Annotated in this window: 63 protein-coding genes, 1 tRNA gene, 1 rRNA gene and 1 pseudogene; 12 read left to right on the plus strand and 54 right to left on the minus strand. The window is 33.8% G+C overall.

The window, feature by feature from the left end; genetic code table 11:
* Nucleotides 1-128 precede the first annotated feature (128 nt).
* Nucleotides 129-458 (plus strand): annotated as a pseudogene (locus ACTJJ9_RS19230) (tyrosine-type recombinase/integrase); the annotation flags it as partial.
* 17 nt (nucleotides 459-475) lie between these two features.
* On the opposite strand, the gene ACTJJ9_RS19235 reads toward ACTJJ9_RS19230, so the two are convergent.
* The 8 genes from ACTJJ9_RS19235 to ACTJJ9_RS19270 all read right to left on the minus strand — a co-directional run bounded on the left by ACTJJ9_RS19235 (nucleotide 476) and on the right by ACTJJ9_RS19270 (nucleotide 3,614).
* Entirely contained in the window at nucleotides 476-904 is a 429-nt protein-coding gene (locus tag ACTJJ9_RS19235; protein ID WP_440768809.1) for a phBC6A51 family helix-turn-helix protein, read from the minus strand.
* A gap of 51 nt (nucleotides 905-955) precedes the next feature.
* The gene (locus ACTJJ9_RS19240; RefSeq protein WP_440768810.1) at nucleotides 956-1,180 is read right to left on the minus strand and encodes a hypothetical protein; all 225 of its coding nucleotides are present in this window, start codon (nucleotides 1,178-1,180) and stop codon (nucleotides 956-958) included.
* Between the two features lie 34 nt (nucleotides 1,181-1,214).
* Nucleotides 1,215-1,376, minus strand: coding sequence for a hypothetical protein (locus tag ACTJJ9_RS19245; protein WP_440768811.1), 162 nt, complete (start codon nucleotides 1,374-1,376; stop codon nucleotides 1,215-1,217).
* Between the two features lies 1 nt (nucleotide 1,377).
* The gene (locus ACTJJ9_RS19250) at nucleotides 1,378-1,902 is read right to left on the minus strand and encodes a hypothetical protein (protein WP_440768812.1); all 525 of its coding nucleotides are present in this window, start codon (nucleotides 1,900-1,902) and stop codon (nucleotides 1,378-1,380) included.
* A 261-nt stretch (nucleotides 1,903-2,163) separates the two neighbouring features.
* Entirely contained in the window at nucleotides 2,164-2,337 is a 174-nt protein-coding gene (locus ACTJJ9_RS19255; protein ID WP_440768813.1) for a hypothetical protein, read from the minus strand.
* A 4-nt stretch (nucleotides 2,338-2,341) separates the two neighbouring features.
* Nucleotides 2,342-2,632 carry a hypothetical protein gene (locus tag ACTJJ9_RS19260; RefSeq protein ID WP_440768814.1) on the minus strand — a complete coding sequence of 97 codons (291 nt, stop codon included), beginning with the start codon at nucleotides 2,630-2,632 and terminating at the stop codon, nucleotides 2,342-2,344.
* Between the two features lie 16 nt (nucleotides 2,633-2,648).
* Nucleotides 2,649-2,978: a hypothetical protein gene (locus ACTJJ9_RS19265; RefSeq protein ID WP_440768815.1), complete on the minus strand. Its 330-nt coding sequence runs from the start codon at nucleotides 2,976-2,978 to the stop codon at nucleotides 2,649-2,651.
* A 60-nt stretch (nucleotides 2,979-3,038) separates the two neighbouring features.
* A complete protein-coding gene (locus ACTJJ9_RS19270) occupies nucleotides 3,039-3,614 on the minus strand; it encodes a hypothetical protein (RefSeq protein ID WP_440768816.1) in 576 nt (191 codons plus the stop codon).
* A gap of 442 nt (nucleotides 3,615-4,056) precedes the next feature.
* On the opposite strand from ACTJJ9_RS19270, the gene rrf reads away from it, so the two are divergent.
* A 5S ribosomal RNA gene (gene rrf / locus ACTJJ9_RS19275) occupies nucleotides 4,057-4,172 on the plus strand.
* A 138-nt stretch (nucleotides 4,173-4,310) separates the two neighbouring features.
* On the opposite strand, the gene ACTJJ9_RS19280 is transcribed toward rrf, so the two are convergent.
* The 15 genes from ACTJJ9_RS19280 to ACTJJ9_RS19350 all read right to left on the minus strand — a co-directional run bounded on the left by ACTJJ9_RS19280 (nucleotide 4,311) and on the right by ACTJJ9_RS19350 (nucleotide 15,737).
* Nucleotides 4,311-4,404 (minus strand) — tRNA-OTHER (locus ACTJJ9_RS19280).
* Nucleotides 4,405-4,423: 19 nt separating this feature from the next.
* Entirely contained in the window at nucleotides 4,424-4,681 is a 258-nt protein-coding gene (locus ACTJJ9_RS19285) for a hypothetical protein (protein WP_440768817.1), read from the minus strand.
* Nucleotides 4,678-4,974 carry an ImmA/IrrE family metallo-endopeptidase gene (locus ACTJJ9_RS19290; protein WP_440768818.1) on the minus strand — a complete coding sequence of 99 codons (297 nt, stop codon included), beginning with the start codon at nucleotides 4,972-4,974 and terminating at the stop codon, nucleotides 4,678-4,680. The genes ACTJJ9_RS19285 and ACTJJ9_RS19290 overlap by 4 nt, the downstream gene beginning before the upstream one ends.
* Nucleotides 4,975-5,094: 120 nt before the next feature.
* A complete protein-coding gene (locus tag ACTJJ9_RS19295) occupies nucleotides 5,095-5,592 on the minus strand; it encodes a hypothetical protein (protein WP_440768819.1) in 498 nt (165 codons plus the stop codon).
* Between the two features lie 471 nt (nucleotides 5,593-6,063).
* The gene (locus tag ACTJJ9_RS19300) at nucleotides 6,064-6,282 is read right to left on the minus strand and encodes a hypothetical protein (RefSeq protein ID WP_440768820.1); all 219 of its coding nucleotides are present in this window, start codon (nucleotides 6,280-6,282) and stop codon (nucleotides 6,064-6,066) included.
* A gap of 349 nt (nucleotides 6,283-6,631) precedes the next feature.
* Nucleotides 6,632-9,580 (minus strand): hypothetical protein, encoded by a 2,949-nt coding sequence (locus ACTJJ9_RS19305; protein WP_440768821.1) that lies wholly within the window; start codon nucleotides 9,578-9,580, stop codon nucleotides 6,632-6,634.
* Nucleotides 9,580-11,559, minus strand: coding sequence for a hypothetical protein (locus ACTJJ9_RS19310; RefSeq protein WP_440768822.1), 1,980 nt, complete (start codon nucleotides 11,557-11,559; stop codon nucleotides 9,580-9,582). Before ACTJJ9_RS19310 ends, ACTJJ9_RS19305 begins: the two co-directional genes overlap by 1 nt.
* 132 nt (nucleotides 11,560-11,691) lie before the next feature.
* Nucleotides 11,692-11,784, minus strand: a complete 93-nt coding sequence (locus ACTJJ9_RS19315; RefSeq protein ID WP_440768823.1) for a hypothetical protein — start codon at nucleotides 11,782-11,784, stop codon at nucleotides 11,692-11,694.
* A 23-nt stretch (nucleotides 11,785-11,807) separates the two neighbouring features.
* A complete protein-coding gene (locus tag ACTJJ9_RS19320) occupies nucleotides 11,808-12,038 on the minus strand; it encodes a hypothetical protein (protein WP_440768824.1) in 231 nt (76 codons plus the stop codon).
* Between the two features lie 161 nt (nucleotides 12,039-12,199).
* Complete coding sequence (locus tag ACTJJ9_RS19325) at nucleotides 12,200-13,111, minus strand: hypothetical protein (protein WP_440768825.1); 912 nt, start codon at nucleotides 13,109-13,111, stop codon at nucleotides 12,200-12,202.
* A complete protein-coding gene (locus ACTJJ9_RS19330; protein ID WP_440768826.1) occupies nucleotides 13,111-13,416 on the minus strand; it encodes a hypothetical protein in 306 nt (101 codons plus the stop codon). Before ACTJJ9_RS19330 ends, ACTJJ9_RS19325 begins: the two co-directional genes overlap by 1 nt.
* A gap of 258 nt (nucleotides 13,417-13,674) precedes the next feature.
* Nucleotides 13,675-14,001, minus strand: a complete 327-nt coding sequence (locus ACTJJ9_RS19335; RefSeq protein ID WP_440768827.1) for a hypothetical protein — start codon at nucleotides 13,999-14,001, stop codon at nucleotides 13,675-13,677.
* Nucleotides 14,002-14,016: 15 nt separating this feature from the next.
* Nucleotides 14,017-14,265 (minus strand): hypothetical protein, encoded by a 249-nt coding sequence (locus ACTJJ9_RS19340; protein WP_440768828.1) that lies wholly within the window; start codon nucleotides 14,263-14,265, stop codon nucleotides 14,017-14,019.
* Between the two features lie 77 nt (nucleotides 14,266-14,342).
* Nucleotides 14,343-14,537: a helix-turn-helix domain-containing protein gene (locus ACTJJ9_RS19345; protein ID WP_440768829.1), complete on the minus strand. Its 195-nt coding sequence runs from the start codon at nucleotides 14,535-14,537 to the stop codon at nucleotides 14,343-14,345.
* A 234-nt stretch (nucleotides 14,538-14,771) separates the two neighbouring features.
* A complete protein-coding gene (locus ACTJJ9_RS19350) occupies nucleotides 14,772-15,737 on the minus strand; it encodes a phage lytic cycle repressor MrpR family protein (RefSeq protein WP_440768830.1) in 966 nt (321 codons plus the stop codon).
* A 147-nt stretch (nucleotides 15,738-15,884) separates the two neighbouring features.
* On the opposite strand from ACTJJ9_RS19350, the gene ACTJJ9_RS19355 reads away from it, so the two are divergent.
* On the plus strand, nucleotides 15,885-16,991 hold the full coding sequence (locus ACTJJ9_RS19355) for a tyrosine-type recombinase/integrase (RefSeq protein ID WP_440768831.1): 1,107 nt from the start codon (nucleotides 15,885-15,887) through the stop codon (nucleotides 16,989-16,991).
* A 291-nt stretch (nucleotides 16,992-17,282) separates the two neighbouring features.
* Here the strand turns inward: ACTJJ9_RS19355 and ACTJJ9_RS19360 are convergent, their stop codons facing one another.
* Nucleotides 17,283-17,717, minus strand: coding sequence for a peptidylprolyl isomerase (locus tag ACTJJ9_RS19360; protein WP_095301073.1), 435 nt, complete (start codon nucleotides 17,715-17,717; stop codon nucleotides 17,283-17,285).
* A 244-nt stretch (nucleotides 17,718-17,961) separates the two neighbouring features.
* Between ACTJJ9_RS19360 and ACTJJ9_RS19365 the strand changes: the two genes are divergently transcribed.
* Complete coding sequence (locus tag ACTJJ9_RS19365) at nucleotides 17,962-18,909, plus strand: DUF1002 domain-containing protein (RefSeq protein ID WP_440768832.1); 948 nt, start codon at nucleotides 17,962-17,964, stop codon at nucleotides 18,907-18,909.
* Between the two features lie 188 nt (nucleotides 18,910-19,097).
* On the opposite strand, the gene lysA is transcribed toward ACTJJ9_RS19365, so the two are convergent.
* The 21 genes from lysA to ACTJJ9_RS19470 form a co-directional block, all read right to left on the minus strand.
* On the minus strand, nucleotides 19,098-20,420 hold the full coding sequence (gene lysA / locus ACTJJ9_RS19370) for a diaminopimelate decarboxylase (RefSeq protein ID WP_145583444.1): 1,323 nt from the start codon (nucleotides 20,418-20,420) through the stop codon (nucleotides 19,098-19,100).
* Nucleotides 20,421-20,590: 170 nt separating this feature from the next.
* Nucleotides 20,591-22,063 (minus strand): spore germination protein, encoded by a 1,473-nt coding sequence (locus ACTJJ9_RS19375; protein WP_095301071.1) that lies wholly within the window; start codon nucleotides 22,061-22,063, stop codon nucleotides 20,591-20,593.
* On the minus strand, nucleotides 22,047-22,622 hold the full coding sequence (locus ACTJJ9_RS19380) for a stage V sporulation protein AE (protein ID WP_145583446.1): 576 nt from the start codon (nucleotides 22,620-22,622) through the stop codon (nucleotides 22,047-22,049). The genes ACTJJ9_RS19375 and ACTJJ9_RS19380 overlap by 17 nt, the downstream gene beginning before the upstream one ends.
* 7 nt (nucleotides 22,623-22,629) lie before the next feature.
* Nucleotides 22,630-22,980, minus strand: coding sequence for a stage V sporulation protein AE (gene spoVAE / locus ACTJJ9_RS19385; RefSeq protein WP_095301069.1), 351 nt, complete (start codon nucleotides 22,978-22,980; stop codon nucleotides 22,630-22,632).
* The gene (gene spoVAD, locus ACTJJ9_RS19390) at nucleotides 22,980-23,999 is read right to left on the minus strand and encodes a stage V sporulation protein AD (protein WP_145583448.1); all 1,020 of its coding nucleotides are present in this window, start codon (nucleotides 23,997-23,999) and stop codon (nucleotides 22,980-22,982) included. Before spoVAD ends, spoVAE begins: the two co-directional genes overlap by 1 nt.
* Before the next feature lie 17 nt (nucleotides 24,000-24,016).
* Nucleotides 24,017-24,472: a stage V sporulation protein AC gene (spoVAC, locus tag ACTJJ9_RS19395; RefSeq protein WP_095301067.1), complete on the minus strand. Its 456-nt coding sequence runs from the start codon at nucleotides 24,470-24,472 to the stop codon at nucleotides 24,017-24,019.
* A 15-nt stretch (nucleotides 24,473-24,487) separates the two neighbouring features.
* On the minus strand, nucleotides 24,488-24,910 hold the full coding sequence (locus ACTJJ9_RS19400) for a stage V sporulation protein AB (protein ID WP_095301066.1): 423 nt from the start codon (nucleotides 24,908-24,910) through the stop codon (nucleotides 24,488-24,490).
* Nucleotides 24,900-25,520 carry a stage V sporulation protein AA gene (locus ACTJJ9_RS19405; RefSeq protein ID WP_095301065.1) on the minus strand — a complete coding sequence of 207 codons (621 nt, stop codon included), beginning with the start codon at nucleotides 25,518-25,520 and terminating at the stop codon, nucleotides 24,900-24,902. Before ACTJJ9_RS19405 ends, ACTJJ9_RS19400 begins: the two co-directional genes overlap by 11 nt.
* Before the next feature lie 418 nt (nucleotides 25,521-25,938).
* Nucleotides 25,939-26,697, minus strand: a complete 759-nt coding sequence (gene sigF, locus ACTJJ9_RS19410) for an RNA polymerase sporulation sigma factor SigF (protein ID WP_145583450.1) — start codon at nucleotides 26,695-26,697, stop codon at nucleotides 25,939-25,941.
* A 13-nt stretch (nucleotides 26,698-26,710) separates the two neighbouring features.
* Complete coding sequence (gene spoIIAB / locus ACTJJ9_RS19415) at nucleotides 26,711-27,151, minus strand: anti-sigma F factor (protein WP_095301063.1); 441 nt, start codon at nucleotides 27,149-27,151, stop codon at nucleotides 26,711-26,713.
* Complete coding sequence (gene spoIIAA, locus ACTJJ9_RS19420; protein ID WP_095301062.1) at nucleotides 27,148-27,501, minus strand: anti-sigma F factor antagonist; 354 nt, start codon at nucleotides 27,499-27,501, stop codon at nucleotides 27,148-27,150. The genes spoIIAB and spoIIAA overlap by 4 nt, the downstream gene beginning before the upstream one ends.
* A gap of 95 nt (nucleotides 27,502-27,596) precedes the next feature.
* On the minus strand, nucleotides 27,597-28,760 hold the full coding sequence (locus ACTJJ9_RS19425; RefSeq protein WP_095301061.1) for a D-alanyl-D-alanine carboxypeptidase family protein: 1,164 nt from the start codon (nucleotides 28,758-28,760) through the stop codon (nucleotides 27,597-27,599).
* A 201-nt stretch (nucleotides 28,761-28,961) separates the two neighbouring features.
* Nucleotides 28,962-30,263, minus strand: coding sequence for a pyrimidine-nucleoside phosphorylase (locus ACTJJ9_RS19430; RefSeq protein ID WP_145583452.1), 1,302 nt, complete (start codon nucleotides 30,261-30,263; stop codon nucleotides 28,962-28,964).
* Between the two features lie 29 nt (nucleotides 30,264-30,292).
* Entirely contained in the window at nucleotides 30,293-31,111 is an 819-nt protein-coding gene (locus ACTJJ9_RS19435; protein ID WP_145583454.1) for a purine-nucleoside phosphorylase, read from the minus strand.
* Between the two features lies 1 nt (nucleotide 31,112).
* Entirely contained in the window at nucleotides 31,113-32,309 is a 1,197-nt protein-coding gene (gene deoB, locus ACTJJ9_RS19440; protein WP_145583455.1) for a phosphopentomutase, read from the minus strand.
* A gap of 261 nt (nucleotides 32,310-32,570) precedes the next feature.
* Entirely contained in the window at nucleotides 32,571-33,464 is an 894-nt protein-coding gene (gene xerD / locus ACTJJ9_RS19445; RefSeq protein WP_095302958.1) for a site-specific tyrosine recombinase XerD, read from the minus strand.
* 6 nt (nucleotides 33,465-33,470) lie between these two features.
* On the minus strand, nucleotides 33,471-33,698 hold the full coding sequence (locus ACTJJ9_RS19450; RefSeq protein ID WP_095302957.1) for a YqzK family protein: 228 nt from the start codon (nucleotides 33,696-33,698) through the stop codon (nucleotides 33,471-33,473).
* Between the two features lie 225 nt (nucleotides 33,699-33,923).
* On the minus strand, nucleotides 33,924-34,382 hold the full coding sequence (fur, locus tag ACTJJ9_RS19455; protein ID WP_095302956.1) for a ferric iron uptake transcriptional regulator: 459 nt from the start codon (nucleotides 34,380-34,382) through the stop codon (nucleotides 33,924-33,926).
* Between the two features lie 118 nt (nucleotides 34,383-34,500).
* Nucleotides 34,501-35,154, minus strand: a complete 654-nt coding sequence (gene spoIIM, locus ACTJJ9_RS19460) for a stage II sporulation protein M (protein WP_095302955.1) — start codon at nucleotides 35,152-35,154, stop codon at nucleotides 34,501-34,503.
* Between the two features lie 154 nt (nucleotides 35,155-35,308).
* Nucleotides 35,309-36,466 carry an endonuclease Q family protein gene (locus ACTJJ9_RS19465; protein ID WP_145583457.1) on the minus strand — a complete coding sequence of 386 codons (1,158 nt, stop codon included), beginning with the start codon at nucleotides 36,464-36,466 and terminating at the stop codon, nucleotides 35,309-35,311.
* Nucleotides 36,467-36,500: 34 nt separating this feature from the next.
* On the minus strand, nucleotides 36,501-37,052 hold the full coding sequence (locus ACTJJ9_RS19470; RefSeq protein ID WP_145583459.1) for an NUDIX hydrolase: 552 nt from the start codon (nucleotides 37,050-37,052) through the stop codon (nucleotides 36,501-36,503).
* Nucleotides 37,053-37,143: 91 nt separating this feature from the next.
* Between ACTJJ9_RS19470 and mciZ the strand changes: the two genes are divergently transcribed.
* Nucleotides 37,144-37,290, plus strand: coding sequence for a Z-ring formation inhibitor MciZ (mciZ, locus tag ACTJJ9_RS19475; protein ID WP_440768833.1), 147 nt, complete (start codon nucleotides 37,144-37,146; stop codon nucleotides 37,288-37,290).
* Nucleotides 37,291-37,436: 146 nt separating this feature from the next.
* Entirely contained in the window at nucleotides 37,437-38,345 is a 909-nt protein-coding gene (locus ACTJJ9_RS19480; RefSeq protein ID WP_145583463.1) for an aldo/keto reductase, read from the plus strand.
* An 85-nt stretch (nucleotides 38,346-38,430) separates the two neighbouring features.
* Here the strand turns inward: ACTJJ9_RS19480 and ACTJJ9_RS19485 are convergent, their stop codons facing one another.
* Nucleotides 38,431-38,667 (minus strand): YqkE family protein, encoded by a 237-nt coding sequence (locus tag ACTJJ9_RS19485; protein ID WP_095302950.1) that lies wholly within the window; start codon nucleotides 38,665-38,667, stop codon nucleotides 38,431-38,433.
* Between the two features lie 415 nt (nucleotides 38,668-39,082).
* Here ACTJJ9_RS19485 and ACTJJ9_RS19490 point away from each other — a divergent pair, with 415 nt between their 5' ends.
* Entirely contained in the window at nucleotides 39,083-39,985 is a 903-nt protein-coding gene (locus ACTJJ9_RS19490; RefSeq protein ID WP_145583467.1) for an alpha/beta hydrolase, read from the plus strand.
* A gap of 71 nt (nucleotides 39,986-40,056) precedes the next feature.
* On the opposite strand, the gene ACTJJ9_RS19495 is transcribed toward ACTJJ9_RS19490, so the two are convergent.
* The 6 genes from ACTJJ9_RS19495 to ACTJJ9_RS19520 all read right to left on the minus strand — a co-directional run bounded on the left by ACTJJ9_RS19495 (nucleotide 40,057) and on the right by ACTJJ9_RS19520 (nucleotide 44,271).
* Complete coding sequence (locus tag ACTJJ9_RS19495) at nucleotides 40,057-40,299, minus strand: DUF2552 family protein (protein WP_095302948.1); 243 nt, start codon at nucleotides 40,297-40,299, stop codon at nucleotides 40,057-40,059.
* Between the two features lie 10 nt (nucleotides 40,300-40,309).
* Complete coding sequence (locus tag ACTJJ9_RS19500) at nucleotides 40,310-40,633, minus strand: iron-sulfur cluster biosynthesis family protein (protein ID WP_145583469.1); 324 nt, start codon at nucleotides 40,631-40,633, stop codon at nucleotides 40,310-40,312.
* Between the two features lie 135 nt (nucleotides 40,634-40,768).
* Nucleotides 40,769-41,101, minus strand: a complete 333-nt coding sequence (locus ACTJJ9_RS19505; RefSeq protein WP_095302946.1) for a YolD-like family protein — start codon at nucleotides 41,099-41,101, stop codon at nucleotides 40,769-40,771.
* Nucleotides 41,102-41,119: 18 nt separating this feature from the next.
* Nucleotides 41,120-41,779: a GDSL-type esterase/lipase family protein gene (locus tag ACTJJ9_RS19510; protein WP_186324262.1), complete on the minus strand. Its 660-nt coding sequence runs from the start codon at nucleotides 41,777-41,779 to the stop codon at nucleotides 41,120-41,122.
* A 91-nt stretch (nucleotides 41,780-41,870) separates the two neighbouring features.
* The gene (locus ACTJJ9_RS19515; protein WP_095302944.1) at nucleotides 41,871-43,133 is read right to left on the minus strand and encodes a Y-family DNA polymerase; all 1,263 of its coding nucleotides are present in this window, start codon (nucleotides 43,131-43,133) and stop codon (nucleotides 41,871-41,873) included.
* A 343-nt stretch (nucleotides 43,134-43,476) separates the two neighbouring features.
* The gene (locus ACTJJ9_RS19520; protein WP_095302943.1) at nucleotides 43,477-44,271 is read right to left on the minus strand and encodes an SDR family NAD(P)-dependent oxidoreductase; all 795 of its coding nucleotides are present in this window, start codon (nucleotides 44,269-44,271) and stop codon (nucleotides 43,477-43,479) included.
* A gap of 347 nt (nucleotides 44,272-44,618) precedes the next feature.
* Between ACTJJ9_RS19520 and proC the strand changes: the two genes are divergently transcribed.
* Nucleotides 44,619-45,455 carry a pyrroline-5-carboxylate reductase gene (gene proC, locus ACTJJ9_RS19525; protein WP_095302942.1) on the plus strand — a complete coding sequence of 279 codons (837 nt, stop codon included), beginning with the start codon at nucleotides 44,619-44,621 and terminating at the stop codon, nucleotides 45,453-45,455.
* 174 nt (nucleotides 45,456-45,629) lie between these two features.
* Here proC and ACTJJ9_RS19530 read toward each other — a convergent pair whose 3' ends face one another.
* On the minus strand, nucleotides 45,630-46,094 hold the full coding sequence (locus ACTJJ9_RS19530; RefSeq protein ID WP_145583473.1) for a hypothetical protein: 465 nt from the start codon (nucleotides 46,092-46,094) through the stop codon (nucleotides 45,630-45,632).
* 317 nt (nucleotides 46,095-46,411) lie between these two features.
* On the opposite strand from ACTJJ9_RS19530, the gene ACTJJ9_RS19535 reads away from it, so the two are divergent.
* From ACTJJ9_RS19535 to namA, 3 genes are all read left to right on the plus strand, one after another.
* Entirely contained in the window at nucleotides 46,412-47,254 is an 843-nt protein-coding gene (locus ACTJJ9_RS19535; protein ID WP_095302941.1) for an SPFH domain-containing protein, read from the plus strand.
* Nucleotides 47,255-47,265: 11 nt separating this feature from the next.
* Nucleotides 47,266-47,430 (plus strand): Arc family DNA-binding protein, encoded by a 165-nt coding sequence (locus tag ACTJJ9_RS19540; RefSeq protein ID WP_095302940.1) that lies wholly within the window; start codon nucleotides 47,266-47,268, stop codon nucleotides 47,428-47,430.
* A 159-nt stretch (nucleotides 47,431-47,589) separates the two neighbouring features.
* Nucleotides 47,590-48,609, plus strand: coding sequence for an NADPH dehydrogenase NamA (namA, locus tag ACTJJ9_RS19545; RefSeq protein WP_095302939.1), 1,020 nt, complete (start codon nucleotides 47,590-47,592; stop codon nucleotides 48,607-48,609).
* 43 nt (nucleotides 48,610-48,652) lie between these two features.
* On the opposite strand, the gene rnz is transcribed toward namA, so the two are convergent.
* Nucleotides 48,653-49,585: a ribonuclease Z gene (gene rnz, locus ACTJJ9_RS19550; RefSeq protein WP_095302938.1), complete on the minus strand. Its 933-nt coding sequence runs from the start codon at nucleotides 49,583-49,585 to the stop codon at nucleotides 48,653-48,655.
* 531 nt (nucleotides 49,586-50,116) lie between these two features.
* Between rnz and zwf the strand changes: the two genes are divergently transcribed.
* Nucleotides 50,117-51,592 carry a glucose-6-phosphate dehydrogenase gene (zwf, locus tag ACTJJ9_RS19555; RefSeq protein ID WP_095302960.1) on the plus strand — a complete coding sequence of 492 codons (1,476 nt, stop codon included), beginning with the start codon at nucleotides 50,117-50,119 and terminating at the stop codon, nucleotides 51,590-51,592.
* Nucleotides 51,593-51,729: the final 137 nt, after the last annotated feature.

Consider the following 51,729-nt stretch of genomic DNA (forward strand, 5'->3'; position numbering starts at 1 on the left):
TTCAATTTCCCCACTGAAACCACTCCTTTAGCTTTATACTTATTATTCTATCAAATAAAAAACTGTGTGAGTAAGGAACCGTACGCATTCCTTACTTACACAGTTAATATTACACTCCCTCTAAAGGTCATAAAGCAAGAGTGATACCAATCCAAAAAGATAAATACACTTCAATCAAACGTTATCTTGATTCACGTAATGATAAATGTGAATATGTATTCATAAACCAAAGACAAAAGCAACTTACTACTAGAGCTATTCAGCTTTTATTAAAGGAATATGATATTACTCCTCATCAACTTAGACATACATTCTGTACTCGATTGGCACGTACTTCTAACGATCTATCTATGATAGCTAACCTTGCTGGACACTCTGTTACTGTTGCACAACGTTATACTGTACCAACTGATAAACAAAAAGCTGAAGCAATATCAAAAGCCTTCACACTTTATTAATAGGTGTAAAGGCTTTTTTATTCCTCATATTCGTATTCACTTACTATTTCATCAAATTCAGCATCGATAACATCTTCATTTACCCCATCATTATTTTGGCCATTATTAACACCTAAATCCACTTTGCTTGTAGGTTTACCTATTTTTCTATCTATGAAATAGCGTAATCCTTCTGCTTTTACCCTTGAATTTTCGGTAGTCTTGATTAGATTCCAATAATCATTAACAGCCTCAACAAATTTACTCTCAATTAGTCCGATACCAAAACTTGAAAATTCGCGTTTGATTTCGTCCACCCTCGCTCTAAATATCTCATTCTTTTCCCATTTCCATAGAGTGGTACGTGAGATGGATAATCGATCCGCAATATCCTGTTTATCTATGCCCCCAATGGCTAATAATTGAGCTGCACTTTCTTGTTCTGCAGATAATAGTTCATCACTCATATGTCAACTTACCTCCTTAACATGTGAACATATATAATAACATATGTTAATCTACATATCCCATTTATCTAATGAAACATCATAATCAGAATCATCAATTTCATTAATATTTGATTCAGCCTTTTTGACATAATCATCAATATCTTCTAAGGCATCTGCTGCTTCACAATAGTATTTTAAGAATTCCTTCACACTCATATCATCGACAATCGTTTTATATTCAATTCCTGTTTGCATCATTACTAACCCAATCATTGTATTCATTCTTTTATTCATTGTTTACACCTCTTTAGTTTTAATTACACACTGTTTATCCTTCATCCGGTACTAACCATGTTATTTCTTCATTTTCATCTACCAATACAATTCCATGATTAATTAACTTTTCAAAATCAATCTTTTCATCCTTGTTTATTATTAAATTAACATTATCAGGAATATCTACAATGTTATTTCCTTTGATATATTTCATTTTATTTATCATCATTAGCTTTCATAATATCTAGCAAAGTCTTACATTCCATTAACTTCTCAAATTTTAAATCTTTAAGTAGACGAAGATTTTGTTCTAATTCCGCATTTAATTCATTTACACAATCATCGATAAAGTCAATTAAACAGTCATGTTCCTTGATTTTCTGAATTGATTTAAATCCAGTAATTACTTCATAAATTTCTGGTACTTCATCCTCACTAATTGTTTCATCTATAACAATTTTTTTAATATCTAAATCACCTAGAATCATGTCTGAGGAAGTATAAATATGATTATAATCAAATCGTTCCCTTAAATATTCAATATTCTCCCGTTCCTCCACTATTGCAGCAAATCCATATTTCTTAGCAAACATAATTAATGTTGTAGTCTTACCTGTACATCTATCATGCTCATCAGTTACTGGAACTAAAGTTCTTCTAATTGCACCATATATGAGTAAATCATGGAATCTTTCATTCACTACTTCATCCTTATAAATCAAAGTGGGAATACCACTCATTTTTTTCAACTCCTTATAAGCTATCCAGACATAAGAATCTTTGACTTTATTAAAATCTAAATCACCTGGTATCTTTATATAGGAATTCTTGTAAGTTCTCTCACTAAATTTAAACTTACATTCAAAATATATATTAAAAAACTCTTCGACAGTCATTCCTTGCATGATCGTATTGAAATCATAAATAGTGTTATCTCTTACAAAATTAATCATTTCATCAATTGGTCTTTTGCTAAACAAAAACAAAGTTTTCATCCCCTCTTACATTTCATAATCTTCTTGTACAAAATAAACCGTTTCAACATCATTTGATATAGTAATTTTCATGTTCAGTTCCTTAAAATTCTTATGGTCAATTACTTCACCATTAATTTCAAATTTAAACGGAATATTTCCAGGAACATCAATAACATTATCACCTTTAATTACTTTCATTCTCCTAAACCTCCTTCTTCAACTCTTCCTCAATTTCATTACGTACTTTCTCCAACTCATTCTTAGCAATCTCACGCTCTTCTTTACTTTTAGCAGTCATCAATCTTATATATTGCTTATAATACTTAGGAGTATCGTACATGACGACATTCTTTCCATTACAACCTGGACAGACATAATAAAAAGAGTAAACTGGATCACCTTTAAATATCCCAGAATACCCTCTTCTTTGTGTTTTATTTTTTATAACAAATACATTTGGACAGAAGTCACAATTTTTCGTTTTAATCGGCATTGTTACCTCACATAATTTAAAGGTGTAAATTTATTTCACTAGCAGCAGATAGTTTATTTAATTTTTCCGTGTAATTTTCAAACTCCCTTTGCAGCTGTCTTTCCTGTTCTTCTTTTCTCAAATGCTCTTCGATGAAATTAACGCCTTGAATAGTTAATTGTGCGTAATGCTTTCCATTCGTACTTAATTCAATTTTGATATAACCTGATTCCTCAAGATATTGATAGTTAAATAAGTCTGTAATAGTTCCTTCTAAATTAGTAATTTTATATCCATTATAGAAATTGTCATATTCGATCGCTTCATTATAAATTTCCATTAATAAATCTAATCGCTCTTTTTTCATATTACATTTCTCCTTTCGTCTAATTTACCCATATAAAAAAGCACCTCAAAAGAGGTGCTTTTACTTGCTACCATTTTCAATTTTGTCCCTCAATTCACCTAATGTTAAATTCATTTCTTCTTCCGACAGACCTGAGAATTGCTTCTCTAACTCACTCTTCATTTCAATATGTTCAAGTCTTTCCCATTCTTTTTCACTCGCATAATTAAATGTTTTCAAAGTTAAAAACTTCCATAAATCATACTGAGTTTCTAATTTAAATCTGTACCCATTTTCCTTTAATCTCTCCAGTGTATCTCCAAGATGTGGTGGATTTTCACCAAATTCTTTTACATAGTTATCTATTATTGATTCATTCGTTACTATTGCATTTCCATGGTTCCTTATATCGTGTTCAAAGAAATTATTCACTTCTAAAATTAATGAGTTTACTATGAACTTTTCCTTTAATTTTACTTCATTAATTAGATAAAGAATTCTTTCTTTTAATTCACTAGTATTGCTAACATTATGTGAAGCGTCTGTACCTAATTGATATGATAAGTTGAACAAAATCCCTTGAAAGTAACTACTAGATACTTCACTTTCATCTTTCCATTCGTCTAATAACTCAATAAACGCATTTACTCTATTCATTTCTCAACACCTCTATCGACTTTTTTGATTACTCTTCTATAATTTGACAACATGTGAATAAAGTCCTCTAATAAATCGTAGAAATTTGTAACATTTTATAGAAATTTCAACTAAATAATAGTATTATATTACTTGTGTGAGAAATGCAAATAGAATAATATAGACATTCACAAACCCTTTATGACAGGGTCGAACTCTCCAATAAGAGGAAGTCCGTCTACTGGTCTAATTTACGAAAAGTTGGACGAGTCGGCGGACTTCAATCGACCTAGTCAGTCGGTAAAACCGCCGATTAAGGAGGTGTTTCGTGTGATGTGTTATTCGACTGTTAAACCACACTCCTGTCCTGATTGTGGAACTTGGAGTACAAACGGCAAGCCCGTCTCTCCAGACACTTGTACATTCTGTACCGAAATGAGAAACGATTAAGCAGGGGAATTTTGCTGGTGACGATGGCGAAGAGGTCACACCCGTTCCCATGCCGAACACGGAAGTTAAGCTCTTCAGCGCCGATGGTAGTTGGGGGACTCCCCCTGTGAGAGTAGGACGTTGCCAGTGAATATAATATTTTAATTGATTTTAAACTTATTCTTTTGTATAATAAACTTAACAGAAGAATAACGAATCACATGAAAGTGATTACGGTTTTGTAAAGGAGCTTTTGACTGACTATCAAAGGCTCCTTTACTTATGTAGTGGGTACTACCGGGCTCGAACCGGTGATCCACATTTTCTATATTTACCCTCAATTGAATAAGAAAAGTTGCTCTAACCACTGAGCTAAGCACCCAAAATAAAAAAGCCATAAATTACATATCGCTTAATTTAAATCTAAACTTATTGAATTTTAATTTAAGTTTATGTAATAGATATGTCTTAAAGCTTGGTATTTCTTTATATATAGGCTCATTCTGTTCCATTATGGATAAAGCTAATATTAAACCGTTGGCCATTCCAGTCATATATGGATCTTTTTTAATATTTGGCTCTGATAGCTGGATATCTAATACATTCGCAATATCAACAATTCTAGCTGGTATAGGCTTGTATCTATTTTTACGATTCATTTTATATTCCTCCTGTTTAACAAATTTGGATTATCTTTAATAACCTGATATAACACAAGTGAAACACGCTCAATCATTTCTTCATCTTGTTCATCATATCCAGCTTCTTTAAAGATTGCATGAAGTAATTCGTGTGTAAATACTTGTTCTTTTCTTGTTTTACATAAGCTATTATCTACTTCAATTATTCCTTGGTTATATCGAATTTGCCCCATTAATTCAAAATTATCAATAAGACCTTCTACTTCATTTACACAATAGTCCATACCAGCAACTCTAATGTTTTGCATCATTTTAAGATTTTCCTTTTTGTACATTTATTTTAATTGGTTTTGTTGTTTCATTACATTTATCACATTTTCTGTCAATTCCATATAAACTTTTGCAATAAATACAATAATAACGATTCACTTCTATTCACCTGCAGAAAATACATCTTTATTTTCTAACGGAAGATCTTTAATTTTTTCTCGAATTAAATCACCGTATTCTCCTTGCATTTTTCCGCTAACAGCAATTACTTCACTGATTCTTTCAAACACTTCTTTGATCGATTCCTCTGGAAACTGTTTGATGATTGTTAAAAAGGTCTTCGAATTAAATACTTGCTTAAATTCGTTATAAATTGTTTTTGCCTTTTTACCTTTTGAAAATTTGATATCAGTAAATTTTCGTGCAATAAAATATAGTACCAAATCACTGTTATCTTCTGGCTTTATTTTCAATCCTTCTTTACTCGCATTTTGATATAAAGCTATTAGCTCATCTACTAAATCCCTAATTAATTCATTCTTAAAAAATGGATATAATTTTACATGATATGTTTTATCATAATATTGAATTGGCAACTCAATAAATTGATCATAATGTTTTGCTTCATCAACCAATATCGACGATTTTATATTTTTCATTTTTTATATTTCCCTTCTAAAAAATTAGAGAGTAGGTGAACCAAGCCTACTCTCCATAAATCCACTACTCCCTTTGAGCATTTCCTACTACTAATAACAATTCGCCATTCAAATGCTCGAACCAATAGCGAACGGTGACATTTTTCAACCCAGAAATTCAATTCAAATTTCTATTCCGAAAATTGAAACGTCACACAAACCACATTTCAGAATAGGATAATATTTTTTGACTTTGATTTACTGAAGTATGCTTAGAAATACTATCAAAAACCACCACAAAACTTCAGGAAAAAACTTTTACCTCATGAGATTATGCCTAATTCCAAAAAGTTTTTGTCTTTAAAAAATTAATTAGGCATTGTAATACGTGGATATAAAAACATGGATTAAAGGTTTCATGGTAAAATCCTTTGGAAATCCATGTGTGGAGATAATAGATTATATTTTTATTCAAAAATAACACTTAAATTGTTATTCAAGGTAAACCTTTCTATACTCAAATTCCTTGGCTTCATTTACAATTTTAATCAAGTTTTTTTCTCTGTTTTCGCTTATATTACAACTTAAAGCGAAATATTGTGATAACAGAGAAGGTGTACAAGATACTTGTTGAGCAAGATCTTTCATTTTCAATCTTTTTCTTTTAATTTTATTTAATAGTTCAAATCTTTCGTCTCGAGATAAAGGCATTCCACTCCCCTCCTTCTGGATTTAAAATTTTAATTGAATTAATTTAGTAAAAAAATCAGCAGTTTTTCCATAACCACTGATTCAAATAAAAGGAGAAAAACTTAATAATGTACAAGACTATTTTGATGTTGTCACAATCAAAATTGAAGCATCAAAAACAGTTGAAGTTTTGTAGCATAATTATTCAAAATAAAGAAAAGAATAATGACCAGAAAAAATAATCATTGAATTTAATATATTAAGTATGGTATATTAAAATATTTGACTATTATTCCCCTAAGAGAATTTTTATTTTTTAAAATAACAAAAAGAACCCTTGATATGTAAGGGTTCCTACAAGCAATTATTTTCAACTAACTTTTATTTTTCCCCTTTTGTTCTTCTCTTTCCATTGTTTTTTTTGCTCACTTTTTCTTTTCTCTGCACACGTTTCGCAATAAGATTTCTTTTGCTTCCTTTCAATCTCAACATAGCATCGATTGCAACGTTTAATACCTAATACATTAAATTCTACATTTCTAGCTATATAATTACCAAGTGCATACCATAGAGTTTGCTTATTTTTACTATCCTTTACCTCATATAGATATTTGATGAGGACATCAATTACATCATCTTTATTACCTAATTTGAATAATTTATCTCTGATATCCTTATATACTTGAAGCTCAACTTGCTTACGTTTGCTACCCTCTTTTTCTTTCAACTGGTATTTTATTTCTTTAAACTTGCTACTATTCAATTCCTCATATTTATCAATTATCGTTTGATCAAGTTTTATATTCTTATTCCTCATCAGCTTTGTGTAATCAAATTCACCTTCATAACCAGAAAATTTAATATTGTTGTTAGGGATAATACTGTCAAGCATATTAACAACACTTTCGTTTTTAGGTGCTACTGATTTTTTAGGCTTATCCTTTGCATAGTGAAAAAAATAAGGCAATTTCCCGCGAGTACTTTCTTTTATTTTCCTTTCAACTTCTCCTTTAGGACGTTCTGGAAACCACAAAGATTTTGCGTAGTCTATAATTGCGTTATTTTCAAAGACTAGCCAACGAACAACATCCAAATCCACTCTATCTTTCACTTTATTAAAACATATAGAAATCGCATTTGAAATTTCTCCGATATTCTTTTCGTATGCTTTTGTTAGCGATTCATAAATATTGTCATTATTAATTTCTTGTGCATCTGCTTTCCCTAATTTGTAATCTAAAGGAACAATACCCTTCATGTGTTCTTCAGAAATTTTTACGTACAATGGGTCACTCACGATCAAACAGTCATCGCCGTCAACGTCATACATTAGAAGCTTACTATTCAATGATTTTACGCTCATGTGGATGTCATTAGTAATGAACCAATCTTTTGTTTTATTATTCACTTTATTAAATTCAATACTGTGTTCTAGGTACAAATGAGGGCTGCGAAGCACATCCAGCTTTTGACCATCTTCAAACAAAGCACATGAAACTTCTCCATTCTTTAATAGGCCTTCAGGCTTTTCTTCCTTTAAAAATAACCTCTCACAAAAAGCATATAAATCCGGTGCTATGTATGTACGCTTTGACCCAGGTAAAAGTATATGTCCCGCCTTAGCTTCTTTAATAAGAGAACGTCTATATTCTTTTATCTGTTCCTTTGTGTATGTCTCGTTCAACATCTCAGGCATAATTTCCAAAACTCTTTGATATCCAAATTTATTTTCATTTGAAGGATCAGCACCAAGTAATTTTAGAGCTGCTTTTTCATCTGATCCTATATCTTCAATCTCCTTAATAGTTGTTTCACATAGCTTCTCCAAGCTTGTGCGATCCATTTTATATAATGTCTGAAGCATTTGATAACTCAATCGTTTATCATTAAATACCTCATCCTCTTCCTTACATTTAACAGCTTCACAACCGTTTAATTTAAAATCCTTTTTATAATTTAACCAACCATCTTCACCAGTGTTCCAAAATGACCATGCTTTAAATTGGGATTTGGTAAATATGACGGAAATACCATCTTCAATTATGTTCCATTCTTTTCCGTATATATCTTTTACTATTGGACTAGCATCTTTATGTTTCTCGATGAAATCAACGTAATCAAAACTAATGAGTAAACCCTTAAAAAATGGCATTCTAAATTGGAAACTTTTTTTCGAGATTGAAGGAAGGATCATTCCTGCACCATCAGTATGATTAATTTCCACACCTTTATTAATTCGGTTAATTTCATACTTTTCATTAATATAGTCAACTTCACCATATACAACAGTCTTTAAATCATCGACCACAATGCATTTATTTATATCAAACCCTTCTGCTTCTGTCCAAGGAACACTACTTGTCATACATAAACTCAAATATGCTTGAAATTTATTAGTATTCATCCCACCTTTCCTATTAATCTCTTCAATTGTTAAACCGCACATAAGCTTATTTTTATACATTTCCCACACTGATTTTTTGATAAAAACACTCTTTTTCGTTCTAATACCACCAGCTGTTGAAGAGAAATATTGATACTCTTCACCTAAATACTTAAATCCTCGTTTAACAATATCCTCAAATATCGCATATCTATAAGCACGTACAACGAAGATATCTGTAGTGGTTGTATCGGTTTTAACTCCTAGTGTTCTGGTAAGAGTAGATTCAAATTGAGATATCTTCCTTTTTGGTGTTAATGATTTAGGATTCAATTCACGTAACGGATCATCTTTTTTCCTACTTAGCTTTTCATCTGTAAGATGTTGATTGCAATCTAAAATTTTAGCTTTTTCTTTTTCAACTTTCCTTTTAAGGACTAACACAAATTCATTTATAGTGTTAAGTTTAGTTGTGTAATCTAAATCCATCATATACATTGCTTGATTATGAAACCTTCTATACTTTCGTTCAGTAGTAATTTTCTTTTCAAAAGAGGCAATCTTAGTAGTTAACACTTCTCTATAAGAATCCATTACCTTTAAAAATTCACCTTCAAAAGCAGAAAACTTTAAATCATTTAACTTGTTTAATTTACTTTTAAATTGCTTAGTATTAACTACTTTCAACATATTCTCTGGTTCATAACTATAGTAATATGGATCAGATTCTAATTTGGCTAATTCATGAATATATTTACTGTATACCTTTAGTTCATTAATGACTTTGTTTAACTTTTCAATGTAGTAATTATATTTGATTACCCATCTATTGTATTTAGTCTCTTCTTCATTCATGAATGCCGTGGTGTCAACTGAATATAGGCTAATTTGTGATTGTAGATGCTTGTTTGGATTATTCTCCTTTTTCGCTTGCATTATATACATTCCTCCATACGTTCTATTTTTCTAATTATTTTCGGAAAACTACTAACAGACAATTGATCTTCACTTATATTCATTTCTTTCTTAACTTGCTTTGTACATTGAATCCGTTCCAAGGCATATTTATCTAACATGTCACCTATACAACGTTTAATTAAATCCTCTTTTAGTTTCTTTTGTCCTTTAAAGTATAAACGCACATGCTCAAGTACTTCTTTTTCAGTTGCCCAACCTTTGAGCTTTATTAAATTCAATGTTGATTTCTCAATTAATCGAACAATATCTTCATGTAATGTAGGTATTTCTTTACCTTTATCTTGCGGAAAAACTCTATCAGCTTCTTCTCGTCCGAAGTTTCTCAATATCCCCTCGTAAGTCATGGTTTTAGTAGTTAACCCCTTGGACATCCATTCTTTACAAAGAGAATCTAATTCAGCAAAAAAACTATAATCGTAAATTTTCATTTCGTATGTTGAGTTTAAATATTTATGTTGCTTAGCAAATTTATTCTTCCTCTGTATGTCAAGGATACTTCTAGGCACTTCTGAAACGTCTAACTTGTAAATCATTCTAAAAAATGTGAAGAAATTCATTCGTCTTCCGGTGTTTGTTGTACTTTTATTGAATTTCTTAGATAAAGTTTCAATAGAATGGTAGAACAGTAGTCTAGGATCATCACTATTAGCTGGTAAATTCTCTTTGATTAAATCAAGCAGTATGTATAAATCATCGAAGAATCCGTAACGATTAAACAATTTATAAACATTAGGGTACATTTCTGGAAACACTTCAGATTGCAGTATGTATTTATAAGCATCAATTTCTTCTCTAAGTTGTCTTTGTGTTTCATTTTCAACAATCTTTATGTTATAAACCTTCATTAAAAAATTCTTAACTTCGCTTAATTTTAATTTAGTTAACTTTTGAGTTACTTCTAATATTGTTCCAAAGAATGGTGATGACGTTGAATGACATCTATACATCCAATGACCACTACCTGTTTCAGATTGGTATATACTAGCACTTGGTGAAGATTCATCATGAAATATATCTATTACAGAATTAGAATTAACACCTAAGAATAACTTTAAGTCTTGTTTTTTAAGATAATCGTAGACTTGATGTGTATTATGTAGTATAATTTGCATGTAAGGTTTATTTAAATTTTGATAAATTCGCTTTTGTAGATTATTAATATCCAACTGTTTAATCAACTCAATATTATTAGCTAAGTAGTTGCAGCTACTTGATTTAATAATGTTAAGTTTATCTTTATTATTACTATACATATTATTAACATTTAAATTGTCACTGTTTAAGGTTTCACTTAAGCTTGACCCTTTGGTGGGATATATAGATATTAAACCCTTTATGTCCCCCCAAAGGGTTATTTGTGTTGGGAGGCGGTTGTCATAGTTGATAACGTGTAAATCAGTACCACCATAGAACACCCTAGTACCATCTTTACATTGTTGATCTGCAGTTGGAAATAGTTCTAATAGTTTTAATATTAAGTTTTTACATTGTTGTAAGTTGTATAATGGTTTATCGAAGATAAACACAACTCTAAACTTTGGATGACTGTCAGTATATGAAAAAGTCTTATAAGCAAAAGCAGCATATTTCTTGATAAATTCATTTTCTAAAGCTTGTTCTAGAGTTACTGTTACATCTTTAACTTTAATTTTCTTACCATTTGAATCTTTAATTGTCCTCTCGTTATCGAAGTCTAAAGCGACCATTTGCTGTGATTTCCAATATTCTTCCTGTCTTCTTATACGGCCTGATTTAGCTTCTAAATATCCAGTGGTTATAGTTTTACCTCTTGTTAGTTCCTCTGCTAATGACTTCACACTAAGCGTTCTAGGATGCTTTGTTATTTCATTGTTAATAATAGCTCCCATTTCACTACTAGAAGGTTTCCGTTTAAATTTCTTTGGATGGATCATTAGCTTTAATTTGGTTTCATACATTTAATACCTCCTTGTTAAAATTCACTATCCCATAACGGTAATAGTTGATATGTATAATTTACTTATTAAATTTGTTTATAAAATAATGGATAATCTATGTCTAAATTTAAGAGCATAGCAAGCCGGTAGAGCTTACTTTTTCTTAAAGATGTCCTTTCCATTAAGAAAGGAATTAAGAGCCGAATAACTGACTCCTAATTCGTGTGATAATGTTTTCTGAGTCATATCCAGTGACTCTATGATCCTTTTTAAACTGTTTTGGATTTAGCATTCGTTCTATCCAAGTTCTTCTTAATTAATTCATGAATTTCAAAAGGTTCATGTTCTTCAAGGCTACTAATTGTATAATCCAATAGTTGTTTTTGCTGTTCTTCAGTCTTGAAGTAACTTAATACTTTAGATAAAGCTAAATCGTTTACTACATAAGCTTGAAAAATTTGATCATACTCATTATCTTCAATTGGATAATGTCCCATCATAATAAGCTCTTCTTCAATTTCGTCAAATATTTCAATGGAAGTTTCATCTGCATTTCCTTCTGCAATGTTATGTGCTAAATATGATTCAAAAGCCTTTGCCGTTCCAGTTTATAGTATGTAAGATAAAAGTAGTGATAAGTATTCTTTTTCTGTTTTTTTCATTATTTAATTCCTCCATTTACAATTTTAAGTGTTGGTTTATTTCTTTTAACATTTGTTGCACGACCGAAGCCATCTATTGTCACTGAATATGTAGGTATAAAATCAAACATATCATCAAATATTTCATCTGTTACTTTGTTCATTTCTTGTCTAACTTCATCATTATTTAGCATTGTTTTTATAAATAAGTTGTATTTATTTTCGAATGCAAAACAATCATTCTCTTCCTCGACTCGATTTATAAATGTCATATCCCAAAGGTCATCAACAGTGATTTGATCAGGGTATTTATCTAATTGAGCTTGTGTTTCTTTTGACTTATCCAGGGTGAATAAACTTATTACATCATTTTTACTTAATGTTTCTAATCCATTTTCACCAAAGAACATAAATTCTAATTCTTTAACAAAGTGAGGATTGTCGAAACGATGATTCTTTACACTTTCCAATTCACTTTTTAATACTTCTAGCTGCGTAAAAAGATTATCCATCTTTGGAATTGATTTAGCTTCAACTAATTCATCATAAATTTCTGCAAGTCCAATCCATAAATCATCAATAACATCTAAGTAAGTTGACCAATGATTCCATATTCCTTTTCTAATCCGGTAATAACGTTTGATCGCTACAACATGATTGTATCTGGAATACTTTTTCAGTTTGTTAATGTTATATTCGTCAACTAAATTCTGATAAAGTCTTTTCATTTCTTCATCTATTCCAGTTAAATCAAGATTTCTTAATGTGAATCCGTTGTAGATTAATATTTTTTCATGTATCTTTAATCTAGCTTCAACTAATTCTATTTCTGCTTGTTTAATGAAGCGTTGAGCAGACTCATAAAAGTTGTTTATAGCAGTTTCTTTTTCGTTTAATTGTCTTGAAATCATCCAGTATTTATTTACAGTCATTAATTAGCCCCTTTGCATAAAGCAGACTCAATTAACATGAATGACTCAATCTGATCATCACTAATTTCCTCAGCGGCTTCCATAACGATATTCATCAATAAACTTCCTTCATTATTAGTATCTGCCCAGCCTCTTACATGTTTAGCTAATAATTCGAATGCCAATTTGTAATCATCTTTAGTACAATCTACAAATAATTGCTCCACTGGCTTACCTGTAAATTCTAATGCCTTTTCTTTAACTCCACCTACTAATAAATCAAATTCATTTACCCCGATATTTCCATTATTTTTGTATAGTGTCATAATTTTCTCCTTTTATATTAATTTTATTTTTAATAGCTTGTGACAATTGTGACGGACGATTTATGTAATTACTTCTGATGCTTAAACAAATCTATATGTGCTAATTTCAACTCGGAACCTCGGGATTCCGAAATAGCCCCATGATGGAGGTGTTACATTATTCTGTTCAAACTCTTCGTTTCTTTTAGAACATTGATTGAAACATTATTTTCTATCTTTACACTCACCTGTTTTCACCTCCTTTCGTTGAACACTCATTTAAGCCCCTTGTAGTATCATAGCAGCGTTTATTTCCTCATTAGCTATCAAACTATCAAACAGCAACTCACGAGCCTTAAATAGCGTTCCATTTGCGATATATTCCAACAGAGTTGATTGGCTGTAATTTGAAAATGCATGGCTTAACAAATGATCAGTAAACGTATCAAGAATAACTTGTGGATTCTCACCATTTACTTCATTTTCAATAGCAAGTGAGATACGGCCTTTATTCAACTCTACAGCCGATTTAATAAAATTATTTAATTCCTGGATACCTGTTTCCTTATCTTCTATAGCTTGTGCTAAATCTACTACTTTATACATCTACTATCCTCTCCTTTAGATTGTTGGAATTAGTTCTTTCATTGTGTCTATAATTTCTTGGTCAGCTATGCCAAATTGCTTTATATCTTCCCTAATTGTTTGCTCAAAATCTGCAAATTCACTGTCGTACATTAATTCCTTCAGGAAATCTGCATATTGTTGCTCTTGATTGGTTTGCAATATAAATTCAACTTTTAAAATTAATTGTTGCATTACATGAAGTGCTTTCTGGTTGTCAGTTATACTAATACAAGCAGTATTCATTTATTCATTTCCTCCTTGATGGTGGATATGTATATTAAGTATTAATTATGAGATTGCTAAGTATGTATTATGTATGATTATTTACTGCTATTATCGTTCCCGTTTAACCAAGCTAAGAATGCATCTTTACCTACTTTAATTCTTCTTCCAATTCTTACAACGTGGAATGCATTAGAATTTACCAACTCATAAGCTTGTCTACGACCAATTCCCAAGAAACGCTGTATATCCTCTACATCCAACACATGTTTATCTAAAATGTTATTTGTCATTTTCTCACCTCCTAAATTTATTAAATTTATTTTACGTGATACAAAGAAAAAAGAATTTATTTTACGTGTTATATTTAAAAATATGTTCATAAAATATAAATTTATTTTATGTGATATAATACAAAAAATTAACTCTAATTTCCTTTGATAATTCAATATTAACCTGATTCCCCAAAAGAGTCAACATTTTTATAAATTTATTTTATGTGAATAAAACTAAACCCATTATTAGGTTTAGTAAATCATATTTACTATTGTTTCATTCAGAAATTCTCTAAGAGTCGCATAGTTGTATTTCTCATAACCATTTATATTTATTTTCCTAACATTGAACTTTTCAGCGATAGTCGCCAATTGTTCATTTTCTAATTTCCCCTCTTTTTCAAGAATATCTTTAGCCATTTTTATCATACCTGATTTTTCAATGTTCTTCGGAGTTAAATAAGGAAGGTCGAAATACTCACTTATCATAGAAATACTTCTATATATCAAATGTCTATCCGCCCTTCCATCAGAAAGACCTACTGTCCTTACTTTTTTAGCCTTAATGATAAATTCACTATGGACTAAATCAACAATACTTCTTTTGCCTTTCGATTCACCATTTTTCATATAATATACTTTTTCTTCAGATGCTTTATACAAATTTTCTATACACTTATCACTAACCTCCACATCTCTTAAGCCATATTTATCATCTTTTAATCTTAAAACATTATTTTTTTCGTTGATATCGTTCGGTGTTAAATTTAATATCTCAGATAATTGGTATCCTCCAATCCCTTCAAATATTAATCTTAATATTACTTTGTCCTGGTAATTAACAAGATTCTGTTCCATATCCTCAAGTTCATTGGATGAAATAAATATCTTTTTTGTTTCATCTACAAAATTACTGAACCAATCATTTCCTATGTCCTTTAATGGATTTTCCCCTTTCATGTACCGTTGATTCTTACACCAACTTAAATAAGATGATATCACCCTTCCATATGTTCTAGCCGAACTACCTGTTAACGGATTTAATTTAGTCATAACCTTTTCTATTTGTCCTAAGCTAAAATCATATAAATCTTTCTCAACTATATCTTCTATCTCTTTACTAAAGATAAAAACTCTAGAATAAACATGCTGAGTTGGTTCTGGATAAGTCGAAAGAAATTCCACTTTAATTTGTTGATTGTAAAACTGATTTTTCATAAACACTTTCCTTTTATATAAATTTATTTTATGATTATAAATATATAAATTTATTTTATTTATTTAAATTTTAACAGAACTAAAAATAAATGAAAAGTTTAAATCTATTTTATATTTTCTTTAAGTTAGAGAAAGTGAGTGAAAAGAATGCCAATATATGAGTATGAAAAAGGTGGTAAACCACATTACTACTATGCTTTTGAAGTTAAAGATGCAAATGGTAAAAGAAAAACCATAAAAAAACGCGGCTTTAAAGGAAAAACTGAAGCAAGAAAAGCGGAAGCCGCTGCTCGAACCGAGTGGGAACGAGGAACATATATCGATCCATCCAAAGTTACTTTTGGAGAATATATAATTGATTGGTTAAAAAATAAACAAGATGTATCAGTAGAAACTCGAATTACTAATGTTGGCCATATTAAAAATCATATTAATCCTGTTATTGGTGCTATACCTCTTCAAAAAGTGAAAGTTGATGATATAGAAAAGTTAATAAAGAATATGCAAGATAAAGGCTTATCAGATGGAACTGTTAGAAAAGTATTTAATTTAGTACAAACTTGTTTTAAAACAGCGCAAAGAAAAGAATTAATTATTAAAAATCCCTTTGACTTATTAGAAAAAGGCTCTAAACCAAGACCTAGTAAATCTAAAGTTGACTATTGGACAAAAGAAGAAGTGAAAGAATTTTTTAATAAAGTTGAGCATAGAAACAAGATAATGTTCACACTTGCTATATATTGCGGAATGCGTAGAGGGGAAATTCTAGGTCTAAGATGGAAAGATATCGATTTTGAAACATCACAAATAAAAATTAGTCAATCATTAAGACCACAACAAGGATTAATTAAAGGGGTTAAAACAGACGCAGGATTCCGTTCTATAACTGTAGCCCCCTATGTTATATCAGAGCTTAAAAAACACCGCTCTATGGTCTTACAGGAACGTCTAGAGAGTAATGAATATAATGATCATGATTTAGTTGTCTGTCAACCAGATGGAAATCCTGTAAGTTTGGACAACTTCACTAGATTTTGGAAGAGAATTGTTAAAAAAACTGGAGTCAGATATATAAGATTTCACGACCTAAGGCATACTTGCGCATCCCTACTTTTAAGTGCAGGCACTCACCCAAAGATAGTTCAAGAAATGCTAGGACATGCTTCTATAAAAGTTACACTTGATACGTATTCGCATTTGACTAGGAATATTCAAGCTGAAGCTGCTATGGCATTAGAAAATATTTTAAAGTAATACCCTTTTTAATGCACCCGCATATATTATAGTTATCGCAAATTCCCTACCAAAAAACCTACCATTTGCATAAAGCAATAAAATAAACCTTCATCAAACCCTTTTAAAATAAGGATTAAATGAAGGTTTATTATTTTTCCACTTTCACCCTGCCCCGAAGAATGTAAAACGAAATAATATTAAATTGGTTTGAAGGATCTAATGTTTATTTTAGCGATATTAAATGAAAGATGCAAATTTAAAGAAATAAAAAACTGCGTAATAACAAACGCAGTTTTTGTATCAGCATTTTTATTCTTCGTAAACTTTAACTTCTTTCATTACATCATTTGGCTTAATTTTATACACTGCATCAAGATTTTCAATGACTTTTCCAAATACAGTATGAACACCATTTAAATGTGGTTGTGGCTCATGTACGATAAAGAACTGACTTCCACCAGTATCCTTACCAGCATGTGCCATTGATAATGATCCAGCTTCATGCTTATGTGGGTTACCTTCTGTTTCACATTTAATCGTGTATCCTGGACCACCAGTTCCAGTCCCATGTGGACAACCACCTTGTGCAACAAAACCAGGGATAACTCGGTGGAATGTTAAACCGTTGTAAAAGCCCTCATTTGCTAATTTTTCAAAATTTGCTACAGTACCAGGTGCCTCATTTGGAAACAATTCAAAGACAATTTTATCTCCATTTTCCATCGTAATTTGTGCTTTTTTCATATGTATGAAACCTCCAATAAGTTTAATCCGTCTATTTAGACATAAACACTTTTCTATTCTACTATAATCAATGAATAAACAGCAAACTGGAAACATGTTTTCTGTTACTTTTTTATCGATTATAGAAATGAAAAAGAATAAATCAAAATGAGAAAACAGCAAAAATACTATTGACATCTTTAAAAAAACTCTATAATAGATGATGTTAATGAATTTTTGTTTAAAAATCAGGGAGGTTTTACCTTTGAAGAAAATAATGTTTAGTCTTTTCACCTTATGCCTTTTTGCTTTTCCATCCATTAGCTTTGCAGACGCAGTTGTTGGCGAGGTTATTGTAACACTAGGTGAAGACTTAACTGAACAGCAAAAGCAAACGATACTTAAAGAAATGAATGCAACGGAAGAAAATAATCAAATCATATATGTAACAAATGAAGAGGAACATCAATATTTAGGGAACTACATTTCAAAAGCAACAATCGGATCAAAAGCACTTTCTTCATCAAGTATTACAATTGAAAAATCGGGTTCTGGCCTTGAGGTCAAAACAAAAAATATTGATTGGGTAACAGATGAAATGTATTTAAATGCATTAATGACGGCAGGAGTAAAAGATGCGACGATATATGTGACAGCACCATTTGAAGTTTCAGGAACTGCTGCATTAACAGGTTTAATTAAAGCCTATGAAGTATCCTCTGATAAAGCTATCTCTGAGGATGTTAAACAGGTTGCAAATGAAGAATTAGTAACAACAGCAAAACTAGGTGATGAAGTAGGGACAGAAAACGCCTCAGCTCTAATGGCCAAAATCAAGGATGATATTGCAAAAAATGGTGTTCCTGAAACAGAAGCTGAACTAAGAACATTAATAGAGGAATCAGCAAAAGAATTGGGCATTACCTTAACAGAAGAAGATATTAACAATCTTATTAATCTATTTAACAAGATGAAAGATTTAAATATCAATTGGGATCAAGTTGGTCAACAGCTAGAAAAGGCGAAAGATAAAATATCAAACTTCTTAAATTCTGAGGAAGGGCAATCTTTCCTTCAAAAACTAAAAGAATTTTTCATTGCTCTTTGGAATGCGATTGTTTCATTTTTTACTGGCAATGAGCAGTCTGCTAGTGCACATATTATTAATAATATGAACAACCACCAAATATCGGCAGATGCAAAAATTTCATGAGATAAACAAGGCAGATAGCATACCATATGTTATCTGCTTTTTAATTAAATTTCGGTTAATAACTTCCTCCAGTGTCAAGGTGTGTAAAGGCAGTTCGATACATATCACAATTTTTATATAAAAAACTGACTCTGTAGATGAAAAACACTACAAGAATCAGTTCAAAAATTAATTATTTAAATTTATCACTATTTTTGTGTTATCTTTGTTTTTAATGGCAAATCATTTACAATTAAGTCCTCAAAGCTTTCTCTTTTGACAACAAGCTGTGCTTCTCCATTTTCGACGAATACAACTGCAGGGCGAGGAATTCTATTGTAATTATTCGCCATTGAGTACCCGTACGCACCAGTACAAAAAACAGCAAGAATATCCTCTGCTTTAACTTCAGGAAGTGGTAAATCCCAAATTAACATATCACCACTTTCACAGCATTTACCAGCTATTGATACTTCTTTATCATGTTTTTCTGTAACTCTGTTTGCTAAAACACCTTCATATTTTGCTTGATATAATGCAGGACGAATATTATCACTCATTCCTCCATCAATTGCAACATATTCTCTAATATTTGGAACAGTTTTCTTAGATCCGACAGTATAGAGCGTAGTTCCCGCATCCCCAACAAGTGATCGACCAGGCTCAATCCAAATTTCCGGCATATTTATTCCCATTTCATTTACATGCTTTTTCACAGCTTCTACGATTTGCTCAACATAATAGGTTGCTGGGAGCGGCTCATCATCCTCCGTATAGCGGATTCCGAAACCACCACCTAGATTAACTACTTCAGGTATAAATGAGTAGCTCTCTTTCCATTCTTTAATTTTCTCAAATACTCTTTCGGCCGCAAGAACAAAACCGGCTGTATCAAAAATTTGTGAACCAATATGACAGTGAATACCTAATAAATGAATTCCTTCAATGTTTAAAATTGTTTCAATTGCTTGCTCAATTTGTCCATTTAATAAACCAAAACCAAATTTAGAATCTTCTTGACCTGTTGTAATATAATCATGAGTATGTGCTTCTACCCCAGGTGTTACACGTAATAATACCGGGATTTTCCGTTTATATTGTGTCGACAATCCTTTTAATAGCTCAATTTCATAAAAGTTATCGACAACGATACAACCAACTTCATGATCTAGTGCCATTTTAAGTTCGTGATAGCTTTTATTATTACCGTGAAGATGAATTCTCGATGATGGAAAGCCAGAAGCAATTGCTGTATATAATTCTCCCCCTGAAACAACATCTAGCGATAACCCTTCTTCAGCAACTAGTTGAAACATTGCAATTGATGAGAATGCCTTACTCGCATATGCTACCTGTGCTCGAACTCCCATCTTTTCAAAAGCTTGCTTAAAGCTTCTTGCTCGTTCCCGTATAAGCGCAACATCGTAAATATAAAGAGGTGTCCCGTAATCTTTTGCTAAAGTTACCGTATCGACTCCACCTATTTCTAAATGTCCATGTTCATTAATTTCACTTGTACCATGTAAGAACAACTGTATCCCCTCTTTCAATATACCTAGGTGTGAATAAATATATAATTAGTATAAAAATAAAAAGACAGTTAACACGAGTGATATTAACTGCCTGTTACTTTTTAAATTATCAGATATTAAATTACACATACAATATCATAAATAAGTTGTTCTTTCAATGATACAACTTCCTAACTAGGTTGTTTTTTTACATTTTGAGGGTGGACAATACTTGGTCTTAATTTCGCACCTGGTACTGTAGTTCGGATAATGATTTCCCACATCGCTCTTGCATTAAAAGGAAGAAACGGCCATAAGTATGGAGTGTTCAATGAACGTATGCTTGCAAGGAGTATAATAAATAATGTACACCCAACAACAAATCCTTCTAATTTGAATATAGCTACAGCAATTAGTAACACTAACCTTACCATTTTGTTTGCTACACCCAATTCATAGCTAGGAGTTGCAAATGTGCCAATTCCAGCTACAGCCACATACAGAATTACCTCTGGTACAAATAAACCTACATCTATCGCAATTTGCCCTATTAATGCTGCAGCAATTAATCCCATTGCAGTAGATAATGCCGTAGGGGTATGAATTGCCGCCATTCTTAAAAACTCAAGACCAAAATCTGCAAGAAAAATTTGTAAAACCATTGGAATATTTGATTTTTCGGTTGGTCCAATATAATTTATTTCTTTAGGTAATAACGAAGGCTCTAATACATATAAAAACCAAAGTGGTAAAAGAAAAATAGATGCGAAAATCCCTAAAAATCTCACCCACCGTAAAAATGTTCCTACAGAAGGTGCTTGACGATATTCTTCTGCATGTTGTACATGATGGAAGAACGTAGTTGGTGTGATAATGACACTTGGGGATGTATCAACGATAATAATAACATGACCTTCTAATAAATGATTCGCTGCGACGTCTGGTCTCTCTGTATATCTTACTAATGGATACGGATTGTATCCTTGTTTTATAATAAATTCTTCAATCGTTTTATCTGCCATCGTAATTCCGTCAATATCAATCGCCTTCAACTCTTTTTTAACCTTATCAACTAATCCAGGATCTGCCACATCCTCTATATATGCTAGGCAAACATCTGTCTTTGAACGCTCTCCGATCTTTAACATATTGTATCTTAATCGTTCATCCCGAATTCTCCGTCTAATCAACCCTGTGTTTACAATAATGTTTTCAACAAAACCATCTCTTGCTCCCCGCACAATTTTTTCAACATCCGGTTCTTCTGGCTGTCGACCAGGGTAACTACGGACATCTACTACAAAGCCGGTATCCATACCATCTATTAAAAAGACGATAAGACCTGACAATACTTGGTCGACCGCTTCGTCCAAAGTATTTACTGGCTTTACAGATTGGTTAACAATACGGTTTTCAAGTATTTCCTTAAATTTTGATTGATCAACTTCATTATCATTTATTGCCGTAAGGTTCTTTAAGATTTGGGTAATATAGCTTGTATCACAAAGTCCATTTAAATAATATAAATCAACTCTAATATCAAGAATCGTAAGCTTTCGTACCCCTAAATCAAAACTAGTATTCAATCCTACTCGTTCAGTGAAAAATTTTTCGTTGTCAGAAAGCTTATCGTATATCGGAATCTTTTCATCCTTTTTTGGCATGAAACCCACTCCTTTCCAATATCAATTCGACAGCCTTTAAAGTAATGGGACATCCATTTTTAACATGATCCTTACGTGCCATTTTTCCAATATCACCGATTCCAACGATTATGGGGACATTTAATTCATCAAGACAATAAACAGTGTCTCCATTTAATCTCCCAATTTCATGCTCTTTTAAGCCACTTTTATCAACACCATATTCTGTTAATTCACCAAATCGATCAATACATACATCTACCCTCGTCCATTCCGTTTGATGTGATTTTGATGCAACCGCAATAATACCAAGAACTTCAATATCTTGATGATTTGCAACATATTTAAGAGCTGTTTCTCCAGCTCCCTCTCCTAACATGCCACAATCATCAAACATGACGAAAACAGGATCATTTTTAGCCTGGAGGATGAGCTGAACGATTTCTGCTCCTGTTAATGTAGTAGGATTCCCTTGTGTTCGAGATATCACTCTACCACCAACTTCAGCCGCTATATATTCAATTGTTCGTGCAGCATATTCATCTCCATCTGTAATGAGAATGACCTGTCTTTTTGTCAAGATTTCATCATCCCTTCGGTTTAAAAATTAACGCCATTATAAAAGCAAATAGTATAGCTGCAGAAATCCCAGCCGAAGTTAGTTCAAAAATCCCGATTCCAATTCCAACAAATCCATGCTCCTTAGCCTGATGCATTGCACCATGTAAAAGAGAATGACCGAAGCTAGTTATTGGCACCGTCGCTCCTGCACCAGCAAAATCAATTAGCTTATCATATAAACCAAATCCATCTAAAACTGCACCTAAAGTTACAAAAATCGCCATTACATGTGCCGGCGTTAGCTTAAAAATATCTAATAATAATTGTCCTACTATGCATATCGCACCTCCAACTACAAAAGCCAATATATACTCCATTAGCTATCACCCCTATCGCTTCTCTCAAAAACGACGCCATGCGCAATTGTAGGTATCGTTTCCTTCTGTTGAATCATAACCGGACTTAATAATGCACCTGTTGCAACTACAAATACTCGATTTAAATTCCCACGTTTTAGTTCATCAAATATATATCCATACGTAACAACTGCAGAGCAAGCACAACCACTGCCACCAGCAAAAACTTTTTGATCTGGACGATAAACCATTAACCCACAGTCATTATGCTTCTCATAGACGTCATATCCTTCTTCCTTTAACATATCCTTTAAGATGGGGCTACCTATTCCCGACAAATCACCAGTCAATATTAAATCATAGTCATCTGGCGTCCTATTTAAATCCTTAAAATGTTGAGCTATAGTCTCTCCTGCAGCTGGCGCCATAGCCGTACCCATATCAAAAGCATTTTTTATTCCAAGATCAGCGACCCTTCCAATCGTTGCAGACGTAATTCGAATATCACTTTTTTCTTGATTAATTAATACTGCTCCAGAACCTGTTACAGTAAATGTTGCAGTATCTGGTTTTTGACCACCATATTCGGTCGGATAACGAAATTGTCTCTCAGCGGTTGCATTGTGACTGCTCGTTGCCGCAATCGCATTTTTAGCAAAACCACCATCAACAAGTGCTGAACCAATTGCTAACGTTTCCATTGATGTTGAGCAGGCACCGAACATACATAAAAATGGGATATTAGCATGTCTAGCTACATAATTAGAAGTTACATTTTGATTTAATAAATCACCAGCTAATAATATATCAATATCTTCTGTTGTCTTATTTGCTTTTTTTAAACATTCATCTATTGCCTGTTGCATCAATTTTCGTTCAGCTAATTCCCAACTATCCTCGCCACAATGAAGTTCATCATATTTCACATCAAAATATTGACCAAGTGGCCCTTCTGCTTCCTTAGGTCCAACAGCTGTCCCACTAGAGTGAACATATAATGGATTTTCAAATTGCCATGTTTGTTTCCCTTTTAATTTCATTAATTCCACCCCTTTTTTTAGAATGCTAATCCATAAAAATAGCGGATTATCCCAACAATATAAGCTGCCACAACACCAAAAACGATGACACTTCCAGCTAATTTAAACATGTTTGTAGCAATCCCCAACACAATTCCTTCACTTCTATGTTCTATAGCAGCACTTGTCATTGAATTTGCAAAGCCCGTAATCGGTACAGCAGAACCAGCTCCTGCAAATTGCCCTAGCTTGTCATACACTCCAACCCCAGTTAAAATCGCAGATATTAGAATTAATGTGCCTGCTGTTGGGTTACCAGCATCCTTTTCAGAAAAATTAAACACATGAATATAAAAATTTTGAACTACTTGTCCAAAAGTACAAATTAACCCTCCAATAATAAAAGCTTTTATACAATTGATTAGATATCGTGGCTTAGGCTGATAATTTTTGACCTGGTTTTTATAATCCTCTTTTAGCTTGGTTTTTCCCATTTTCATTACCTCCAATTAATGATTAACAAAATAGATCCAATGAAAAAGCGATCCAACTATTTTCCCTAAAACAATTGCCATTAATAATATGAGAATTTTATCTCCTAAACCTACACGCTTTGCTAAGATCGGGAAAACATTAAGTACTTCAGTTAAAGCTGCAGCAAGCATTCCGATAAAAACACCACTAAAAAGACCGATTGGAATGAGCCAAAGTTCTGACAGAGAGAATACTGTATTACGTAAGCTTATCCAACCCACTACGACTGTACCTAATATAATTGCCATTTCATAGGCTTGAATAAAGTGATACGTTTTCGTAAGCTGTGTTAACCTCGGGATAATTCCAAGCACTGCCAGAAAGGCAACATAACCAGAACCGACAACAAGACCTCCAGATAATCCAATAATGATTAAGAGAATCGCGTTAACGATCATCAATGTCGTTTAAATTCTCCTTGTTCTCATTCATGGCTACATATTGATCTAGATCAAGCTGATAATTAAAAATTTCAACTTCTAGAGGGCTTGGTTCTTCATTAATTCGCTTCTTAAACAGATGATTAAAAAATAATATCATCCCTAATCCTAATCCAAATGAGTATGGTATTTGTAATAACAAGGGCTGCGGATTTTCATCTCCAGTTACGATTCGATAAATCCGCTGATGTACTTGTTGCATACTTACATCTTCATGGAAATTCATAATAGCTAGCCCTGCACCTATAAACAATAAAACCCATACAAGAAAAAATAATAGTGGAGATAGCTTCTTTTTTTCATAAACAACTTCAATAATTGTTTGAGCTGCACCGATTGTTTGCACATCTAAGTTTGGATCAAATTTATGTATTTCCTTTAAAACATGCATAACATCGATGACAACCATGCTCTTATCTTTAGGTTGGATTTGATGGATTTTAATACTCCTCAGTCTTTCTCTTAATTCCTTATTAGCTACTATAAGCGCAAGCTTTCCAATTGTTATAACTTCATTTGGCTGGACCTGTATTCGGTGGCGGAGTCTTACATAAACCGTTTTTTCCATCAACATTCACTTCCTACTAGTTAATTTTGCTCAAGTAACGGTTTGTAAAGAAGCTTGTTAGAGAATAAAGATAAATAAACAATTTTGATGGATTATTTCAACAATGTTAATTCCGAATTTTTTCATGCAGATGTCGTTTTACTAAACATCATTAGAGCTTTTATTTGTATATAAACAAACATTTTACTCATTAGATGGACATAATATTTGTAAATGCCAATTAACTGTTGTATAGGTAGTATGCATTTGAGATTTTTTAATCATTCAAGTTTTGGGAGACCAATAATTACCATGAAACGAGCGAACGCTGAAGTAAGATGTCCATAACACTTTTTACAGTTCAATTTTTCATGAATAAAACGATGTAAACGCAAAAAGGCGACACTTATCTCGAGATAAGTGTCACCCTTTTTAACTACTATTGATTCATTTTATCTTTCATCTGTTTTAAGATCTTTTTTTCTAGCCGGGAAACCTGAACTTGCGATATTCCTAGCCTTTCAGCAACCTCTGATTGTGTTTGATCTTTATAGTACCTTAAATAAACAATTAGCCTTTCCCTCTCATCAAGGTCCTGTATGGCATCTTTAAGTACAATTTTATCAAACCATTTCGTTTCAGTATGGTCAGCTATTTGGTCTAGTAATGTAATTGGATCTCCATCATTTTCATATACTGTTTCGTGAATGGATGATGGTGCTCTTACAGCTTCTTGAGCGAGGACCACATCTTCGGGAGAAATGTCTAGGTAGTTTGCGATCTCAGCTACAGTGGGCACCTTTCCCATTGTTTTCGAAAGTTCATCACGAGCCCGTCTAATTTTATTTCCTAGTTCTTTTAATGAGCGGCTTACCTTCACTGTCCCATCATCACGGATAAATCGTTGAATTTCTCCGATAATCATCGGAACAGCGTATGTCGAAAAGCGCACATCATATGATAAATCAAACTTATCTACTGATTTTAATAAACCAATACTACCGATTTGAAATAAATCATCAGGTTCATAGCCTCGATTTAAAAAACGTTGAACAACAGACCATACGAGTCTCATGTTCTTTTGGATAATTAAATCACGGGCCTCTTGATCCCCTTCTTGACTGCGACGAATTAATTCCTTGACTTCGTGGTCCTTTAACTGCGCCTTTGAATTCTCGTTCTTGACCTCCACATCCATAGCAAGTCTCCCTTTAATTGCATAACGCTTTACTTTTGGTTAAATGTTTTGTCAATCTAATTGTAGTACCTCTTGACTCTAAAGATTCAATTTGAATTTCATCCATAAAGTTTTCCATAATTGTAAATCCCATCCCTGAACGTTCTAGTTCGGGCTTCGTCGTATAAAGCGGTTGTCTCGCCTCATCAATGTCTAGGATTCCTATCCCTTCATCACGAATGGTTAAATGGACAACACCATCCTCGAGCGTAACCGAAATATACACAATACCATTCGGATCATTTTCATATCCATGGATGATTGCATTAGTAACTGCCTCAGAAACAACCGTTTTTATTTCAGTCAATTCATCCATCGTTGGGTCTAATTGTGCAATAAATGCCGCAACCGTTACCCTTGCAAAGGATTCATTCTGACTCAATGCTGAAAACTGGAGGTTCATCTCATTTTTCATGATGCCACCCCCAATGTTTGCAATGCTTTCACTTCATCTTCTTCTAAACGGATAATTTTAAATAATCCTGACATATCAAATAATCGCTTGACTGAAGGAGAAATTGCACAAACAACCATTTCACCTTCTGAGGCTTTTATTTGCTTATATCTTCCTAAAATAACCCCTAAACCAGAACTGTCCATAAATGTTAAATTTTCTAAATTCAACACAATATGTTTAATTTGATTTGTCGAAATTTTATCAGTTACTTTTTCGCGCAACTCTTCGGCTGCATGATGATCCAATTCACCCGAGAGTCGAATACACAGTACAGTTTCTTTCACATCAAGTTCAATCTGTAGACTCAAGGTTTTACCCCTCCTTAAATTCTGGATAAAGAGTCATTCTTGATTGAAACTTTAATTTCCTGCATGATGACAAAACTAGTGCCAATTCGTCAACATTAGCTAGACTTCGTAAAATCTCCCATTACACGTTTAAACATTTGCCACCAGCTCGCTTCTGAAATATCCTTTTCTGCTACTAACTTACTTTCTGTAATAACTTTGCCTTCTTTTTTAAGCTGTAATGTACCAAGTTCATCGCCTTTTTTAATTGGCGCCTGAACATCCTTTTTCATCATAATTTCTTGAGTAACATCATCAACAGTTTCACCTTTTTTGGTTAGGACAGAAATAGGTTCAGACGTTTGTAAGTTTGCTTCTTTTTCTGAACCTTTGCTCACTTTTAGTTTTGCTAGTGATTGGTCCTTTTTAAAAAGTGGATGTGTTTGATATTGGCTAAATGCATAATCCAGCATTTTTGTTACTTGAGAATTCCGTTCTTTAGGTGTGTCTGCACCAAACACAACTGCAATGACACGCATATTCCCTTTTTTAGCAGTAGCAGTCAGACAATATTTTGCTTCATTTGTAAATCCGGTTTTTACCCCATCAACACCCGGATAAAATTTTACGAGTCGATTTGTATTAACAAGCCAGAATTTTTTATCAGTTCCTTCACGTAAATAATCTTCATATTTCCCTGTAAACTTAGTAATTTCCTCATATTTTAATAATTCCTTTGCCATTAACGCCATATCATGTGCGGAGCTATAATGCCCTTCTTCTGGTAAGCCTGTTGGGTTTTTAAAGTGAGTATTTTTCAAGCCTAATTCTTTTACTTTTTTGTTCATCATATTTACAAATTCATCCGTTGAACCTGCAATTTTCTCTGCCATCGCTACTGATGCATCATTACCTGAACCAATCGCAATTCCTTTTAGCATCTGCTCAACTGACATTTCTTCTCCAGGTTCGAGAAATATTTGTGATCCTCCCATTGAAGCTGCGTATTCACTAGTACGAACCATTTCATCCATTTTAATTTGACCTTTTTCGAGCGCTTCCATAATTAATAACATAGTCATAATTTTTGTCATACTCGCTGGAGGAAGCTTTTCATCACTATTTTTATCGTATAAAATCATCCCTGTATCGCGTTCAATCAAAACAGCTGACTTCGCTTTATCTGCAAGTTCGACAGTAGTAGATTCTTTGGCAAATGCCATTGGTGTTCCAGCAATAAACATTGCTACAAGCGTTAAACATGATAGTATCCGTTTCATCTCATAAGCCCTCCATTCTTTATACAACCATTTTTTCCATTCAGTGGAAAAATATACTAGCAATATAAATAATTTAAGGTCCGTTTTTTCTTTTCTTCTACATTTTCAACTATTACTAAAACGAAAAATATTATAAACAAAGTGCTCACTCCTTTTGGCAAAATAAAAACCACGACATAACTGATGTCGTGGTTTTTATCGTTATTCAATTGTTGCATAAATCAATTTTGGCGGTTTTACTTCTGATGCAGTTATTTTTATACTCTCATAAAGCTTTTCCCTTACTTCATCAATCTTTTCTGTATTGCTATGGATTGTGACAAGTGATTCACCTTTTGTCACTTTGTCACCGATTTTTTTATTCAACACTAATCCAACAGCTAGATCAATCTTCGATTCTTTTGTTGCACGACCCGCTCCTAAAAGCATCGCTGCAGTTCCAACCGCATCTGCGACAATTTCGGAAATATAACCATCATGCTGTGCCTCGAGTTCAAACATATATTTTGCCTGTGGCAATCTATCTTGATCGTCGACAACCGTCGAGTCTCCACCTTGTGCTTCTAAAAATACTTTTAAAGTCTCAATCGCTTTTCCATTTTCGATTACCGTTTTTAACTTTAAGCGAGCTTCTTCTAATGATACAGCTTTTTCTGCAAGAAGTACCATATAGCTGCCAAGAGTTAAACATAATTCCTCTAAATCCTTTGGGCCTTTTCCACGAAGGGTGTCAATTGCTTCTTTAACTTCTAATGCATTTCCAATTGCATATCCTAACGGTTGACTCATATCTGAAATAATAGCCATTGTACGGCGGCCGACGATATTCCCAATATCGACCATTGCTTTTGCAAGTGTTTTCGAATCTTCAATATCCTTCATGAAGGCACCTGCTCCTGTTTTAACATCCAAAACAATTGCATCAGCACCGGCAGCTATTTTTTTACTCATAATTGAACTAGCAATAAGCGGTATGCTATTGACAGTTGCGGTTACATCGCGGAGTGCATATAATTTTTTATCCGCTGGTGTTAAATTTCCACTTTGACCGATAACTGCTAGTTTATTTTTATTTACTAATTCAATGAATTGCTTTGAATCGATTTCAACATGAAAACCTGGTATTGACTCAAGCTTATCAATCGTTCCACCTGTATGGCCTAATCCTCTTCCAGACATTTTCGCTACTGGCACACCGACTGCTGCAACAAGAGGAGCTAATACAAGTGTCGTCGTATCTCCTACTCCTCCTGTACTATGCTTATCAACCTTGATACCTTCAATTTCACTTAAGTCGATTGTATCACCAGATGCAGCCATTGCCATCGTCAGTTCTGCCCGCTCTGCATCAGTCATCCCCTGGAAATAGATGGCCATAGTTAGTGCACTTATTTGATAATCAGGGATATCGCCATTCGTATAACCGTTTATGATATGGTGAATTTCTGCCTTTGTTAATTCTTTTCCATCTCGTTTCTTTTCAATTAAATCGACCATCCTCATTTCGATATCACACCTTTACAGATATTTTTTTAGCGAATTCTTTCAATAATTGTTTTTACTAGCTTTAAAAAGTTTTCGCGTACTTTTTCAGTTGTTTCCATTACTTCATCATGTGATAAAGGTTGATTTAAAATACCTGCAGCCATATTCGAAATACATGAAATACCCAACACCTTCAATCCAGCATGTTTAGCTACAATTACCTCTGGAACAGTTGACATTCCGACAGCATCTCCGCCAATGATACGAAGTGCACGCACTTCTGCTGGAGTTTCATAGGATGGACCCGTATTTCCTATATATACACCTTCTTGTAATTTTATATTTAGTTCATTTGCAACTTTTTTCGCTATATTTCTTAGCACTGTATCATAACTTTCAGACATATCTGGAAAACGTGGACCTAATTCTCCTTCATTTGGGCCTATTAATGGGTTTGTTCCCATATTATTAATGTGATCGGTGATCAACATTAAATCTCCAGCTTCAAAAGACTCATTTATTCCGCCAGCTGCATTTGTCACGATTAATGTTTGAACTCCTAATTCCTTCATTACTCGAACTGGATATGTAACCTCTTTTAGACTATATCCCTCATAAAAATGAAATCTTCCTTGCATTGCAACAACATTTGCTCCATTTAATTTACCAATAACAAGTTGACCGGCATGTCCTTCAACAGTAGAAATTGGGAAATTAGGAATATCTTCATATGGAATTTTAATTGGTGATTCTATTTCATCAGCTAAAATTCCTAATCCTGAGCCTAAGATTAATCCTATACTTGGTGGGACATTAATCGTTTCTTTTATATAATCTACAGCTTCTTTTATTTTTTCGTACGTCACCTTAAATCTCCTCCGATTTCAAATCTGATAAAAAGCTTGTTCCATATGCAGGCATTTTCACTTTGAAGTTTGCTGCAACTGTTGCTCCAATATCAGCAAATGTTTCTCTTATTGGCAGCTCTCTCCCACCCTTCATTTTCGGGCTATAAACAAGCAATGGTACATATTCTCTAGTATGATCGGTTCCGTGATGTACAGGGTCATTACCATGGTCGGCAGTTATGATTAACAAGTCGTCATCTGTTAAATGATCTAATACTTCCGTTAATCTACTATCATATTCTTCAAGCGCCTTTCCATATCCTTCTGGGTCACGTCGATGACCGTATAAAGCATCAAAATCAACTAAATTTAAAAAGCTAATTCCTCTAAAGTCCATAGTAACATTCTCAAATAACTTATCCATACCGTCCATATTCGATTTTGTCCGTAATGACTTCGTTATACCTTCACCATCAAAAATATCAGATATTTTCCCAATCGCTATAACATCAAAACCACTGTCCTTTAATTCATTCATAACTGTGCGATCAAATGGCTTTAACGCATAATCGTGACGATTAGCGGTTCGTGAGAAATTTCCTGGTTGCCCGATAAATGGTCGAGCAATAATTCTACCAACCATATATTTTTCATCAAGTGTTAGCTCTCGAGCGATTTCACAAATTTTATATAGCTCTTCAATCGGAACAATCTCCTCATGAGCAGCAATTTGTAAAACTGAATCAGCAGAGGTATAAACAATTAACGCACCTGTTTCCATATGCTCTTCGCCAAGTTCAACTAAAATTTCTGTTCCTGAAGCTGGTTTATTTCCAATGATTTTCCTTCCTGTCTTTTCCTCTAATTGATTAATTAACTCTGGAGGAAATCCTTCAGGGAAAACTCTAAATGGCTTTTCTATATTCAAGCCCATTATTTCCCAGTGACCAGTCATTGTATCTTTACCATTTGAAGCTTCCTTCATTTTCGTATAAAAGGCTAATGGTTTTTCTTGAATTGGAACACCTTTTATTTCTCTAATATTGCTTAATCCTAACTTTGCCATATTAGGCATATTTAGTCCGCCCATATGTTCAGCAATATGACCTAATGTATCCGAACCTAAATCATTAAATTTCTCTGCATCCGGTGCTTCACCAATTCCTACTGAATCCATGACAATTATAAAAATTCGTTTATATGTATCCATATTCATATAGCAACCTCCTCCATTTACTTCTATTTACTTTCCCTATTTTCACCTAAGACATTCATTTCGATAACAATTAGAACTTGTCAGAAGTCTGACAACTATGAATGTAATCATTATACCCTCCTTATATTACCATTGACAATATAAATTAACAGCTCTTTAAATGAGTTCATTTATATAAATAGCAAAAAAGCTAACCACCTATTATTTCCTAGGCAGTTAGCTTTATAAAAGCACAGATACTTTTTGTCATTCTAATTCGTATTAAGCTCTTGGATGGAATTGTTTATAAACATCTTTTAATCTAGTTTTCGTAACATGTGTATATATTTGAGTTGTTGATATATCTGCATGACCGAGCATTTCCTGTACTGCTCGTAAATCTGCTCCATTTTCAAGTAAATGGGTAGCAAATGAATGCCTTAATGTATGTGGTGTTAGTTCTTTATTAATATTTGCCTCTAAAGCAATCTTCTTTAAATTTTTCCAAAATCCTTGTCTAGATATGCGCTTACCATGATGATTGACAAATAAAGCTTCCGTTGGATTTTTTCCATCGATTAGCTTTGAACGACCCTTTTCTAAATACTGTATCAATACATCTGTTGCGGTGTGACCAATCGGAACAATTCTTTCTTTGTTTCCTTTCCCGTAGCAACGGATAAAGCCCATAGTTAAATGAACATCTGTTAAATTTAAATTGATCATCTCACTGACTCGTATTCCTGTTGCATATAATAGTTCAAGCATTGCCTTATCTCTATACCCTAAAGGAGAGGTCAGTTTAGGTGTTTCTAATAATGTTTCTACTTCTTGAAGAGATAGAATTTTAGGCAAAGTCCTTTCTAATTGTGGTGATTCAATTAAAACTGATGGATCTTGCTCAGCCTGTTTTTCTCTTAGTAGAAATTGATGGAACGATCTAATCGAGGCTATGTGTCTCGCTATCGTTTTACTTGATTTTCCTGTTTCTTTTAACGACTTTAAAAATTGAATAATATGTAATCGTGTAACATGATTAAACGACTCTATTTGTTGAATTTCTGATAAATGCTTTTGATAGCTCTTTAAATCTCTTTCATAAGAAACAATTGTATTTTGTGACAATCCTCTCTCTACTATTAAATAATGAATAAAATCTTTAATTTGATCCTTCAATACAAACTACTCCCCATTGTCATAAAAAAACATTAATCGATTTAACCAATTTTCTTCCTCGTTATTTACCATATTCGTTACTTTTAATGCAGCACCTTCTGGCTGGTCGTAACGATGCATTTCTTGATACTCTAAGTTCACCCAAATGATAGCATAATAGAATAAAATCGTAAATCCAGTAAACAAGATAAATACTTTTAACATATCTCTAGCCGTTCTTAACCAACGAATCATATAGAACCCCCATTTGCGTACATTTTCTTAATCAATGGTATAATAGGTAAGAAGGATCAAATTTCATAATAGGTTAATCGTAGTAATATTAGAAGATATGCCAAAAAGGACAAACTTTATACATTGATTTTATATAAATTCCTATTAATTTTTTATTTTTCTCATTTCCATCTATTCTAAAACTTATGAAAAAACAAAAAGCCTAACTTAGCATGTTAGACTTGGTTATTTCTCATTATTTGATTGTTTCTCTTGACAGTTTGCGCAAATCCCATGAAATGTTAAACGGTGATCTTTAATTTTAAACTTCCAATCACGCTCAACAATTTCTTCTACATCACCTAATAAGTCTTCTACGATTTCTGTAACAGATCCACATTCCATGCAGACTAAGTGATGATGAAAATGCTCTGCCCCTTCCTTACGAAGGTCGTATCTTGAGACTCCATCACCAAAGTTTATTTTATCGACTACTTTTAATTCGGTTAATAACTCTAATGTTCGATATACAGTAGCTAAGCCAATTTCAGGTGCCTTTTCTTTGACGAGAAGATAAACATCTTCAGCACTTAAATGGTCTTCTTCATTTTCTAATAATACTCGAACAGTTGCTTCACGCTGAGGTGTAAGCTTATAGCTTGCAGAGTGCAACTGTTTCTTTATACGATCAATGCGGGTTTCCATAACTACTCTTCCTCCCTCGCCACGTTCCCAAAACTATTATATATCATATGAGAGGAAAGTGTCCAACTAAAATGATTATAATCTAATAAAAATAATCAATATTAAATTATAATTATTATTATTTACTAACAATTTCAACGACATTCTGCATTAAAAACGGTGACGCATATGCTTCAAATCCAGAGGCAACCATCGCAAGTACCCCTATAAAAAGGAAAATCGTAACATATCTTAAAAATAACGAAAAAGGGGATTCTACATTACTTGTTCTTTTAACAAATAATTGCTTTATAATTTTTAATGTGAACGAAATTGCCACTGAACACATGATTATGAAGGCAGGTATTAGCAAGATATTTTGCGGTAAGACCGAGATAAAGGATAATAAAAAACCTTTTAATCCTAATTGATTGACTAAAAACCCTACTGTAAATCCAACAACCATTCCTTTAATAAAGAGCATGACAAGAATAACAGGTACCCCAATAATTGAAATTCCAAGTATCCACATAAGTCCAAGATATTTTATATTATGAAAAAAACTTTGCTGAAACATCTCAGCTGAGCTTGCAATTTTCCCTTCAGCAACCTGTCCAAAAAATCGATTCAAGTAGTAATATAAGTCTTCTTTTTGACTTAAATTCATACTATTTACAATAATCGCTCCGAATATAACACCCATTAAAAACAATACAAATACAAACAAATAGATAGATGACTGTTCCTTAAAATGCTGCTTAATAATGACACTGATTGGTTGTTGTCGTCGCATGTTTAGTTCCTCCCGAAATTCACTTACTAGAGTATATGAGAGGATATCCATTCTATGCCTACTAATCAATGTTTCCATTCAAAAAATTACTAGAGTTCTTTTTTAACTAAGGTATTAATTAGCTTTTATAAAAGATAAGAAGGTAATAGGCTTTCTAAATCCCTGTTACCTTCCCATATGTTCCACCTCCTCCTGCTGTCACTTGCAGTCTACCTTCTCGAGCTGCAATTATATAGGTTGCGATTTTTTCTGGAACTGTCTTTTTGAGCTCCTCCTCTGATACTTCATGTAAGATTTTCATTTCTGTCCCATACAAGTCTTTCAACTTCTCCAATGTTTTTGGACCAACGCCTGGAATGAATTGGAGAGGAACTTGGTGAATATATGGAGGACGCTGTCGATTATTCTTGATGTCATCTGCTAACTCAGCAATTCGTTTTGACACCCCTTTAACAAATCGATTACTGCCACACACTTCACAAATTTCCTGACCCTTTGCACCACATTTTTCACACGTTGTCTCATAGTATTTACCTAAATAAGGGTTTAAGCCATAATTTACTTCTATCCCTCTTCCCTTTTCATTGGCTAAAGCCATTTTTAGCTCAAGGAAATTCGGATTATCGAGAGTTATTTTTTGATACTCACGAGCAATTTTCGGTAGCGAATGAGCATCTGAATTCGTTAAAAAGGTGTATCGGTGTAACTCAGTTAAATTGTCAGCCATACTCGTATCTGAGCTTAATCCAAGCTCAACCGCATCGATTAATTTGCCATCAAACACTTCTGTTAATGAACGGATTACTCCACTTCCGTATAAGCTTTTATGTGGCGTAAAAATATGTGCAGGAATGAATAAACCACCGAGGTCTTTAACAACCCTCTGCAATACTTTTCCTTCCTCATAAATGCGTTGTGAGCTTAATGTTATATTAGTTAAGCGAGTAGATAACCACTTTGAGAATTCCTGCATTCTTTGTAATGATGGCATAAAAGCTAAAACATGGATCGGACCTTTACACGCATGGTCGTAGATTTCTAATTCACTACCTAAAATAAGTGTTGTATGCTGGAAGCGAATCCCCCCGTCTTCTAGCTCGATACATTCACCATTATCAATAAGCTGCTTCAATGTCAACATAACCTCAGGTACATGACAATCAATCACACCTACAATATCAATCCCTTTATGATCACTTGCCTCTATTAGGATGTTTTCTAATGTGAGTGTTCTCGAAGCTGTTATTTTTACGGGCTTCCCCGAAGATGTTTGTCCAATATGGATGTGTAAATCGGCAAAGTAGCTATTCATGCTGTTCTCACTCCTAAGGCTTGACTGCTCGAGTTTATTCTTTTAATGCTTGTTTAAGTTGTAAGTATTGCACTGCAAATGCAGTCTTTGCATCATAAATTTGTTGATTTTGAACCATTTCCATCGCTTCTTCTAATGTGACCTCTTTTACATCTAAAAATTCATCCTCATCTAATTGTGCCAATTCCTTCAATTTCACTAATTTTTCAGTAATAAATAAATGAACTAGCTCATCTGCAAAACCAGGTGATGTGTAAAACGATATAAGTGGACGTAAATCAGAACATGTATAGCCGGTTTCTTCTTCTAATTCTCTTTTAGCAGTAACCTCTGGCTTTTCACCTTTTTCTAGTTTTCCAGCTGGAATTTCTACAATCGTTCTACCGAGTGGTTTACGAAATTGTTCAACCATAACGATTTTATTCTCGGGTGTTATCGCAATAACAGCTACAGCACCAGGGTGTTTTACGATTTCCCGTGTACTTTTATTTCCATTTGGCAATTGTACCTCTTCTACATACAAATCGATTACTCTTCCTTTAAAAATCTCTTTTGAGGAAATCGTCTTTTCTATTAAATGCTCCATACTGTCAGCTCCTGTTCTATTAGCTATTGTTTCTTCATACATTCTACCATATCTTATGGAAAGGAATGGGTGAAGCTTGAAAATCTACCGAATGGAAGACCGAATCATTCTCACTGGAAAGGCATGGGAGATTCGTGCGAAATTAAAGGAATATTCCGAGGTCTATTCTCGTGTACAAGAGTGGATTCAAGATGAAAAATCTGTAAAATCAACGCTTACTCCTAAACTGTATAAATAAATCTTTAATGTTGCTTTTTCCTATTATATGTACTAACCTCAACATGAAGGTAGCTATTAGAACTAAATTTAGCTTGTAATAAAATATGAGGAATACAGGAATACCTTTACTAAATCAAAGTCTCGCTTTATAAGGAGTGTTGAGCAATGAAAAAAAGACAACTCGGCCAATCTGACTTATATGTTAGTGAAATAGGTTTAGGCTGCATGTCATTAGGAACTGAGGAAAATCATGCCATTTCAATTATTGACAAAGCGATCGAACAAGGAATTAATTATTTTGACACTGCTGATTTATATGATCGTGGCATGAATGAAGAGCTTGTAGGTAAAGCGATAAAGCATCGAAGACATGATTTAATTTTAGCAACAAAGGTAGGAAACCGCTGGCGTGAGGATTATTCAGGATGGGATTGGGATCCATCTAAAACTTATATTAAAGAAGCTGTCAAACAAAGCTTAAAACGACTCCAAACAGATTATATTGACTTATACCAGCTCCATGGTGGAACAATTGAGGATCAAATTGATGAAACGATTGAAGCATTTGAGGAATTAAAGAAAGAGGGAGTCATTCGTTACTATGGAATTTCTTCTATACGTCCAAATGTTATTAAGGAATATTTAACAAAATCTAGCATTGTCTCAATTATGATGCAATATAGCTTACTAGACCGTAGACCTGAAGAATGGTTTCCACTCATTAAAGAGCATAATGTCAGCGTTATTGCACGTGGTCCACTCGCTAAAGGTTTATTAACAGACAAACCTTTAGATTTAAAACTTCAAACTAATGGCTATCTTTCCTATTCTAACGATGAATTAAAAGCATTATTAACAGAGCTTGAGAATGTTGATTCCTCACATTCAATGACCGAACTCGCCCTGCAATATTGCCTCTATCATGATGTTATAGGTGCCGTTATTCCAGGTGCGAGCAAATTACAGCAAGTAATCGAAAATACATCGGCCGTTTTATCTAAGCCGCTAACTCGTCAGACATATGAATTACTTCAAAAGCTAACAAAAAAAGATACATATAACCAACATCGTTAACTAAAATGCTGTTACGAAAGCAAGCGGTCAACCGAATGCTTTGTAGCAGCATTTTTTTGAGATAAATTTTCTAAACGTTTTTCTTTTATTTAAAGTCCTTCCAAGATAAGGAACTCTCGCTTAACAATTCTTCAAAGCTTTTATTTTTTTCTCTTTGTTTCCGTTCTTCGATCTTTTTACGCTCTAATTCTGCTTCTTTTTCTTGTTGCTCAATCGTTAAATCCTTTTTCACCATTTTTAATTTTTCTTTTAAATCTTCATTTAAATAATCTGAAACAGATACCGTTTGATCATCTTGTTTCTTTTTTGCATTTTTCTTCACTTTTGGTACCTCCTCTTCCTCTTTAATAAATTATAATTAAGATTTCTTACGTTGAAAAGGGATTTACAAAAGGAAAACCCTTCCTAAACCTTGTATAATCTCACCTTACATATGACATGTTAATCAAGAAAGGAGAGATCTATCATGACAAAGCAACGTGGACAAAAAGGAAAGCCAAATGCTGATACCTCTAGAAAGATGCTAGCTGCTGAAGAGGTCGAAAAAGCCATCCATCCTACTAAAAGACAAAACTCACCTCAATAAATTTAATCTAGTTTATATAGAGTCGGCTTCTCCTAACATGTTTATTGTTAGAGATAGTGACTCTATTTTTGTGCATTTTTCCTTTATTGCAAGGATGAAATAGATTCGTGTACAATAAAAAGGGAGTTTTTAGTAAAAGGAGACTACCCTTATGAAAAAATTACTTATCGGCTTATTTATTGTCCTCTCTTACATATTTATTGTTGGCTTTTTCTTTACAAACCGGATGATGTATATTAAAAAGAAGACTGATGAAGAAATTATTAAGCGTGAAACAACGCTCGGTTTTTATAATCAAAATGATTATGACGCATTGGAAAAGAAATTTTTTACAATCCCTTCCTCTTTTGGCTATTCGATAAAAGGTACCCTTGTTGCCCCCTATGAGACGAATCGATATATCATCATTTGTCATGGTGTTACGGTCAATCGTCTAAATTCTGTTAAATATATGAATTTGTTTTTAGAGAAGGGCTGGAATGTTGTTATTTATGACCACCGAAGACATGGTGAAAGTGGTGGAAAAACTACTAGCTATGGTCATTATGAAAAATTTGATTTACAAGCTGTTGTTCATTGGTTAAAAAAAGAAGTAGGAGATTCAATCATATTAGGTATTCATGGTGAGTCCATGGGTGCTGTAACTACATTGCTTTATGCTGGAATGGTTGAGGATGGGGCAGATTTCTATATTGCTGATTGTCCTTTTTCTGAGCTTGAGGCACAACTTTCATATAGGCTTAAAGTCGAATTTAAGCTCCCTAGTGTGCTTGTTATGCCGATTGCCAAGCCATTTGTTCAATTGCGTGATCGCTATTCGATAAAAGGGGTCTCTCCTCTTAAAGCTGTCTCTAATATTAGAAACCCTGTTCTATTTATCCATAGTAAAGACGATGATTACATTCCAGCTGAAATGTCAAAACAACTTTTTCAGCAAAAGAAAGGACCAAAGAAATTGTTTATCGCTGAAAAGGGCTCGCATGCTATGTCCTATGCAGAAAACCGCAAAAAATATTCCGATGTCATTGATGAGTTTTTTGCCGATATTTTATAGAATGAAACAAGACAAGCTAGCTTCAGGATCCTTATGCTAGCTTGTCTTGCCATAATTGTGAATCCTTCTTTTTACCCTAATACATCAGATATTTGCTTCATATGTATTTCCATCCATTCAATGGCATCATCAATTGTTGCAAATTCCTGTACTTCAAATGTCATTTCATCTTGTAGCAACCATACATCCTTTGTCTCATCATGGGCTCCTCCAATTGACCAATGAAGGAGACTATATGGATGATTATTATTTAAAAATGAGACCCACGTGCGATTTAAGGCTACATTTTTGATAGATTTTAATCGATCCTTCATTGCTTTCCCCTCACTTTATTAATAAACTCATACGTGCATTTAATATTTGTGAAGGACTTTTTAACATATAACAATTTGCTGTTTCATTAAAAGAGATTGTTAGCTTATCATCTAAAAATACCATTTTCGTTTTTTCAACATATACTGGCATTCCATTTGTTTCGATCCTTATGTCATCTTCTTCAGGCTTTTTTACTAGCCATAGTGCTGTGACACCGCACATAACACACCCGCAATCTTCTGTATCATATTTTAATTTCAACATTCTATTTTTATTTTCTGTAAATTTTGGTTCGATTTGTGCTATTGCTTCTTTTGTAAAGGTTACTTCCATACTAATCTCCTTCTCTCTATTTACATGCATCTATTTTAACATATGTTATACATCGTTCTCATCTTTTCGTGACTCGCTTTATAATTTTCAGAAATCTGAAAGGAAAGAAGGATGAGTACTAAAAGTTCCATCCTTCTACTTCAGTTTAATGTCTATAATAGCTTGAATTGGTAATTGAAGATACTCTTTATTGCTCTCATCAACAATTCGTAACATATGTGTAAGAGGATCAATGTAATGAACAAACCCTGTGCAAGTATGATGATAATGGTCTTTATAGTACGTAAAAACGAGTTCGTTATGTCCCTCCATCGCTATACATATCAGCTCATTAAACTGTTCAAGCTGTTGTTCATCAAGCTCAGGCTTTTCTTGATAGCTATCCGTTTCAGACCAATCCCTTAATAGTTTTACATGCTCAGGTAGCATCATCGACGTCCATTTTATATTTCCTCTGTCCCGTATCATTTCTTCACCGGCTTTCCCTTACATTGTTTCATAAAACTCCTTCGGATACCCCCGTTGAATAATTGCTTCAGCTATTTCTTGATAACCTGCATTATTCGGATGAATCCCATCTCTTCTAGATAAAAGATCTGATTGTCTACCGTCAAATGTTGAATAAATATTTACAATTTGAATCGTTGAACCATTATCAAAACGGTTTAACTTTTGATTAATGATTTGCACCCATTTGTCCGCAAGTGGAATCTGCGGTAATGGGTTATAAAGATTAAGTAAATAAACCCTATAAGGAACACCACAATCTTTTTTTAATTGTTGAATAATGCTCATGATTTCAGATAGGTTTTGGACACATCCCTTTACTGATTCAGTGATTTCAGCAACTTCACCTGTTTCAATAAATTCCTCACTTGCTTCGATTAAATCATTTCCTCCTGCAGAAATCGTGATAATATTTGCTCCCCTTATTTTTTCATGCAACCATTTATTCTGAACGATTTTTAATACTTCACCAGTTTCAATTCCTGATTTTGCATAAATCGTAGTAAACACGTGCTTATCTAGCTTTTCCTCTGTTATCTGTTTATAACGTCCTACAAAGCCTGGTGCTAAAAATGATGCACCTACCCCGACAGTTAAAGAATCTCCTAATGCCAAATATGTTAAATATGCTCTCCTCACTTGATGTATCCCCCTAAAGAATAAAGTCTCAATAGATTATTCTTTTAGGTATAAAACGGGAACAAGGACATGTAATGTAAACTGTGCATCATTACGCTTTATGACCACCCACCAGCTTCGCCCGATGCTTAGCTGTCCCAGCTGGTGTATAGGATACTGCACGTAATATTGCATCTGAACCATATTTATGGCGGATCGAATCCATCACATAACCAAGGGTTCGCTGTTTCGTACGATTTGGTCGAAATAAATCCAGCTGCATTTCAGAATCATCTTCAATATTTGATAATGTAACAGCAATTTGTCGAACCGTTTTATGAACATAAAATTTATTAAATAATTGCAAACATGTTTCATACAAATCCATTGTAATGTTTGTTGGTTGCTCTATCGTTTTCGAGCGATGAAAACCCCCGCCAAATTCTTCATGGCTATAGCCTATACTTAAGCTCACGGTCCTTCCAACCTTTTTATGCTGACGTGCTCTACGGGCAACTTCTTCACAAATTTCCAACATCACATGCTTGACTTCTTCCGGATTAGGATAATCTCGAAGTAATATTTGACTTTTCCCGAAGCTAATTTGTCCTTGCATAATTGGTGCACCAATTTCTGATAGGTCAACACCCCATGCATGATAATAAAGCTGATTTCCCATCACACCAAATTTTTTTTCAAGAAGTTCAAGTGGATAATGTGCTAACTGTCCAACATTAAAAATCCCCATGCGGTTTAATGTTTTTTCAACTCTTGAACCAATTCCCCACATTTTACTCAACGGTTCGATTTTCCACAGTTTTTCTTTTACATCATCATACGTCCACTCTGCCACACCTGTTTTTTTAGCATCAATGTCTAAACATACTTTAGCCATAAGCATATTCGGTCCAATGCCAATTGCACTAGGAAGCTGAAATTCACGCTCCATATCGTCCCTAATTTTGGCGGCAATTGTTTGTGCATCACCCCATATATGCTCTACACTATCTACTTCAATAAAGCTTTCGTCAACACTGTAGGTATGAATAGCCTCCTTCGGTACATAGCGATGAAATAATTTCGTTATCTCTGTCGACATTCGAATATATGTCCCCATCTTCGGGTTTACGATTTGAATACGTGGATCATTCGGGACTTGAAACAATCTTGCTCCCGTTTTAATACCAAATTCCTTTTTCACCTGTGGAGAAGCTGCTAACACAATACTTCCTTGTCGCTCTGTATCCCCTACGACAACCAAATAGCATGTTAATGGGTCTAAACCATGCAAAACAGCTGCACAGCTTGCATAAAAGCTTTTCATATCAACACATAAAACTTTACGTTTTGGCAATTGATCATAATGTTCAATCATAGCCAACTCCCCCAATAAGAATATATGTTCGTATTTATTATATTCATATCTTAAGGGAATATACGTTCGTTTTCAATGGAAGTTTCCACCACTAACAAAAGCGGAAGCATCTGTTTAAGGAGAAAAACACTTGTAAATGAGGAAAAACATATATACGAAATATAACGAAATGATTTGAACGGAATGGAGGAGAATTTCAATCATTTACTCGGAAAAATAAAAGCGGAGAAATGAGCAAACAGAGTGGTATGAGGTTGTTTTAGGATGTTGTCTATTTTTTATTTAACGAATCTAGACTAGAGGAAAAGAATCACACTCTTTTCCCCAAGGTTGAACCAATTCACTATTTTTTCATAAAAGCTTTCCCCGCCAATCGTTCGACTACACCTGGCATAAGCTGATAAACCGTACTTCCTGCGTTCATCCAGCCTGGTAAATTAATCTCACGTTTAGGAGAAAGCATGGCATGAACGATTTTCCTTGCTACTTTATTAGGATCAAGCATCCATCTTTCAACATTTTTCACATAATTTCCATCTTTATCGGCAATCGAGAAAAAATCCGTTTTAATTGGCCCCGGATTGACGGAAGTAACAAAGATATTATGAGCTTTCACTTCAAAGCGTAAGCTGTTTGTAAAACCTAAAACCGCATGTTTAGAGGCGGCGTATAGACTCGATTTAGGAGTTGCGAGCTTTCCTGCTTGAGAAGCAATATTAATAATGTGACCTTTTCTCCGTTTTAGCATGGAAGGTAAGACCATTTTTGTAGTAGCTACTACTCCGTAAACATTCACTTCAAACATATTTTTCATTTCTTCTAAACTAGCATCAATAACATGATTAAAAATTCCAAAACCAGCATTATTCACAAGAATATCGATTGGTCCTATCTCAGTTTCAATCTTTGTAAATACCTGTTTTATTGAGGCAAAATCTTGAACATCTAAGACGTAAAAATGACTTGAAACACCGTATTCTGTTTTTATTTTTTCAGAGAGCTTCACTAATAACTCTTCTCTCCTAGCAAGCAAAATAACATGTGCCCCTTGCCTTGCACATTCAAGCGCAATTTTTTCTCCGATTCCGCTAGATGCACCTGTAATAACTACATTACACCCTTGAATCCTTGTATTCATTTAAGCACCTCACCTACTGATAAGTCTTGATATTTACAATTTGAATGATAGATGAAAGGAAGTCAAGCCTTTCAAGTAACCCTCCTACTAAAGCACTCTCAAAAATACTTGACAAGGATGCGAAAATCGCTGCATAATGATTAAAAATTCAGGCACTTATGTCAATATACATAATAGGGCTTTGAAAATAAAAGACAAGAAAACAGGAAATTCCCAGTAGGCTTTTAGGAAACAGAAGTAGCTAGGGAAGGGATCACTTCACAAAAGGTTGGAATCGCGGAGCCATTCCGTTCTTTTAATAAGGGCAGAATGGCTTTATTTATGCCTATAAAAGGAGGAATTATCATATGACGAAAATTGGATTTATCGGTGCAGGTTCAATGGCTGAAGCAATGATAGCAGGATTAATAAATGGCGGGGTTTATAAGCCAAATCAAGTGATCGTTGCAAACCGTACGAATACAACTCGCTTGGAAGAGCTTGCTACAAAATACGATATTATAACAACACATGATAAAAAGAAATTAGTATCAGAGGCGTCAATTATTGTGTTAGCAATGAAGCCTAAGGATGTAAAATCGGGGATCGATGGAATTCAAGAGTTCATAACAAACCAACTAATCGTTTCAGTGTTAGCGGGAATATCCATTCAAACCATTACAAATATCCTTGGGAAAGAGGCTTCGATTATCCGTGCTATGCCAAATACGTCCGCTACAATAGCAAAATCAGCAACTGCAATTGCTGCAAGTGAACATGTGTCAATGGCGCAAATAAAAAAATGTCAATCATTGTTTGAAGCAATCGGCATATGTAAACTAGTTGAAGAGCATCAGCTTGATGCAGTAACTGGTGTATCTGGAAGTGGCCCAGCTTATGTTTATCTTCTCGTTGAAGCAATGGAAAAGGCAGCTGTTGAAGTTGGGCTAGATGCACATGTTGCAAGAGAATTAATCATCCAAACATTGCTTGGCTCTGCCGAAATGATTGAAAGTACAAAAAAGCTTCCATCACAATTACGAAAAGAAGTAACAAGTCCAAATGGTACAACTGAGGCTGGGATATCCATCCTTCAGGAACATGGATTTGAAGATGCTGTAATCGCTTGTATAAAACGTGCTACTGAACGATCTATTGAATTAAAAACGATGTTTTCAGAAGTACTGTCTACTACAGAAAACTAAACGAATTGATTTAAGCGGTATTAGCCTATGAAATATAGAGCTAATACCGCTTATTCGTTTTCACATATATTGCTAAGCTCTAAAAAACAAATGTTATATTGTTAACCTGTCTCTAAGAGGCATATATCATCGTTCACTATCTTAATAAAGGACCCGGTTTCATAATAAATCAACTTACTCAATAACAACATTCCCTACATATTGAGCACTGCCCGCAGAATTAATAAATTCAACCTCCAAAACATAATTCCCCTTTTTTGTTGGGAAATGAAATTCTCTTGAGTCATCCAATGCAAGTTCAGTTCGTTTGTCATCTTTTAATAGGGCAACTGTTATTTTGGGGTCAGTCCAAATATCTCCACCATTTTCTTCATTCTCTTTAAAATCTAAAAACACTTTTTGGTCTGGCAAAACCTTTATTTCATTCAGTGATGATGCATATTTTTCAACATCTTTTATTGTTTCCTGTACATCTTCACTTGCTGTATTCCAACTGATATTTGCTTCCGACAATTGAACAGATGACATATCGAAATTTAAATGAGCAGTTGGAACTCCTACATCATAATCTTCACCAAAACACCCTGTTAGTGTAAAAGCAAAGAACAGTACTATAAATAAATGAAAGTATACTTTCATCCCCACACCTCAACGGCTTAGTTTTTTTCAAAACCTAATAATAAAAATAATATTAACATAAACTTTCCAAAAAAGTTTAGTTAAATCCAAGGAACTAGTAATATTTTTACCAATTCCTAGTTGTTGTAAGAGCTCCCCCAATAATGTCTTTAGTGATAATCAGATTATAAAAGATTCAAAAGATGGTTAAAGCATTGGTATAACGAAAATATGAAATGCTTACAACATTTCTCCCCTTCACGATACAAACATTTACATTTTTATACAAAAGTGATATCATAATAATATAATTTAAATATTACTTTGGGGGAGTTAAAATGAAGGAAAATAAAGTTTTTCAATTGAATGGTTTTATTGGAGTATTAGCTATCCTGCTATTTTTAGCGTTAAGTGTTTTTATGCTAATAAACGAAACGATTGGCTTAGCAATACCATTGTTAATTATTACAGTATTTTTAGCTAGCGGTATGACGATTGTGCAGCCAAATAAAGCAGTTGTTGTTACATTTTTCGGTAGATATTTGGGAACAATTCGTGAAAATGGATTATTTTTGACTGTACCGTTAACAGTTCGTCGAAATGTTTCCCTTCGTGTACGTAACTTTAATAGCAAAAAACTAAAGGTTAATGATGTTGACGGAAATCCAATTGAAATAGCTGCTGTGATTGTTTTTAAAGTTGTTGATTCAGCAAAAGCTGTGTTTGATGTTGATAATTATGAAGAATTTGTTGAAATTCAAAGCGAAACAGCGATTCGCCATGTTGCAACAAAATATCCATATGACACATTTGAAAACGTTGAGCTAACCTTAAGAGGAAATGCAGAAGAAGTTTCCAACGAATTAGCAAGAGAGCTACAGGAACGATTAGATGTTGCTGGGGTGAAAGTTATCGAAGCAAGACTCACTCATCTAGCGTACTCTACAGAAATTGCCCAAGCAATGCTACAGCGCCAACAGGCTACAGCAATCATTTCTGCAAGACAAAAAATTGTTGAAGGGGCAGTTGGAATGGCACAAATGGCAATTAAGCAATTAGAACAAGACGGGACAATCGAATTAGATGAAGAGCGCAAAATGCAAATGGTCAATAATTTACTAGTCGCAATCGTTTCTGAAAAATCAACCCAGCCTGTCATCAATACAGGCACATTATATTAAGAGTGAATGCAATGCCTAAGAAAAAAAGCTTTCCCTTACGAATGGATCCAGAATTATACGAAGTCATACAAAAATGGGCTGCAGATGATTTTAGGAGTGTTAATAGCCATATTGAGTTTTTGCTTCGCGAGGCTGCTAAAAAGGCCGGACGTATGTCAAAGAAACGAGAATCATAAAATGGAAACTGCCCTACTAATGAACAAAACTCATTGGTGGGGCAGTTTTACTATTTCTTGAACTTTAATTACTAGCTTTAACAAAACAGAACACATGACGTCCAATAACTGGAATTGTTATAATTCACCTATACAATTTTTATTAATGGAGGAGATTAGATGCAAACAAAGCTTTTTCAGCCGTATAAAATAAAAAACGTGACGCTCAAAAATCGTATTGTTATGTCCCCTATGTGTATGTATTCTTCAACAGGTCAGCAAGGATATGTCGAGGACTTTCATATGACACATTACATAAGTAGAGCGATTGGCCAAGTTGGATTAATTATGGTTGAAGCAACTGCGGTGACTAAAGAAGGAAGAATTTCTGCTAATGATTTAGGAATTTGGAGCGATGATCATATCCCACAGCTTCAAAAGCTAGTTAGCGGAATGAAGCATTATGGATCTGTGACAGCTATCCAACTTGCACATGCAGGACGCAAAGCAACTATAGATGGCAATATTTTAGCACCCTCTGCAATACCTTTTGACGATCAATCTAAAACACCGAGTGAAATGACAAAAGAACAAATTCAAGAGACAATTCAAGCTTTTAAACTTGGTGCACGTAGAGCAAAGGAAGCTGGGTTTGATATTATTGAAATCCATGCAGCACACGGATATTTAATAAATGAATTTTTATCACCTTTATCAAATATACGTGATGATGAATATGGTGGTTCTGCAGAAAACCGCTACCGTTTTTTAAGCGAGGTTCTCAGATCAGTAAAAGAAGTATGGGATGGTCCATTATTTGTACGTATTTCAGCTACTGATTATCATGAGGATGGATTAACTGTTGAAGATTATGTTCCATACGCTAAACAAATGAAAGAACAAGGTGTAGATTTAATTGATGTTAGTTCAGGTGCTGTTGTACCGGCGAGAATCAATGTTTATCCCGGCTATCAAGTCGGTTTTGCTGAGAAAATAAAAAACCAAGCTAATATTGCTACAGGAGCTGTAGGATTGATTACACATGGCTTACAAGCAGAGGAAATTCTACAAAATAATCGTGCAGACCTTATTTTTATTGCGAGAGAGCTTTTACGAGACCCTTATTGGCCAAGGACTGCTGCCTCACAGCTTAACACAAAGCTTGAAGCCCCAGAGCAATATGTCCGCGGCTGGTCTTAACAAGAGAATAAAGAAAAGGTGGTTGACTCTCCAACCACCTTTTTTATCCTCGTTTTTTAGGAAGCTCGACCTCCATAAAGTCTTGGGCTAACGTAGTTGCAGGAAAAAATGCTTGTGCCTCTTTTTCCAAATTATCTAAATCAACATCTGTTTGATAGCGCGAGCTAATATGTGTAAGGATGAGACGCTTCACGTTAGCTAGCCTCGCTATTTTAGCAGCTTGAGTTGTAGTTGAATGAAAATACTCAAAAGCAAGTTTTTCGTCACCATCAGCAAAGGTTGCTTCATGAATAAGTAAATCTGCATCAATAGAAAGCTCTATGCTATTTTCTGTATAACGTGTATCACCAAGTATTGTAACAATTCTACCTTTCTGAGAAGGTCCTAAAAAGTCCCGGCCGTCTAAGACAGTACCATTTTCTAATTTAACCTTCTCTCCATTTTTTAGTTTTTGATAAATTGGTCCAGGTTTTATCGCTAACTCCTTTAATTTATCGACTTGTAAAGCTCCCGGTAAATCCTTTTCAATAATACGATATCCAAATGTAGCAATACCATGATCGAGTTTTTTTGCGACGACCTTAAATTGCTCATCCTCGAAAATAGTCCCTTCTGTTGTTTCAACGAATTGTAATGGATAGGATAAATGAGACTGACTAATCGAAAGGGAAGTTCGGACAAATTCCTCCACACCCTTAGGTCCATAAATGGTGACTAAATCAGTTCCTCCTTGAAAAGATCGACTACTAATAAAACCAGGTAAACCATATATATGATCACCATGTAAGTGGGTTAGGAAAATTTTTTCTATTTTTCGGGGCTTTATCGATGTATGTAAAATTTGATGCTGTGTTGCCTCACCACAATCAAATAGCCAAATAGACTGTCTTTCCTCCAATAATTGCAAAGCAATACTCGTTACATTCCGAGCTTTAGCAGGCATTCCTGCACCTGTACCAAGAAACATTAATTTCACTTGATTTCCTCCTTACCATCACTTATAAGAATACACGAAAGAACATTTTCGCGAAACTTGAAACTTAGTACTTGACCAAACTAGCGATTCCTGTCTAAAATAGACTGAATAATAAAAAGATTTTAACAAGTATCTTTTTTCCTCGCCAGTTTTTATTTTTTAAATGACGTATCGGAAACAAAAAACTAGCAGTTTAGCGTAATTGCCAAACAGCCTAACAAATTTCGATAAACTGCCAGTGACTGTACCGAATTACAAAGAGGAATTTCGCTTCGAGTGTAAACGATATTAACTCAAAAATTATTCTCACAATAATTATTTCGCTTATCGTTTATACTAGTACAAGAATCTATTTGTTTGATTTATAAAACATTTAGATATAAAATTAGATACTTGTAAGGATATTTTACACTCAGTGGAAAAAATTGATTGCCCTTATAACTTTAATCTACTTTTTAAGGTATCGTTTTCATATCATTTTTTTACACTGATGCTAAATAAATTGTATGTATAAAGTGAGGTACGAACGTGATTACACAAGAACATCCAAAATCAGTTATCGTTATTTTTGGAGCAACTGGAGACTTAGCTAAGAGAAAGTTGTTTCCTTCTATCTATCGCTTAGTTCAAAATGAAAAAATCGGCAAGGAATTTGCAGTTGTCGGTGTTGGAAGAAGACCTTGGACAAACGATGAATTTCGAAATAATGTATCCGATTCTATTCAATCTTCTTTGAAAGAATCAAAAGATTTAAATGATTTTACATCACATTTTTATTATCATCCATTTGATGTAACAAATCCTTCTTCTTACTTAGAGTTAAATGATTTATTAGGTCAATTAGATGGTACATACCAAACTGAAGGAAACAGAATCTTCTATCTTGCAATGGCGCCAGAATTTTTCGGTACAATTGCCCAAAATCTTAAAAAGCAAGGATTAACTGAAACAAATGGTTGGAGTCGATTAGTGATCGAAAAGCCGTTTGGTCATGACTTACCTTCAGCAGAACAGTTAAACCAAGAAATCCGTGAAGCATTTAACGAAAATCAAATTTATCGAATTGACCATTATCTTGGTAAAGAAATGGTCCAAAATATTGAGGTTATTCGCTTTGCAAACGCAATGTTCGAGCCATTATGGAATAACCGCTACATTTCAAATATTCAAGTTACATCTAGTGAAGTGTTAGGTGTTGAAGATCGTGGCCGTTATTATGAAAATTCAGGTGCTCTCCGCGATATGGTTCAAAACCACCTGTTACAAATGGTAGCATTGCTTGCAATGGAACCGCCAATCAAATTAACAACTGATGAAATACGAAGTGAAAAGGTGAAAGTTTTCCGTGCACTTCGCTCAATAAGTGAAGATGAAGTGAAAAATTATTTTGTACGCGGTCAATATACAAGTGGAAAACTTGGTGATAAGGAACTAATTGGTTATCGTGAAGAAAATAATGTAGATAATGAATCACAAACTGAAACATTTGTTGCTGGAAAACTTTTAATTGACAACTTCAGATGGGCTGGCGTTCCGTTCTATATTAGAACCGGTAAACGAATGGCTGCAAAATCAACAAAAATTGTCGTTCAATTTAAAGATATCCCAATGAACCTATATTATAAAAAAGGTGAAACAGTCCCACCTAACCTACTAGTTATTAATATTCAACCTGACGAAGGGATAACATTGCAATTAAACGTTAAAAAGGATGGAGATGCTGGGGATTCTATGCCAGTTAAACTAGACCTAACAAATGATTTCTTAGATGGCATTAACACTCCTGAAGCCTATGAAAAGCTGCTTTACGATTGCATGCGTGGAGATGCTACAAACTTCACTCATTGGGATGAAGTGGCATTATCTTGGAGCTTCGTTGATCCAATTTCTGAAGCATGGAAAAAAGGGAAAGCTGAACTTGCAACTTATCCAGCAGGTTCAATGGGACCTAAAGAGGCTGATGAAATGCTTGAAAAGGACGGAAATCAATGGTGGCCAGTTAACTAACCATCTAGTCATATTTTCAATCGAGTAGGAGGGAGTGACTAACCCCCGACCTCTCACACCACCGTACATACCGTTCGGTATACGGCGGTTCTATTAAGATTGACGTAAAATTTCATAACGATTATATAGACTTCTCA

Source organism: Metabacillus sp. 22489 (assembly GCF_052044855.1).
In the GTDB taxonomy this organism is placed as follows: Bacteria; Bacillota; Bacilli; order Bacillales; family Bacillaceae; genus Metabacillus; species Metabacillus niabensis.

Coding starts and splice junctions, on each gene's coding strand:
- spoVAD (WP_145583448.1), bottom strand. CDS start 23,999: ATGAAATTAAAAGGGAAACAAACATGGCAATTTGAAAATCCATTATAT.
- ACTJJ9_RS19480 (WP_145583463.1), top strand. CDS start 37,437: ATGAAAAAAAGACAACTCGGCCAATCTGACTTATATGTTAGTGAAATA.
- ACTJJ9_RS19315 (WP_440768823.1), bottom strand. CDS start 11,784: ATGACTCAGAAAACATTATCACACGAATTAGGAGTCAGTTATTCGGCT.
- ACTJJ9_RS19470 (WP_145583459.1), bottom strand. CDS start 37,052: ATGGAGCATTTAATAGAAAAGACGATTTCCTCAAAAGAGATTTTTAAA.
- ACTJJ9_RS19345 (WP_440768829.1), bottom strand. CDS start 14,537: ATGACAAATAACATTTTAGATAAACATGTGTTGGATGTAGAGGATATA.
- mciZ (WP_440768833.1), top strand. CDS start 37,144: ATGGAAGACCGAATCATTCTCACTGGAAAGGCATGGGAGATTCGTGCG.
- ACTJJ9_RS19335 (WP_440768827.1), bottom strand. CDS start 14,001: ATGTATAAAGTAGTAGATTTAGCACAAGCTATAGAAGATAAGGAAACA.
- ACTJJ9_RS19235 (WP_440768809.1), bottom strand. CDS start 904: ATGAGTGATGAACTATTATCTGCAGAACAAGAAAGTGCAGCTCAATTA.
- sigF (WP_145583450.1), bottom strand. CDS start 26,697: ATGGATGTGGAGGTCAAGAACGAGAATTCAAAGGCGCAGTTAAAGGAC.
- ACTJJ9_RS19450 (WP_095302957.1), bottom strand. CDS start 33,698: ATGATTCGTTGGTTAAGAACGGCTAGAGATATGTTAAAAGTATTTATC.
- ACTJJ9_RS19350 (WP_440768830.1), bottom strand. CDS start 15,737: ATGAAAAATCAGTTTTACAATCAACAAATTAAAGTGGAATTTCTTTCG.
- ACTJJ9_RS19405 (WP_095301065.1), bottom strand. CDS start 25,520: ATGGAAAAAACGGTTTATGTAAGACTCCGCCACCGAATACAGGTCCAG.
- ACTJJ9_RS19500 (WP_145583469.1), bottom strand. CDS start 40,633: ATGGAAGTAACCTTTACAAAAGAAGCAATAGCACAAATCGAACCAAAA.
- ACTJJ9_RS19400 (WP_095301066.1), bottom strand. CDS start 24,910: ATGATCGTTAACGCGATTCTCTTAATCATTATTGGATTATCTGGAGGT.
- ACTJJ9_RS19255 (WP_440768813.1), bottom strand. CDS start 2,337: ATGAAAGTAATTAAAGGTGATAATGTTATTGATGTTCCTGGAAATATT.
- ACTJJ9_RS19515 (WP_095302944.1), bottom strand. CDS start 43,133: ATGATTGAACATTATGATCAATTGCCAAAACGTAAAGTTTTATGTGTT.
- ACTJJ9_RS19265 (WP_440768815.1), bottom strand. CDS start 2,978: ATGAAAAAAGAGCGATTAGATTTATTAATGGAAATTTATAATGAAGCG.
- spoVAC (WP_095301067.1), bottom strand. CDS start 24,472: ATGGGAAAAACCAAGCTAAAAGAGGATTATAAAAACCAGGTCAAAAAT.
- ACTJJ9_RS19295 (WP_440768819.1), bottom strand. CDS start 5,592: ATGAAAAATATAAAATCGTCGATATTGGTTGATGAAGCAAAACATTAT.
- ACTJJ9_RS19250 (WP_440768812.1), bottom strand. CDS start 1,902: ATGAGTGGTATTCCCACTTTGATTTATAAGGATGAAGTAGTGAATGAA.
- ACTJJ9_RS19430 (WP_145583452.1), bottom strand. CDS start 30,263: ATGAGGATGGTCGATTTAATTGAAAAGAAACGAGATGGAAAAGAATTA.
- ACTJJ9_RS19375 (WP_095301071.1), bottom strand. CDS start 22,063: ATGCCAAAAAAGGATGAAAAGATTCCGATATACGATAAGCTTTCTGAC.
- ACTJJ9_RS19310 (WP_440768822.1), bottom strand. CDS start 11,559: ATGTATGAAACCAAATTAAAGCTAATGATCCATCCAAAGAAATTTAAA.
- ACTJJ9_RS19355 (WP_440768831.1), top strand. CDS start 15,885: ATGCCAATATATGAGTATGAAAAAGGTGGTAAACCACATTACTACTAT.
- spoIIM (WP_095302955.1), bottom strand. CDS start 35,154: ATGCGACGACAACAACCAATCAGTGTCATTATTAAGCAGCATTTTAAG.
- ACTJJ9_RS19290 (WP_440768818.1), bottom strand. CDS start 4,974: ATGATGCAAAACATTAGAGTTGCTGGTATGGACTATTGTGTAAATGAA.
- spoVAE (WP_095301069.1), bottom strand. CDS start 22,980: ATGGAGTATATATTGGCTTTTGTAGTTGGAGGTGCGATATGCATAGTA.
- ACTJJ9_RS19260 (WP_440768814.1), bottom strand. CDS start 2,632: ATGCCGATTAAAACGAAAAATTGTGACTTCTGTCCAAATGTATTTGTT.
- ACTJJ9_RS19325 (WP_440768825.1), bottom strand. CDS start 13,111: ATGACTGTAAATAAATACTGGATGATTTCAAGACAATTAAACGAAAAA.
- ACTJJ9_RS19540 (WP_095302940.1), top strand. CDS start 47,266: ATGCCTAAGAAAAAAAGCTTTCCCTTACGAATGGATCCAGAATTATAC.
- ACTJJ9_RS19270 (WP_440768816.1), bottom strand. CDS start 3,614: ATGAATAGAGTAAATGCGTTTATTGAGTTATTAGACGAATGGAAAGAT.
- ACTJJ9_RS19530 (WP_145583473.1), bottom strand. CDS start 46,094: ATGAAAGTATACTTTCATTTATTTATAGTACTGTTCTTTGCTTTTACA.
- ACTJJ9_RS19425 (WP_095301061.1), bottom strand. CDS start 28,760: ATGAAACGGATACTATCATGTTTAACGCTTGTAGCAATGTTTATTGCT.
- ACTJJ9_RS19490 (WP_145583467.1), top strand. CDS start 39,083: ATGAAAAAATTACTTATCGGCTTATTTATTGTCCTCTCTTACATATTT.
- ACTJJ9_RS19245 (WP_440768811.1), bottom strand. CDS start 1,376: ATGAAATATATCAAAGGAAATAACATTGTAGATATTCCTGATAATGTT.
- ACTJJ9_RS19535 (WP_095302941.1), top strand. CDS start 46,412: ATGAAGGAAAATAAAGTTTTTCAATTGAATGGTTTTATTGGAGTATTA.
- spoIIAB (WP_095301063.1), bottom strand. CDS start 27,151: ATGAAAAATGAGATGAACCTCCAGTTTTCAGCATTGAGTCAGAATGAA.
- ACTJJ9_RS19360 (WP_095301073.1), bottom strand. CDS start 17,717: ATGAAAAAAGCACAAATTACGATGGAAAATGGAGATAAAATTGTCTTT.
- namA (WP_095302939.1), top strand. CDS start 47,590: ATGCAAACAAAGCTTTTTCAGCCGTATAAAATAAAAAACGTGACGCTC.
- proC (WP_095302942.1), top strand. CDS start 44,619: ATGACGAAAATTGGATTTATCGGTGCAGGTTCAATGGCTGAAGCAATG.
- deoB (WP_145583455.1), bottom strand. CDS start 32,309: ATGAATATGGATACATATAAACGAATTTTTATAATTGTCATGGATTCA.
- ACTJJ9_RS19505 (WP_095302946.1), bottom strand. CDS start 41,101: ATGATACGGGACAGAGGAAATATAAAATGGACGTCGATGATGCTACCT.
- ACTJJ9_RS19340 (WP_440768828.1), bottom strand. CDS start 14,265: ATGAATACTGCTTGTATTAGTATAACTGACAACCAGAAAGCACTTCAT.
- ACTJJ9_RS19320 (WP_440768824.1), bottom strand. CDS start 12,038: ATGATGGGACATTATCCAATTGAAGATAATGAGTATGATCAAATTTTT.
- ACTJJ9_RS19330 (WP_440768826.1), bottom strand. CDS start 13,416: ATGACACTATACAAAAATAATGGAAATATCGGGGTAAATGAATTTGAT.
- ACTJJ9_RS19495 (WP_095302948.1), bottom strand. CDS start 40,299: ATGAAGGATCGATTAAAATCTATCAAAAATGTAGCCTTAAATCGCACG.
- ACTJJ9_RS19240 (WP_440768810.1), bottom strand. CDS start 1,180: ATGAATAAAAGAATGAATACAATGATTGGGTTAGTAATGATGCAAACA.
- ACTJJ9_RS19285 (WP_440768817.1), bottom strand. CDS start 4,681: ATGAATCGTAAAAATAGATACAAGCCTATACCAGCTAGAATTGTTGAT.
- ACTJJ9_RS19465 (WP_145583457.1), bottom strand. CDS start 36,466: ATGAATAGCTACTTTGCCGATTTACACATCCATATTGGACAAACATCT.
- ACTJJ9_RS19520 (WP_095302943.1), bottom strand. CDS start 44,271: ATGAATACAAGGATTCAAGGGTGTAATGTAGTTATTACAGGTGCATCT.
- ACTJJ9_RS19300 (WP_440768820.1), bottom strand. CDS start 6,282: ATGCCTTTATCTCGAGACGAAAGATTTGAACTATTAAATAAAATTAAA.
- fur (WP_095302956.1), bottom strand. CDS start 34,382: ATGGAAACCCGCATTGATCGTATAAAGAAACAGTTGCACTCTGCAAGC.
- ACTJJ9_RS19305 (WP_440768821.1), bottom strand. CDS start 9,580: ATGCAAGCGAAAAAGGAGAATAATCCAAACAAGCATCTACAATCACAA.